The following is a 57,671-nucleotide window of genomic DNA, read 5'->3' as shown; positions in this document are numbered from 1 at the left end:
AGAAAAAAGTAGTTATTGGAATGAGTGGTGGAGTGGATAGTTCTGTAGCTGCATATCTTTTGAAAGAGCAAGGATATGAAGTTATAGGAATAATGATGAAACTTTCTCCAGATAATCCTGATTATGAAGAAAATGAAGGCGGATGTTGTTCTATTTCTGCGGCATCTGACGCAAGACGAGTTGCAGATGTACTGGATATACCATTTTATGTGATGAATTTTAAAGATGCTTTCAAGAAAAATGTTATTGATAACTTTATTGATGAATATATGGAAGGCAGAACTCCTAATCCATGTATTGTTTGTAATAAGATTATCAAATTTGAGGAATTCTTAAGAAAAGCAAAGGCACTTGGAGCTGATTATATAGCCACAGGCCACTATGCAAAAATTGAAAAACAAGAAGATAGATATGTGCTTAAAAAAGCAGATGATGATAAGAAAGACCAAACTTATGCTCTATATAGTTTAACGCAGGAACAATTAAGTCACACATTAATGCCTTGTGGAGATTATTCCAAACCTGAAATACGAAATATTGCAGAAAAAATAGGATTGGAAGTTTATAGAAAGAAAGATAGTCAGGAAATTTGTTTTATACCTGATAATGACCATGGAGCTTATATTAAGAAGTATAGTGGTAGAGAAATAAAACCTGGTAACTTTGTTGACAAGAAAGGCACAGTTTTAGGTTCGCATAAAGGAATTGTATATTATACTATAGGTCAGCGAAAAGGATTAGGAATAGCTGTAGGTAAACCTATTTTTGTTACGGATATCAATCCCTTAACCAATCAAGTAGTTTTAGGAGATGAAGAGGATATTTTTAAAACAGAACTTGTAGCTAAGGAATTAAACTTTATTTTGTTCAATGAGCTAACTTCAAATTTAAGAGTTTCAGCTAAGATAAGATATTCTGCAAAGCCTCAAGCTGCTACTTTAGTTCCTTTAGAGAATAATAGGGTGAAAGTTGTATTTGATGAAAAACAAAGAGCTATAACCAAGGGTCAATCCGTAGTTTTCTATTTAGAAAACTTAGTAGTTGGCGGAGGAATAATTGAGGAAGTTTTATAAAGATGAGGAGTTAAATTATGATGTATAGCGATAAAGTTATGGAACATTTTTATAGTCCAAGAAATGTGGGAATATTAGGTGGAGCTAACGGCATTGGAGAGGCAGGAGACCCCAACTGTGGTGACATAATGAAGATTTATATAAAGGTTGAAGATAACATAATAAAGGCTGTTAAGTTTAAGGCTTTTGGTTGTGGTTCCGCTATAGCTTCATCAAGTATTGCTACAGAGTTAATAAAGGGTAAAACATTAGAGGAAGCATGGAAGCTAACAAACAAGTCAGTTATTGAAGCCTTAGAAGGATTGCCACCTTCAAAAGAGCATTGTTCTGTACTTGCAGAACAAACAATACATAATGCAATAAACAATTATAGGGAGTCTCAAAACCTTGAGCTTTGGGATGATGATTTAAAATAGTTATAGTTAATGTAGAAAACTTTTTTCTTAGAGGATGCCATAACGAAAAGTATATATCGCTAGAAATGCTTTCACTACGCTGAGTAATTCTAAAATTTATTTTATTTAAAGATGCTAAAAACATAAACTCGCTTCGCTCAGACATATGTTTTCTTTACGCATCTTCAAATAAAATTAATTAAGAATTACTAGTGCTTGTTCAAATGCATTCTTTGCGATATATACTTTTGTTAGCGTCCTCTAAGAAAAAAAGAGTTTATTCCAAAAACTAACTTTGTTTTCAACTTAAGATAAGTGAGAATTATAGAAAAACAAAGGTTGTTTTTAAGAATGTTGTATATTAGTATATTTATCTTGAATTCTTATTTATATATAATATTGAGTGCTTGAATTCCATTAAATTACACATCAACAATTGCCATATAGGTCAACATTATAAGGATGTACTCTATAATACCAATGGAACTAATTGCATCAAGTATACCTGTAACATTCGCCACCTTTTAAAATTCATTGAATCTAATCATTGTTACAAAAGATAAGAATGCTAATTATTAAATAATATTTTAAATGTTTCTTTATTACCATTGTTGATTAATGCTACTTCATCAAAACTCTCTGCATTGTTAGGTTGTATTAGTGAAAGATGCTTAACTCTTAAACCTTTTTCATACTTTGTATCATACTTAATAGTCAATAATTTATCCTTTACGTTAAATGAAATATTGGAATACCAGTAGTCTACTCCATTAATAAATACATAGTAATTACCTCCATCCTTACTAATACATCCATATACCCCATTTTTTAGTGCTCTACCTTTATCCTCTATTATCTCTTTTATCTGCTCGTTTTTCAATTCACTAATTTCCACTGTTTTAGTAATGCTTTTGTTTTTGTAATTGTCCTCCAATGTAGAATTGTTAGTAATTTCTATTGTTTGTACTTGCTTTTCATTAATTTTGTCCGAATCAATATCTTTTTTATCACATCCTCCAATAAAAAAGAGAGATGATGCTAAAAAAGCACAGAAAAACAGATTTTTATTAATATTTTTCTTCATTATTTGCCTCCAAACATTTTATTGTTAAGTCACATTATTTTATAATTATTTATCAATCATAGTTTTGCGATAGTTGTACCAAATTAGAAAAATCAGTACTTCCCAAATGCAAAATTACCCTTACTTCGCGTAATTTTACGATTGCCCACTAACTCAGAAATTGATTTAGTAGATCTTTAAAGAAAGATGCGAAGTATGCATACTTTGAATTATGCAATAAGTATGTATTTAAGAATATCTGTTAAATCGTCTGTATCAACAGCATACATTGCACTCTGTTGAACTTTCGGAGAACTGTTTATAGCGATAGATTTTCCACTGTATTGAAAAATTGGAATGTCTGTTGAACCATCGCCTACAGCAAGACATTCGTTAGATTTTATATTGTTATTTTTACAAAAATCTTGTAAACAATCGATTTTTTGTTCAGCCCCAATATAATTAAGAATCTTTCCAGTAAATGCATCTTCTACCACTTCGTAATCACTGCCATAATAACCATCCAATCCCCAAATATCACATACAACTTTGGCTACTTGCTTTGGACCGACAGTAATAACAATGCATTTTATATTATGTTCATGCAATGCTTCAACTACATTCTTGATATTTTTTAAAGGTTTTGCAATCTCCAAAAAAGATTGAGCAATTTTACGTTCTTCAAGACCTAAAAGTAATTCTGCTCTAAGGTAATCTGCTGATTTGTAGTTAATCAGCCCTTTTTCTTCCTGTTCTTGAATGAAAGAGTGTTCTTTTTCTTTACCATTTAAAATACATGGCAACATAACGGAATGAATTTCTCTAATTAGAGTATCATCCAAGTCAAAACAAACAAGTTTTAATTCCCCCATTTATATACACCTTCCCCTAATTTAAATTATCTTAATTTTGCAATAATCTACGATTGTTCATCTATCGTAGTTTTAAGATAGATAAACAATATAAGAAAAGTATGTATTAAATATATGGCACTTCACCACAAAACAAGAAAAAACAGAAACTTAGATTAAGAGATAGCGATTGGACTATTCGGTATATTACCCTCAATAATTTCTAAAAGAAGTTTCCCGATTTGTGGTGTGAAGAACTCTTCCATTGAAGATAATAACTCATTTATATCCCACCATTTAAACCCCTTTAACGTTCTTACTTCGTTAAGTGTCATATTTCCAAAAGAAATATCTGTACTATCCATTTTAATGAGATAATACCTCTCGTAACTAACGAAATCTTTTTCTTTTCCTTTAAATATCATTTCCTTTGTCCATATCCAAGGTCCTATTGAATTAAGTACCAATCCAGTTTCTTCAAATAATTCTCTTTTTAGTGCTTTTTCAAAATTTTCACCTTCTTCAACACCACCGCCAGGAGTTACCCACAGAACATTCTCACCTTGAATATCTTCAAATTTAAATTTAAATAGCAAAATTTCATTTTTATTATTAATTAATATTGCCCTAGATGAATTTCTTACAAGCATACTTATCCCCCTAAATTTATATTATAAATTATTAATTCAGAATCATCTTAAAATACAATTTTCGCTTAATAATACCATAATATAGAATAAATATAAAGATAAAGATAAGATACATCTCAATGTATTTCTTCTATCTTATTATTAAGCTCATCAATATTTGGCGGGTTTACGGCATCATTATTAATAATATATTTTTCTTTAAGCTTTAATATTCTGTACACACTTTCATTTAACCTATCTTCTGTTATTATCTTATTTTGCACTGCAGCTTTTAATGAATTAATTACCTTTAGTTCATTGTCAAAGCCATGGCATACTAAGATAAGGTCGCTTCCTGCATTTACTGACTTAACAGAGGCATCGCCAATGTCATAGTTTTTTATAATGGCTCCCATGGTCATATCATCTGTAATTATAACACCTTGGAACTTTAAATCTTGTCTTAATACATCATTTATAAGGACTTTTGACATACTTGCAGGGAAATCTACATCAAGTTTACTAAGCAAAATATGTGAAACCATAATAGCATCTACATTATTCTTTATAGCTTCCTTAAAAGGCAATAGTTCAAAGTTGTTAAGCTGTGTTAAAGTCTTATTTACCACGGGAAGTCCTATATGGGAATCAACAGAAGTGTCCCCATGTCCAGGAAAATGTTTTACCACAGAAATTATTTTACTATCCATTATGCCTTTCATGGTTTTAATTCCTAGGTTATTAACTACATCAACATTGTTTCCAAAGGATCTGTCTCCTATTACAGGGTTATCTGGGTTGCTGTTTATATCAAGCACTGGTGCAAAATCCATATTAAACCCAAAGGTTTTAAGCTCTTCACCAATAATTTTACCTATATTGTAACTAAAGTCACCATCATTCCTTTTTCCTATAACTTTATTAGAAGGAAGCTTTTTAATTTCAGGCGGCATTCTTGATACGCGCCCACCTTCTTCATCTACAGATATAAATAGAGGGGTTTTGTTTTGTGCGTTGCTAGTTTTTATGGAGTTAGCTAAGGCAGCTAACTGATTAGAGTTTTCCACGTTTTTACTAAACAAAATGACCCCACCAACCTTATTATCTTTAATTAAACTATTTATATTATCATTCATTGTATAACCATCAAAGCCAACAACTACCATTTGTCCTATTTTTTCATCTAAACTCATAGCATCAACCTTATTTTTTATAACATCAATTTCTACAAGTTCTGTTTCATTACTTTCATTGTTAGATTCGGGATTAGGGGTAGGGCTGATGATAGGATTTAATATATTACATCCAACTAGAAATAAACCAGAAATCAATAACAAACTTAGGATTAATTTTTTCATTTTAAAACTCCACCACTTTCATTTAAGATTAAGTTTCTATCAGTAATAGTATATCTTAATGATTTGTTTAAAAGTATATTTTTAATAACTATATTTATAATAATTATCTTTATTTTGTGTAATAATTCTCATCTAAATTGGAAAGGATAACTATGAGAAAATATTAATTTTATGTGAAATCTTAATAATTATATAAAATTATAATTATTCTACTAAATAATTAGCTTTCTAGGTAGGAGAATGTATGTTTAAAAGTAAAGATTTTAAGTTTATGGATGTTGTAAGTGTTGAAGGTAAAAAGATAGGCTTCATTACAGACCTTTTAATTGACTTTAATAAAGGGAAAGTGATTGGATTTGAAGTATCACCTACTAAGCTTTTTAATAAAAAGGTAAGTATATTAAAAGAAGATATAATATATTTTAATAATCATATGGTAATTAAAAAAGTAGAAAAGAATAAATATTTATGTTTACGTAGCTTTGTTAATATGGATGTAATAGATAAATGCAAAAATATTTTTGGTATAGTTGAGGACATTACGTTTACTGGTGACACCTTTGAAATAAAAGGAGTTATATTGTCTTCAGGTTTTATTGCAAATTTGATTAGAGGTAAAAGAATAATGCTAATAAATGAACTGATACTTGGAGAAGAAAATATATTGTATTCTTCAAGTAATTACCAATACTGCTTTAAGAGTATGCCTCATAATTTTTTTGCAGAGGGAAAAGCAAATGAGAAAAGTTAGTAAAAGGAAGTTAATGGTGATAATTGGTATCTCAATTATTTTATTAGTTTTAATTCTTATTGCAATTAGAATACCTATCATTAAACAAATAGTAAGCTTAGTATTTATTTCATTTGCTATGTCTTATATATTAAAACCACTGTATGTGTTTTTAGTTAAAAAGGGTATGGGCAAAAGGATAGCTTCTGCCTTGATAGTAGGTGGGTTATTAGGTTTAATATTAGTAGTATTTATAGTTGTAATTCCATCAATATTTAGTGAAGGTTTAAATATAAATAAGGCTATAGAGGATGTAGAAAAATACTTGGTAAATGCTAATATGAAAATAAATGTATTGAAAACTAACAAGGTAATGAGTAGTATCATGAATAATGTATATCAAAAATCAAATACTCAGTTATTTTTAATATTTGATAAAATATTTGATTCCATAATGGGCATAGGTGAAAATATGATAACTTATATGGTTTCACCTTTAATAATCTATTATTTTTTAAGTGATAGTGAAAACATGATAAATAAGGCATTGATAATTTTGCCACCTGAAGGCAGGAATATAACAAAGAAGATTATAGAAGATATTGACAAGGTGTTAGGTAGATATATTATTAGTCAACTTGTTTTATGTGGAATTATAACTGTAGCTACCTTTTTAATTTTAGTGTTTATGAAAGTTGATTTTCCCTTAATACTATCATTAATGAATGGGGTCTTTAATATAATTCCATATTTCGGGCCTTTGTTTGGAGTGATACCTGCTATTTTGATAGCGCTATTAATCTCCCCCAAAACAGCATTATATACAGCCGTTTGGCTATTTGCCCTTCAGCAAATTGAGGGGAGTGTGTTATCTCCAAAAATAATTGGAGATAGCATAAGTATGCATCCATTAACGGTTATATTATTATTAATCATAGGCGGTGGTATTAGCGGTATTTTGGGCATGATAGTGGCAGTTCCATTGGGGGTAGTAATCAAGGTTATATATGAAGACTTAAACTATTACTTATTTTGATATATTTAAAAGCTTAGTTGTAGGCTGTGCATATGAAATTGTTTTTAAAAGCCTACAAAAAAATATTTATAATTTGTATATTGAAGTATCAAGGTAAAATATGCTATAATGTATAAAAATAATTTAATAATTGGTAATGATGAGAATTAGTAAATATATTGAGGCATTTAGAGAGGAAGTGGTAGGTGAAAACTTCTTGATAGATATATTGAAGCTACCTTTGAACCATATATTCTTGAGAGATATTGCAACATAATTAATTTTGTTAATTATACAGTGATATAATTAGGGTGGTAACGCGGAAAACTTTCGTCCCTTGTTTTATGGGAGTGAGGGTTTTTTTTATATTATAGAAAAATAAGATGAAAAGCGAGGAGATATTATGGAAAAGTTAGGGTTAAATGAAATTAGAGAATCATTTCTAAAATTTTTTGAAAGTAAAGGGCATCTTAGATTAGAAAGCTTTCCACTAGTACCTAAAAATGATGCTAGTCTATTACTTGTAAATGCAGGCATGCAACCACTTAAACCTTACTTTACAGGAATTCAAACTCCGCCGAATACTAGAATAACTGATTGTCAAAAGTGTATTAGGACAGGAGATATTGAGAATGTAGGTAAAACTTCAAGACACGGTACTTTTTTTGAAATGCTTGGAAACTTTTCTTTTGGAGACTATTTTAAAGGAGAGATTATTCCATGGGCATGGGAGTACATAACTGAAGTTTTAAATATACCAAAAGAAAATCTATATGTAACTATATATTTAGAGGATGATGAAGCTTTTGATATATGGAGTAAAAGTACAGATATTGATCCTGCAAGAATTTTTAGGTTAGGGAAAGAAGACAACTTCTGGGAAATAGGTCAAGGACCCTGTGGACCAAGTTCCGAAATACACTTTGATAGAAATATAGAACTAGGGCAAATAAAAACTGCAGAAGAATTTGTTAAAGCAGGCAATGAAGATAGAGTAGTTGAATTTTGGAATTTGGTATTCACTCAATTTGACAAAGATGAGCATGGTAACTACAACAAACTAAAGAATCCCAATATAGATACAGGTATGGGTCTTGAGAGAATTGCTACAATAATGCAGGGTAAAAATAGTATCTTTGAAGTAGATACTATAAAAAATATTTTAGAAGAAGTTTCAAGAGTTTCAGGTGTAAAGTATGGAGAAAATCATAAAGAAGATATATCCCTAAGAATTATAACAGACCACGTTAGAAGTACAACTTTTATGATAAGTGATGGCGTCCTTCCGTCTAATGAGGGAAGAGGATATGTTCTTAGGCGATTACTTAGGCGTGCAGCAAGACACGGTAGATTACTTGGAATTAAAAATACTTTCTTATATGAACTTTGTGACACTGTTATTGAGAACTCCTTTATAGCATATCCAGAGTTAAAAGAAAAAGCAGATTATATTAAGAAGGTTATCAAACTTGAAGAGGAAAGATTTTCAGAAACCATAGATTCTGGTATGGAAATCTTAAAAGTTTATATAGGAGAGCTTGAAAAAAGTAATAGTAAATTTTTAAGTGGTGATAAAGCTTTTAAATTATACGATACTTATGGCTTTCCATATGAGCTTACGGAAGAAATATTAGAAGAAAAAGGTATAGGAGTAGATTTAGATAGCTTTAACGCTGAGATGCAGAGCCAAAGACAAAGAGCAAGGGCTGCTAGAGGACAATCAAATTACATGGGTAGTGGAGATGATGTTCTTAATTTAATTCCTAAAGATATGGAAACAAAATTTGAGGGATATGAGAAAACGGAGTTACAAGCGAAAGTTAAAGTTTTAATTTGTGGCCATGAGGTTGTTGAACAGCTAGAAGAGGGTTCAAAAGGTATTATTGTTACAGAAGTTACTCCTTTTTATGCTGAAATGGGAGGTCAAACCTTCGATAGAGGTATAATTTTTAATGATAATTTCAAAGCGGAGGTTTACGATTGTCAAAAGAATGCATCTGGTAAGATTGTACACTTTGTGAATATAATTAAAGGGTCACTTAAGATGGAAGAGATAGTAACTCTTAAAGTTGATGCAGATAGAAGATTTGAGGTTTGCAAAAATCATACTGCAACTCATATGTTACAAGAAGCATTAAAAAGAGTTTTAGGTGATCATGTTCATCAATCAGGATCATATGTAAATGAGGATAGATTGAGATTTGACTTTACTCACTTTTCTGCACTGACTGAAGATGAGATTATCAAGGTTCAGAAAATTGTAAATGATAATATTATGCAAGTAAACAAGGTTGAAACTGATGTTATGACTATAGAAAAAGCTAAGGAAAGTGGAGCAATAGCATTGTTTGACGAAAAGTATCAAGAAGATGTTAGAGTGGTTTCTGTAGGAGGATATAGTAAGGAGTTGTGTGGTGGTACACATGTACATAACTCAGGAGAAATTGGATTATTCAAAATTTTATCTGAATCTGGAGTTGCTGCTGGAGTTAGAAGAATCGAAGCAATAACAGGTAATAATTCTATAAAATATGTTGAAGATAGAAATAATTTATTAAAAGATATATCAAATACATTAAAATGTTCAGAAAAAGATATAATAAATAAATTACAAACTCAATTAGCAGAATTAAAAGACAAAGAAAAGGAAATAATATTACTGAAAGGTAAGTTAGCAAGTTCTTCAATTGATGATATTTTAAATAATGTTAAAGAGGTTAAAAATGTTAAGGTAATTAGTGGCACTGTAAAAGATATAGGCGGAGAGGCACTAAGAGATTTAGCAGATAAACTTCGCAATAAGCTTATTGATGGTGTTGTGGTACTAGGAAGCTTTGTAGATGGTAGAGTACAATTTGTTGCAATGGCATCAAAATCTGCAATTGATAAAGGTGTGCACTGCGGGAAGATAATTAAAGAAGTTGCAAAAATCGCTGGCGGCGGTGGCGGTGGCAGGCCTGATATGGCAGAAGCAGGTGGAAAGCTTCCAGAAAAATTAGATGAAGCAATTAATAATGTTTGCGCAATAATTGAAACCTTGGTAAAATAGTATACTTTTTGTAAGAGTTGTTTTATAATATAGCTAATAAGAAGTATAATTAATAAGAATTTATGTAATTAACGTTAATATGGAACTTATTATAATCAAGTTACCGTATATTAATAAGCACTCTTCTGGAGTACTTATTAATATACGGTGGTTAGTATGTGATAAGGGAAGGGGTGTATAGAATGGATAGTAATCAAAATACAGTCCAATTTGATTTTATAAAAGATAAAAAAGATTTAACCAAAACTATTTTGACTGACGTATATAATTCGCTTATAAAGAAGGGCTATAACCCAGTAAATCAAATGGTGGGATATTTAATATCTGGAGATCCAACATATATAACGAATTACAATGGAGCAAGAGCGTTAGTAAGAAAGCTAGAGAGAGATGAAATACTAGAAGAAGTTTTGAAATCTTATCTAGACATTAAAAAGTAAGATGCCCTTAGGGGCATTTTGTTTTTTAATATTGATGCTACAGATTAATTAAGCTGTTATTAAAGGAGTATGTGAATGAGAATATTAGGTTTGGATGTAGGAGATAGAACAATAGGTGTGGCTGTATGTGATCCATTAGGATTAACTGCACAGGGCATTACAACAATTAAAAGAAAAAGCGAAGTTTTGGATATTGAAGAGATTTCGAAAATATGTAAGGAATACAGTGTAGATAGCATAGTGTCAGGCCTTCCTAAAAATATGAATGGCACAATAGGACCACAAGGAGAAAAAGTTCAGCATTTTTGCGAAAAACTTAAAGAGACTTTGAATTTAGAAGTAAAAATGTGGGATGAGAGGTTAACAACTGTAGCAGCTAATAGAGCAATGTTAGAGGGCGACCTATCAAGGTCGAAAAGAAAAAAAATCGTAGATAAGATTGCAGCTACATTCATTTTGCAGGGTTATCTAGATAGCTTAGGTACACGTTTATAAAATACTAAGTTAATGCAATAGTGGACTGTAATCTAGGAAAAAAGCCAATGGTCATTAAAATAATATTAAATATACAATTTGAAAGGGGAAAATAAAATGGATAACAATGTTGAAACAATAGTATTAAATGATGAAGAGGGTAAAGAAATAGAATTTGATGTACTAACTAAATTAGATATTGAAGATAAGGAATATCTTATAGTTACAAGAACAGGAGAAGATGATGTTGATGCAATTGCACTAAGAGTAGATAAGGATGAAGATGGTAATGAGATTTTAGTTACAATAGAAGATGATGAAGAGTTTGAAATGATTTCAGAGGCTTACGAGGCAGTTTTTTCAGAAGAATTTTAGAATGGTAGCCTGTTTTCTTAAAATCAAATGATTATCAATTGACAATGTCATAATAAAGTATTAAACTAAAGCTATAGCAAATATAATTTAATAGTGAATATAATTTATGTTGATAGGGTTAATGATGTTTATGGGAAAGGGGTGTATATATGTCAAGATTATCAGAAGAAAGCTTAGAAGCTTTAAAGGAAACTTTAAAACAAAAGGGATATAAGCTTACTCCACAAAGAAGAGCTATTTTAAATGGAATAATTAAGAGTGAAGGAAGTCATCTTACTGCGGAAGAACTGTATGACTTAGTTAAAATAGATTGTCCAGAAATAGGGCTTGCTACAATTTATAGAACAGTTCAACTTTTAGAAGAAATGAATGTAATTCGAAAGCTAGATTTAGATGATGGTTGTAGCAGGTACGAACTTAACCATGAAGATGAGAACCATCAGCATCATCATTTAATATGCAACTGCTGTGGTAAAGTGCTAGAGGTTCAAGGAGATTTGCTAGAGGAACTAGAAACCATAGTTGAAAAAAAATACAATTTTAAGATTGAAGATCATAGTCTAAAGTTTTATGGTGTTTGTGATAAATGCGTAGATAAATAACAGGAATTTTATGTTTGAAACTATGTTGATATAATGAAAATTGCTATAAATATATTTATTAGGAGGTGCGTTCATGAATATTTATGATAATGCACATGAATTTGCTAAAAGTTTAAAAGATTGCCACGAGATTGTTGAGCTTCGAGAAGTGGCAAAAAAAATTGCATCAGATGAAAAGAGTAAAAAAATGTTGGCAGATTTTAGAAAGGTTCAAATCGAAGCTTATACTGAGCAAATGCAAACAGGAGAAATGAAAAAAGAAACGCTAGAAAAACTGCAAAACTTAGGTGCTGTAGTTTCTTTAAACCCAGATGTAGCAAAGTATTTTCAAGCGGAAGCTACATTTGGAACTATGTGGGATGATGTTATGAAAATACTAAATGATGCAATTGGAGTAGATTTATCATTTGGAAATAATCAATAATACACGTAGTTGACTTTTTTGCAACATAATATTAGAATAAGTATAGTAAATACGGAAATTGGATACTTCAAGACGTATCCAATTTTTGTTTGTGTAAAGTTTTTAAACTTACGAAAAAAAATTGGAGGATTAATATGAATTTATTTACAAGAAATGATGTTAGAAATATAGCAATAATTGCTCACGTAGACCACGGTAAAACAACCCTTGTGGATTGTCTACTTAGACAAAGCCATATTTTTAGAGAAAATGAAAAGTTACAAGAAAGAGTAATGGATTCCAATGACATAGAAAAAGAAAGAGGAATAACAATTCTTTCAAAAAATACTGCGGTAATGCATAGTGGGATTAAAATAAATATAGTAGATACACCTGGCCACGCTGACTTTGGTGGAGAAGTTGAACGAGTACTTAAAATGGTTGATAGTGTACTTCTTGTAGTTGATGCATATGAAGGTCCAATGCCACAAACTAAATTCGTTTTAAAAAAGGCATTAGAATTACAACTTAAACCAATCGTTGTTATAAACAAGATAGATAGAAAAGATGCTCGTCCTGTTGATGTACTTAATGAAGTTTTTGACCTGTTTGTTGAACTTGGAGCAGATGATGAACAATTAGATTTTGCAATAGTATATGCATCTGCTAGAGAAGGTTTTGCTAAATTCAACGTTGAAGATGAAAGTGACAACATGGAACCATTATTTGAATCTATAATAAAAAATGTAAAGTCTCCTGAAGGATACATAGATATGCCACTTCAAATGCTTGTTTCAACAATTGATTACAATGAGTATGTTGGAAAGATTGGAATAGGTAAAATTGAAAGAGGATCAATAAAGAGAAATCAACAAGTTGCGCTTATGAGAAAAGATGGAAGCATAAGCAATGTTAAAGTTTCAAGTCTTTTCGTTTATAATGGTCTAAAAAGAGAAGAAACTGAGGAAGCAATGCTTGGTGATATAATTGCAATTTCTGGTATTCCAGACATTAACATTGGAGAGACAATAGCTGATGCTAGTAATCCAGAAGCACTTCCATTTGTAGAAATTGATGAGCCTACTTTAACAATGAATTTCATGGTTAATAATTCTCCTTTTGCAGGACTTGAGGGAACTTATGTTACTTCAAGACACTTAAGAGACAGACTTATAAAAGAACTTGAAACTAATGTAAGTTTAAGAGTAGAAGAAACTGAATCTGCTGATGCGTTTGAAGTAAGTGGAAGAGGAGAGCTTCATCTATCAGTTTTAATTGAAACTATGAGACGTGAAGGTTATGAATTCCAAGTATCAAAAGCAAATGTTATATACAAAGAAGAAAATGGACATAAGATGGAGCCAATTGAGCACCTTACAATTGATGTACCAGAAGAATTTATGGGTGTTGTAATGGAAAAATTAGGACCTAGAAAAGCAGAGATGATTAATATGACTTCTGCTATAAACGGATACACTAGATTAGAATTTAAAATACCATCAAGAGGACTTATCGGATATAGAAGTGACCTTATGACTGATACTAGAGGTAACGGTATAATGAATCACGTTCTAGATGGTTATGCTAAATATAAAGGTGAAATTCCAGATAGAAGTAGAGGTTCACTAATAGTATTTGAATCAGGGGATTCAGTAACTTACGGATTGTACAATGCTCAAGAAAGAGGAACTCTTTTCATACCAGCAGGAATTCCTGTTTATGCGGGAATGATTGCAGGAGAATGTGCAAGAAGTGGAGATATAGAAGTAAATGTATGTAAAAAGAAACAGTTAACCAATACTAGATCTTCTGGAGCAGATGATGCACTAAAACTAATTCCAGTAAAACCTATGTCACTTGAGCAGTGCTTAGAATTTGTTGCTGTAGATGAGTTAGTTGAAATTACTCCTTTAAATGTTAGAATGAGAAAAAGAATATTAGACTCAGGAGAAAGAAAAAGAGCAACTAGCAAATCAAATAAATAGTTTTAACTAGGGAGTTGGTTAATGAAAACCGAAGATTTAATTTGGAAGGTTTTCTTTTTCCAACTACCTATGGTTTTAAAGTAAAAATTAGATTTTAGTTAGTAGCATTGATGAATTTTTGGAGGAAATTAAATGAGTGGGATAACTTATGATTATATGGAAAAATATTTGAGAGAGCTGATTCCAACACATACTGGAATTTTAAAAGATTTAGAGGAGTTTGCTCTGGAAAATGGAACACCTATAGTTCAGAAGGAGACTGCTAAATTTTTAGAATTAATGATAACTATGAATAGACCTAAAAAGATTTTAGAGTTAGGTACTGCCATAGGGTATTCTGCTATTTTAATGAATAAGGCATCGTTTGGATTAAGTGAAATTACCACTATTGAAAGAGATGAAGCTATGATAGAACTTGCAAAAGCTAACATAGAAAAATATAAACTACAGGACAAAATCACCATTCTAAAAGGGGATTGTCTAGAGGTATTAGGAAATCTTCAAGGAGAATATGATATGATTTTTATGGATGCAGGTAAAGGACACTATAATCATTTTCTGCCCCACTGCCTTAGACTCTTAAAAAAAGAAGGAGTTCTTATTGCAGATAATGTTCTTTTTAGAGGGATGGTTGCATCAAAAGAGCTTGTAAAGCGTAGAAAAATTACTATTGTAAAACGTATGAGAAGCTATTTAGAGCTAGTATCTAATAATGATGAACTTATAACTTCTGTAATACCTATGGGGGATGGCATCTCAATAACGGTAAAAAAGAATACAGTAATGTAGCAAGGAGGGTGAAGCTAATGAAGCCAGAAATATTAGCACCTGCAGGAAACTTAGAGAAATTAAAAGCAGCTTTAAATTTTGGTGCAGACGCAGTTTATTTAGGTGGAAGTAAAATGAATTTAAGAGCTTTTGCAGATAATTTTAGCAATGAGCAGTTAAAAGAAGGCATAGATTATGCACATTCTAGAGATAAAAAGGTGTATGTAACCTTAAATGTATTTCCTCATAACGATGATTTAGATGGCCTTGAAGATTATCTAAAAGATATATATGAACTAGGTGCAGATGCTATTATTGTATCTGATCCAGGAATTATTATGACAGCTAGAGAAGTTGTACCGAATTTAGAAATTCATTTGAGTACTCAAGCTAATAATGTAAACTACAAGTCAGCTATTTTTTGGCATAAACAAGGTGTAAAAAGAATTGTTCTTGCGAGAGAGTTATCTTTAGGAGAAATTAAAGAAATTAGAGAAAAGTTACCTGATACTTGTGAACTAGAAGCTTTTGTTCATGGTTCTATGTGCATGGCATATTCGGGGAGATGTCTTTTATCCAATTATATGACAGGTAGAGATGCCAATAGAGGGCAATGTGCTCAGCCATGTAGATATAAATACTCTTTAATGGAAGAAAAAAGGGATGGAGAATACTATCCTATAATTGAAGATGATAAAGGCACTTACATAATGAATTCAAAAGACTTATGCATGATAGAACATATTCCAGAACTTATGGAATCAGGCATAGTGTCCTTTAAGATAGAAGGAAGAATGAAAAGTTCATATTATGTTGCTTCTGTATGTAAATCTTATAGAGAAGCTGTGGATACTTATGTGGAGGACCCATCAAACTATAAGTTTCAGCAAAAATGGATGGATAACCTTTTAAAACCTAGCCATAGACAGTATTACACTGGATTTTATTTTGGAGATCCAAATAAGCAAATATATGATTCATCTTCATATATTAGAGATTACGATATAGTAGGCGTTGTACGTGAGTATAATGAAGAAGATAATACTGCATTAATAGAACAAAGAAATAAGGTGCTGCTAGGGGATACTGTTGAAGTGTTAAAACCTGTAGGAGATAATGTATCAATAGTACTTAAGGATATGAAAAATTCTAAGGGAGAAAATATAGCTTCAGCACCAAATGCTCAGATGTTATTTACCATAAATACTGATGAAAAACTAAAGGAAAATGACATCCTTATAAAAGCTAAGGAGGGGAAATAATGCAGCGTCCCATTATAATAGGGATAACCGGAGGAACTGGTTCAGGAAAAAGCACTATAGCAAGAGAGATATACAAACAGTTCGATGAAACATGCATTGCAATGCTTGAGCAGGATTCTTATTATAAAGACCAAAGTAATCTTTCTTTTGAAGAAAGAATTAAAACAAACTATGACCATCCAGATGCTTTTGACACTTCTCTTTTAGTTAAGCATTTAGAACTTCTTTTAGAAGGACATATTATTGACAAGCCTATTTATAATTTTGAAGTACATAATAGAATGAAAGAAAAAATTTCTGTGGAGCCGAAAAAAATCATTATAGTGGAAGGTATTCTTGTTCTATCTGAAAAAATTCTTCGAGATATGCTAGATATTAAAATATATGTAGACACTGATGCAGATGTTAGGTTTATAAGAAGAATGGTTAGAGACATTAATGAGAGAGGCAGAACAGCAGAATCTGTTATAAATCAATATTTAAATGTTGTAAAACCAATGCATGAACAATTTACTGAACCTACTAAAAGGCACGCAGACCTCATTATACCTGAAGGTGGACATAATAAGGTAGCGGTAGATATAATTACTGCAAATATAAGTCAAATCCTTCAAACCTATCAAAATTAATAGTAAAGATAAAAGAATAAAACACCTCATTTTAGGCGAGAATTAGTCTAGGTGAGGTGTTTTTATGTACAGTAGAAATAATATATTTGGCAATTCAAATAGAAAGAAAGATATGGAGCGAAGAGCCTTTACAGTAATGATTATATTTATATTGTTGCTTAGTTTTTTAATATGGAAAGTTAGCAATTACATGTATTTTAAATCAGAACCCTTAAAAGAAATGTTTAATGCCCAATATACAATTAATGAGCCCTATGGTATGCGTTATAATCTATTTGATTGTGATGGTAGTGAGCTTTTAGACTATGTTGTGAATTATTATGCAGTTATTGATCCAGTAGATTATTTGCGATTTAATGAATATACTAGCAGATACGACATGCAAGCATTAACAATTATTTTAAGAAATTATAATAGTAATTATGATTTAGAAAAGATAAAAAGCAATGGTAACTTTGAAAAAATAAAATATAAAATTGACGAAGAAACATTTGATAAACTTAAAGAGATTAAAGAAATAAAAGGGTTTTATGTCTATGCAGCTAATGATGTGATCAATGATAAGTACTGGAAAGTTGAAAATTTATTAATAAATACAACATATATTAATGGGGATGGAAACCCTATAATGAAAAGCGATGACTCCATAGAAATGCAAATATACAACAAAACTAAAAATAATGAATTTACAAAAATTAGCTTTGCTAAAGGAATAAATGGCGAGATAGCTAACGGGAGGATTATATATCCCCAAAAGAATATAAATGTAAGACTTACTTTAAATAAAGAAATCCAGGATAGTGTTGAAAATATTCTTCATGAGAAAAAATACGAAAAATACAAACAAATTGGTGTTGTGCTAATGGAGAGTAGTACTGGCAAAATACGAACAATGGCACAAAAGAATGATAATATCTATAATGCAAACTTAGGAATTCCAACCACGAATGGTTCGTTTCCAGGATCGATTTTTAAAGTGATTGTTGAAGAAGCTGGGCTGGATATGAACTTAATAGGTAAAGATGAAGTGTTTCCATTAAATAGAACTTACTTTCCAAAGGCTCATGAGGCATTATTAAAGCAATATACACTTGGAGAGGCACTGGCATATTCCTCCAATAATACATTCGCCCAAATAGGTCGTCAGGTAGGTCTTAAAAACATGTATGATTATTCAGAAAAACAAGGGCTATTACGTAAAGTGTTAAATTTTCAGCAAGAGGATATTGGTGACTTTGGTGTTGATATATCAACTTCTGAGCCAGGTGAAAAAAGCCATACAGCTATTGGGCAAAAAACTAGGATAACACCCTTAGAAGCCATTAGCATTCCTAATACTATCATAAACAATGGAATATACGTTCAGCCAAGCATAATAGATGCATATGTGGATGACAATAATGTAACCTTAGAGGGATTTACTCCTAATGTTTCTCGGGTATTAAAAGAGCAAACCGCTAAAATCGTGAAATCCCATATGATTGATGTAGTAAATAAAGGTACAGGAACTATGGCTTACATTGAAGACATGATGATAGGCGGGAAAACAGGCACTACTGAATATTTTGTAAAAGGTAAAGAGTGTTCTGATGGATGGTTTGTAGGTTTCTTTAATTTAAAGGGAAAAAATTACTCTATGGTTGTATTTGTAGAAAACATAGAACTAAGCAAAGTGGAAGGATTAAATAGTCAGGGAGGTGGAGATACTGCCGCTCCTATATTTAAAGAAATAGTTAACTTACTTAAATCTATAGATTAAATTAATCTAAAAATAAATATTTAATTGTACATGCAATATTAATAAAATTTATCATATTATATTTATAAGCACTATTAGGAGGAGCATCCGTGTTTTTCATGAATTGTTTATTAGATATAATTGGAAATGTTACATTTTTAACAGCTTATATAACTGGTAGTAGTTCATTCCCTCAACCATTAAGTGAAGAAGAAGAAAGGTTATATTTAACAAAGCTAAAGGAAGGAGATTTACTAGCTAAAAGTATACTAGTTGAACGAAATTTAAGGCTTGTTGCACATATCGTAAAAAAATATTCTTACCCAGGCAAGGATGTAGATGACCTAATATCAATAGGAACTGTTGGGCTCATTAAAGCTATAGATTCCTTTGATATAAGCAAAGGAACAAGGCTTGCCACCTATGCAGCAAGGTGTATAGAAAATGAGATACTAATGCTTATTCGAAATAATAAGAAAACAAAAGGAGAAATATACCTACAGGACCCTATAGGAATCGATAAAGAGGGAAATGAAATCTCACTGATGGATGTGTTAAGTAGTGATGAAGATTCTATAATTGAGATAGTGGAAAGCAAAATACAAATTAAAAAGCTTTATAATAAGATTAATGTAGCTTTAATGGATAGAGAAAAAACAATAATTCAAATGCGTTATGGACTGATTGATGGTAAACCTAGAACGCAAAGAGAGATTGCATTAATTTTAGGAATTTCAAGGTCTTATGTTTCTAGAATTGAAAAGAGAGCCTTGAAGAAGTTATATAAAGAATTAAATAGTAATAACAAGACTAAGTTGAATCTATCTAATAAATTGCTCTAAAAGGTAATAAAAACTTAAAGAAGGAGAAACTTACAATACGTCGAATATTATAATTTGGAGATGATTTCTAAGAAAAATAAATCAATAGAATTTAATTCTGTTAAAAATTATGACAACTATGATATAATTATAACCTATGCACCTCTAGGTAAATTAAAACAATTTGAGGAAAATGGAGCAAAAATTTTAAGTGGCAAGAGCATGTTAATATTTCAAGTCATTTTGCCATAGATATTTGCGAGTCTTCATTAAACGAACAGGGGGATAAATAATGATATCACTTAACGAATTATTAGGAAAAACTGTAGAAATGAATGCATCAGATCTTCACTTAACAGTTGGATCAGTACCAGTTATTAGGGTTAACGGACATTTAATACAAGCAGGGCAAGAGAAATTAACACCAGCAGATACGGAAAAGTACTCAAGAGAAATTTTAGGTGACTCTTATGAAGAATATATTAAAAATGGTGAAATAGATAATTCTTATTCTATCGGAGGACTTGGGAGATTTAGGGTAAATGTTTACAAACAAAGGGGTAGCGATACTATTGCTATTAGAGTGGTAACACTAAAAATCCCTACCCTTAAGCAACTAGAGTTTCCAGAGGTTATTCGAACGCTTACTACAAAACAAAGAGGGTTAGTTTTGGTAACTGGGCCAACAGGTAGTGGTAAAAGTACAACACTTGCTGCCATGGTTAATGAAATTAATTCCACTAGGGCATGCAATATTATAACCTTAGAAGATCCAATTGAATACCTGCATAAACATAATCAATCTATTATTAATCAAAGAGAAATTGGCAAAGACAGTAAGAATTATAAAAATGCTTTAAGAGCTATCCTTAGAGAAGATCCAGATGTTATACTAGTAGGGGAAATGAGAGATCTTGAAACCATTTCTATTGCTATAACAGCTGCTGAAACTGGGCATTTGGTATTCTCTACTCTACATACTATAGGAGCAGCAAAAACTGTAGATAGAATAGTTGATGTATTCCCTCCTCACCAACAACAACAAATTAAAGTTCAACTAGCTGCTGTAATGCAGGGAATAGTTTCTCAACAATTAATACCTAAGAGTGATGTAGGTGGAAGAGTTGCAGCCCTGGAGGTAATGATATCAACTCCAGCAATTCAAAATCTTATTCGTGAAGGTAAAACACATCAGTTAGAGTCTTGTGTTCAAACTGGTGGTAAATATGGCATGAAAACCATGGACATGTCAATTGCAGATTTATATAAAAAGGGAATTATATCTAAAGATGATGCGATGACCTACTCAGTGGATAGTGAAATGATGATAAGAATGCTATCTATGTAGTTAAGTGTATCAAATTATAATATTGCATTTTTTGCATATTGCAATTATACTTAGCTAGTGAAGAAATTTAACTTTTAATATAATTAATTTAATATAACTTACTAATTTGAAATTAAGTTTACAAGTATTATCAAGCGTGCAATTAAATGCAAACTATATTTTAATTGTATTTAAGTTTGTAATGAATTTTAAAAAATATTATAAAAAATTAATTTAAATAAAAGGGAAAATTATTTTTTTGTTGAATATATATACTTGTGGTTTCTATTATAAGGGGGATAAACTTAATGAAACATATAGTAGGAATTGATTTGGGATCATCAAAGATATGTGGAGCAGTTGGTAAAATAAGCAGCAATGCAAAACTTCAGATTATAGGCATTACATCAGTTGTATGTAGTGGTTTAAATAAATCAGTTGTAATAGATATTGATAGTACAGCTGAAAGTATAAAACAATGTATCTCTCAATTAGAATGTATGACAGATTCGCAAATAAGTGAGGGCTATATATCATTGCCTGGAGGGATTTGTGAGCTGGTAAAAAATACAGGTATGGTTGCGATTTCTTCTGAAGATAGAGAGATTAAGCAAAGTGATGTGGACAGGGTAATTGAAGCAGCTAAACTTATTTCAGTTTCTTTCGATAAAGAAATAGTGGGTGTTGAGCCAGAACAATATATTGTTGATGGATATGACAATATTAAAGACCCTAGGGGAATGAGTGGAGAAAGGCTTGAAGTTGAAGCTCAAGTAGTTATGGCGCAATCAACAGTAGTTAGTAATTTATTGAAAAGTGTAAATAAGGCTGGCCTTAAAGTTAGTGGCATAGTTCTTGGGCCATCAGCTATATCTGAGGCCGTTTTAAAAAAGGAAGAGAAGGATATGGGCACAGCGCTTGTAGATATTGGAGCCGAGACCATAGATATCTCAATTTATAAAGGCACGAAACTAAAATATACTTCTATTATTCAACTAGGTGGAGCTAACATTACCAATGATATATCAGTTTGTCTTAAGGTTCCTTATAGCGAAGGTGAAAGATTAAAGCTTAAATATGGAAGCTTGGTTAAAGGTAAAGAGACGGATGATGATAAGATTACAATTAAAGATTCTTATGATAACTTAATGGAGATTGATAGGGATTTATTAATTGATATAATTCATGCTAGAGTTGAAGAACTATTGCACTTGATAAAGGAAAACTTATTAAGTAGTGAAATTTATAAGGAAGTTTCGGGTGTAGTAATAGTCGGAGGTGGTATATCTTTATTTAGAGGTATAATTGATCTAAGTAAAGAGATTTTTAATAAACCAGTGAGGATTGGTTCACCAGAATATGTTGGAGCAGCTAGTCCCATGTACGTTAATGCAGTAGGAATTGTTGCACATGCTGCTAATAATGCTAAACTAAACGATATTCTGTCTGAGCAATCAGATGAGCATTCATATGAAAACAAAAAAACAAAAAAACAAAATAAAAAGGGAAAAAATGAATTTGCATCAAAAGTCAAAGAATTTTTTGCAGATTTTTTCTAATAAGGAGGTAGTGTTGTGCTAGATTTTGATGTTGATATTCAGGAATTTGCTCAGATTAAGGTAATTGGGTGTGGAGGCGGAGGAAACAATGCTATAAACAGAATGATTACTGAGGGACTAAAGAATGTGGAATTTATAGCTATAAATACAGATAAACAAGCTTTAATTCTTTCTCATGCTGTTCAAAAGATTCAAATTGGGGACAAGCTAACAAAGGGTCTTGGAGCAGGTGCAAATCCAGAGATTGGTATGAAAGCTGCAGAGGAAAGCAGGGATGAAATTTCCCAAGCTATAAAAGGTGCCGATATGGTGTTTATTACTGCAGGTATGGGTGGTGGTACAGGTACTGGAGCTGCACCCGTGGTAGCAGAAATTGCCAAATCCATGGGAATATTAACTGTTGGAGTTGTAACAAAACCATTTCCTTTTGAAGGCAGAAAAAGAATGATTAATGCTGAGTCTGGAATAAAAACCCTTAAGGAAACAGTGGATACTCTAGTAACAATTCCAAATGAAAGATTATTAACCATGGTAGATAAGAAAACAACATTGATGGATTCTTTTAAAATGGCAGATGATGTTTTAAGACAAGGTATACAAGGTATATCTGACTTGATTACCATTCCTGGTCTTGTTAATCTCGATTTTGCAGACGTGAGAACAATTATGCTCGCTAAAGGTCTTGCACATATGGGTGTTGGTAGAGCTTCTGGGGATAATAGATCTCAAGAAGCAGCTAAACAAGCCATTTCAAGCCCATTACTGGAAACTTCAATAGTTGGTGCTACAGGTGTACTTTTAAATATTACTGGTGGAATGGATTTGGGATTACTTGAGATAAATGAAGCAGCGGAGATTGTACAAGGTGCTGCAGATCCAGATGCTAACATTATATTTGGTGCAGTTATAGACGAAAATCTAAAAGATGAAATAAGAATTACAGTTATTGCTACTGGTTTTGAAAATGAAAGAATAGTGCAAAGTAAAACTGTGCAAAAGCCAAAAGAAAGAGAATCAATTAATACTATTGAAGAAGTAGCCTATACTAAAAAAGACACTGAAGCCTCTGATTTAGAAATTCCTGCTTTTTTAAGAAGACAAAGCAAATAAGAATAAATAATTAAAAAGAAAAAATAGTAAATAGAAAAGTGCCTATATGGCACTTTTTTTGTATTTTAATTAACTTTAAATATTTTTAAATAATATGGGAATTAATAGCGTTTTATAAAAGAATAAAAATTTACTTATGTGGTATGAAGTGACAAAATATTGAAAATATAAGTTATATAATAACTTTAAAGGAGGAAGGCAATTGATAGTATATATAGACATCCTTTTATTGGTGAATTTTATAGTTAATCTTTTTATATTACATGTCACTGCTCAGACGTTAAGAAAAAGGGAAAGGCTTACATGGATGTGCATTTCAAGTGTACTAGGAAGCTTATATGTTTTAACAGTAATATATCCAAGCTTAGTGTTCATGTCAAGGATACCTTTTAAACTGCTAATAGTCATTATAATGATTTTAATTGGTTTTAGAGAAAAAAGTATATTATTCAATATTAAAGCCTCCCTAATATTTATATTATATTCAATTCTTTTAGCTGGAATGTGTTTACTTATCCAAATAAATAATAGTGTGGATATGTCCTTTGATATAATTATAATAAACTTCCCTTATGAAAAGTTGTTACTTTCAGTTATGGTAATTTATATATTTATTTATAGGTTAATGATTTTTGTAGAGGACAGAAGAGGCGTGTCAACCCTTATATATACAATTGACGTGATATATAAAAACCATAAACATACTATAAAAGCATTCTTAGATACAGGAAATGAGCTCCGGGAACCTGCTACAAATTTGCCAGTGTTAATTGTTGAGAAAGATACTTTAAAAGATATTTTATTAGAGAAAAATAATACTTATTCTGTTCCTTATACCGTAGTAAATGGATCAAGTGGTATGCTTATGGGGTTTAAACCAGAATATATTAACATTCATATTAACAAGAAAAATATTGAAACAAGAGATGTAATTATAGTTTTTTGTGGATACAAACTAAGTAAGGATAATGACTATAATGGCCTTATGTCAAGGGGAATACTTAGTTGATAGCGGGATAATTAGTAATTGTTAATAATAGAAATAAGGAGGGAATTATGTTAAATTTTAAAGTAGTGTTAAACAAGTTGTTTGTTAAATTCAAAGTGTTTTCAAGAAATTTGTTTTATATAGGGGGTAATGATGCACTACCACCTCCTTTAACTAAGGACGAAGAGGATGAATTAGTAGTTAGATTGGATACAGGAGATAAAAAAGTTAGGGCAACCTTAATTGAAAGAAATTTAAGGCTGGTAGTATATATAGCAAGGAAGTTTGAAAATACAGGTGTAAATGTTGAAGATTTAATTTCGGTGGGTACAATAGGTCTTATAAAAGCAGTAAATACTTTTGATCCTGAAAAGAAAATTAAATTGGCTACATATGCTTCAAGATGTATTGAAAATGAAATTTTAATGTATCTTAGAAGAAATAGTAAGATTAAAACGGAAATTTCTTTTTATGAACCATTAAATGTTGACTGGGATGGCAATGAATTGTTGCTCTCTGACATTCTAGGCACTGATAATGATGTGGTTTACAATATTATTGAAGATGATGTAGACAAACAATTACTTTGGCTTGCGATGCAACGTTTAAATTTAAGGGAAAGAGAAATTGTACAATTAAGATTTGGATTAAATGAAACTACGGAAAAAACACAAAAGGAAGTGGCAGATATACTCGGGATATCACAATCTTATATATCTAGACTTGAAAAAAGAATTATAAAAAGATTGAAAAAAGAAATTAATAAAATGGTGTAGGGTTGTCTTTAGTATAAAAGTTAAATCATAAGGACATAATTTAAATGCAATTACTCTGAAGGGAATGATGACCTTATGATGATCAACAAAGTAGAGATATGTGGTGTAAATACTTCGAAGTTACCAGTATTAAAAGAAAAAGAAATGAAAGAGTTACTATTTAGAATGCAAAATGGTGACAATTCGTGCAGGGAAGACTTTATTAAAGGGAATTTAAGGCTAGTTTTAAGTGTAATAAAACGTTTTAACAATCGTGGGGAAAATGTAGATGATTTATTTCAAGTAGGTTGTATTGGCTTAATTAAATCAATTGATAATTTTGATTTAAGTCAAAATGTCAGGTTTTCAACATATGCAGTTCCTATGATAATTGGAGAAATAAGAAGGTACTTAAGAGATAATAACTCTATAAGAGTTAGTAGATCACTCCGTGATATCGCATATAGAGCATTGCAAGTTAGAGATAGATTGGTTAATCAAGACAATAAAGAACCTACAGTAACTCAGATAGCAAAAGAACTAGAACTTCCTAGAGAGGACGTGGTATTTGCTTTAGATGCTATACAAGACCCTGTATCTTTATTCGAACCAATCTATCATGATGGCGGAGATGCAATTTATGTAATGGATCAAATTAGTGACACTAAAAACATAGACGATAGTTGGATCGAGAATATATCCATTAAAGAGGCAATGAAAAAGATAAATGATAGAGAAAAGCTCATATTAAATTTGAGATTTTTTGATGGAAGAACACAAATGGAGGTAGCTGATGAAATAGGAATATCTCAAGCTCAGGTATCTAGATTAGAAAAGACTGCATTAAAGCACATGAGAAAATATGTATAGGGTTCCTAAAGGGAACCCTTTTTTTAGTAATTAAATAAGAATAATAAAAAGTATTAATCAATATTCTTATTATTCGTGAAATTAAAATAGTGTAATTTTAAATGATATTTTCAACAACTTATGAATATAACTAATATATGGCATTGTTATATAAAAAGGAAATTGTACAGTTGCTAGATAAAATTAAGAATTTCATTAGATAAAAACTGATAGGGGGTAATAAATTGGAGAGTTTAATGCATTCAATAAATAATTTAAGGCAGATGGAGATTATAGATATAAATTCAGGCACAAAAATGGGATATATGAAAGATTTAAAAGTTGATTGTGAAGACTATAGAGTTATTTCAATTCTGATGCCAACTCAGAGATCATCTTGGTTCAATAAAAATAATAGTATTGAGATACCTTGGGAGAAGATAAAAAAAGTTGGCGTGGATGTTATTTTAGTAGATGGTAGTGATGTAATTATGGAAGAAGAATAGTAGGTGTATAAATGTAAATAACAAGTTAAAGCCATAGCTTTAGGTTGTTATTTATTTTTTTATCGTTTAACTATTCAATTTTATTAGAAAAAGTGTATAATGTTAGTAGGTTCACAAATACATCAGAAAAAGGATGTGGAAATATTGAAGTGTCCATATTGCAGTGGTGAAGAAAGTAAAGTAGTTGACTCTAGGTCAACAGAGGATAACATTGCAACTAGAAGAAGAAGAGAGTGTCTAGGTTGCTTTAAAAGATATACTACTTACGAAAAGGTAGAAGACATACCTATTTTAGTAATAAAAAAGGATTTTAATAGAGAATATTTTGATAGAACAAAGATAATAAATGGACTCATGAAAGCCTGCCAAAAGAGACCGGTATCAAGAATGCAAATCGAAGCTATTTGTGATGAAGTGGAAAAACAATTAAACAATGAAATGCTTACAGAGGTAGCCTCTGAATATATAGGAGAAATTATAATGAGCATATTAAAAAGTGTAGATGAAGTTTCCTATGTTAGATTTGCTTCTGTTTATAGACAATTTAAAGATATTAATACGTTTATGGAGGAAATAAGAAAATTGATGTCTAAGGAATAAATATTCCCTTAGGCGTTTTTTATATGTGGTTAGGTTATGGTATTATAAAAGTTACACAAAGGGGGTGGGTAAGTGGAAATTGAAATCTTTAACAATTTTGAATTTATAAAGTTTCAGCATGATAATGCAAGGATTTTGTTTTCAACAGCAAAATATGGGCTAAACTTTAATAAAAACACTGAACAAGGATTACGAAGTCTAGAAAGTGTAAAAGAATATTATGGATTAGAAGGGATTGGATATTTAAATCAGATACACAGTGACTTAATATTTAATTTTGATGGAGCTATTAAGGATGGAGATTCAATAATAACAGATAAATCCAAAATAGCTATAGGTGTATTCACCGCTGATTGTGTTCCTGTAATTTTAGTGGATACTACAAAAGGAGTAATAGCAGCTGTACATAGTGGATGGAAAGGTACAAAGGAATTAGTAGTAAGTAAAACTATTGAAAACTTACAATTGGATTATGGTGTAAGAGCTGCAGATGTTAGAGTTTACATTGGCCCACATATCGGAGTGTGTTGCTATGGAATTAGTCAAGAACTAATGGACGAGTTTACTGGCCAGGAAATTTATAGAAATATTAGAATTAATAATGATAATAAGCTTGATTTAGAAAAATGTATTTTGACACAGCTAACACAGAAAGGTATTAAAGAAGAGAATATTAATGTTACAAATACTTGTACTTCATGTAATAAACAATATGAATTATATTCCTACAGGTTTAGTAAAAATAAGCAAGGAAGGATGTTTTCTTTTGTTTATTTGACATAATAAGTATACGGAGAAATATGGAGGTTTAACAATGGCTGAAGAGAAGATATTAGTGGTGGATGATGAAGAACATATTCAAGAGTTAATTAGATTTAACTTGGAGAAGAATGGGTATAAAGTTATATGTGCGGCCAATGGTGTAGATGCTATAAAAATGGCTAAAGAACAATTGCCACAACTTATGTTATTAGATTTAATGTTGCCTGGAATGGATGGATTAGATGTATGCAAAGAAATAAGGAAAGATTCCTCAATGTCAAATATGCCAATTATAATGATAACAGCAAAAGGAGAAGAAATTGATAAAATAATAGGGCTAGAACTAGGTGCAGATGACTATATCACAAAGCCTTTCTCAGTACGAGAGCTAGTCGCAAGGATTAAAGCTATACTTAGAAGAAGTACGCAACAGGTGATTGAAAAGACTTTTAAAGTGGGTAATTTAGCTGTTGATTTTGGTAAGCATGAAGTTGTTAAAAATGAAAATAAAGTTGATTTAACCTTAAAGGAATTTGAATTACTAGAAATCTTAATAAAAAACAAAGGTAGGGTTATGACTAGGGATTTCTTGCTGGATAAAATATGGGGTTATGAATATGTAGGGGAGACCAGAACAGTAGATGTACACATAAGGCATTTAAGACAGAAAATTGAAGATGATGATAAAAATCCACTTTATATCCAGACTATTCGTGGTATAGGATATAGATTTAATTTTGGAGAATAATTATGAAGAACAAGTTGACAATATATTTACTAGGCACTGTAATTTTTATATTTATAGTGGTAACTGCGTTATTCGCATCTATTTTTAATTATGAATATGAGCAAAATTTAAAGGACAAACTTGAAATAAATAATAATATGATAATTAGTTTGCTTCAAAGTAATAATTTAAAAGATCATGAGAAATTTTTTATGGAGAACTTGGTAAGTTCGCATATGAGAGTTACATATATTGATAAGGTTGGTAAGATTATTTATGATTCTATTATAAATGGAGAAACCATGGAAAATCACAATGATAGACAAGAGATAATGGAAGCAAGAAAAAGTGGAAGCGGGTTTGTAACGAGATATAGTAAATCTAATAAAGAGAGTATGATGTATTATGCAACTGCTTTTGGAGATGGGTTTATTATTAGAAGTTCAATGCCGCTTAAAATGGTAAATGGATTAGGAAGTAAATATTTTAAGTTTTACCTTGTGGCCATAATTTTTTCAGCATTAATGTCAATTTGGTTTTCTTTAAAGTTATCTCATATTATATTAAAACCTATTATAGACTTAACTTTTATTACTTCAAGAATTAGCAAGGGAGAATTTCATAGAAGAGCTAAAACACTAGCAGATGGAGAAATAGGTGAACTAGCTAAAAACTTTAATGAAATGGCAGATAAACTAGAGTTTACATTAAATGAAGTCACAGACAAACAAAATAGACTTGAGGCAATACTTCAAAGTATGGATAGTGGAGTTATTGCAGTTGATAGAAATAATATGGTTATAATGATTAATCCATATGCTAACAAGATATTTGGGGTCACTAAAGATATTATAGGGCAAAATCTTATAGATAATATAAGAGATTTTGAGCTAGAGAATATCTTTCATCAAAGTGACAATGATTACAAAGAAATAAAGATAATTTGGCCACAAGAAAGAGAACTTAGAATAAAAACCGCGGATATAATCAATAGAAGTGAACATATTGGTACTGTGGCTGTTGTTCAGGATATTACAGAAGTAAAAAAATTAGAAAAAATGAGAACTCAATTTGTTGCCAATGTTTCACATGAACTAAAAACGCCTTTAACATCAATTAAAGGATTCGCAGAAACTTTAAAATACGTTGAAGATGCCACTACAAAAGAAAAGTTTTTAAATATAATTAATGAAGAAACTGAAAGATTAACTAGATTAATTACAGATATTTTAATACTTTCACACATAGAACAACAAACTGAACTTAAAAGTGAAAAGGTTGATGTTAATAAAATTGTACAGGATGTCTATAATTTAATGAAAAACACAGCAGATGTAAAACAAATTCAGTTATCAATGGACCAACAGAACTTAAAACCACTCATAGGTGATGCCGACAAGTTTAAACAAATGTTAATCAATTTAGTAGATAATGCTATTAACTATTCGGAAGTGGGGGATAGCGTTTGCATTGGAACGGAGTATAAAGCCAATAGATGCATTCTATGGGTTAAGGATACTGGGGTTGGAATAGCTAAAAGTCAAATTTCACGTATTTTTGAGAGGTTCTATAGAGTAGACAAGGCTCGCTCTAGATCGAAAGGTGGCACAGGACTAGGGCTCGCTATAGTAAAGCATATAGTGCTTAAGTTTAATGGAAAGATATATGTAGAAAGTGAGCTAGGGTGTGGCAGTAAATTCATAATTGAAATTCCCTATGATAAATAAAAATAATATATTAAGGTTTAATAACAGATACCCTGCAATGTAGACAAATAAAAAATGTCTACATTGCAGGGTACTTTTATTTATTGTGACACTTAATTAGATTCTGAAGTCGTTAATATTGCAGCACCGCAGGTGATGATTTAATTCATTGTAAAGTTTAATTAACAGTAGTAAAGCCATAGTTAACTTTTCCATAATACGTAGTTAACTTTCAGGGCATATTATATAAGTATAGCAAATAGTTAATAAAATAATTTTAATATATGAATGGAGGAATTATCAATGAAAAGAAAAAGCTTAAAATTAATGGTGGCGGTATTAACAGTTGTAATGACAGTAGGAATTTTAGGAGGGTGCGGAAGTAAAAGTGCTACTGATAGTACGGGAGCTACACCTGAATCTAAAAAAACTCAATTATCAGGTGATATAACTGCAGCAGGGTCCACTGCACTTCAGCCTTTAGCTGAAATAGCTGCTAAAAAATTCTTAGATAAGAATCCAGGCGCAACAGTAAATGTACAAGGCGGAGGAAGTGGTACTGGACTTAAATTAGTGTTAGAAGGTAGCGTAGAAATAGGAAATTCAGATATATATGCAAATGAGAAAGAGGGAATTGATGCAGCTGCACTCAAAGATCATAAGGTAGCCGTTGTAGGAATTGCAGCAGTAACAAATAATAAAGTTAAAGTTGACTCTTTAACAAAACAGCAATTAATAGACATATTTACAGGGAAGATAAAGAACTGGAAAGAGGTTGGGGGAGCTGATATAGCTATTACAGTTATAAACAGACCAAAATCATCAGGAACAAGGCAGGTATTTAAAAAATATGCTTTAGATGGAAAAGAAGAAGTAGCTGGTTTAACACAAGATTCAAGTGGGGCGGTTAAGGGAGCAATCGTGAAAACAGACGGAGCAATAAGTTATTTAGCTTTATCATATTTTGCCGATGCAGCTAATAAAGAAGGCTTAAACATATTAAAGATTGATGGTGTAGAAGCAAATGCAGAGAATATAAGCACAGATAAATACAAGACTTGGGCATATGAGCATATGTACACTAAAGGGGAACCTACAGAATTAACAAAAGCATACCTAGATTATATGGTAAGTGATGATATGAAAGCATCAATAATAAAACTTGGATACATTCCAATGTCAGATATGAAGGCTACAAGAGATTAAAATAATTTTTAGAGGTAAAATAATATGAAAAAAAATGATATGAGGACAATGATTTTAAAACTTAAAAATGAGTATCTAGGACGCGGATTTGCTATGTTTTGTGGTGCAATAATAGTTATCCTCACTTTTGCAATCATATTTTTCATAGCTACTAAGGGCTTAAATACTTTTGTAAGGCATGGATACTCAATGGTTAACTTTATATTCTCTAAGAATTGGAATCCTGAGGGTGCTGGCGAAGGGCTACCACCCCAATTTGGAACTTTGATATTTATTCTAGGATCTTCCGTTGTGTCTTTTCTTGCTGTAATTGTAAGTGCACCAATAGGAATAGCTTTAGCAGTATTTATGAATATAATTTCACCAAAGCTTGGAAAAGCAGTGCTTCAACCTGCCATAGAATTATTTGTGGGAATACCTTCAGTGGTATATGGTTGGATAGGTGTAAGTGTTTTAGTGCCTATTATTAAACTTTGGTTTGGGGGAATTGGATTTAGTCTATTAGCTGGAGTGGCAGTTATTAGCATAATGATTTTGCCAACAATCACAAGTATAGCATCTGATGCTATAAAAACTATACCAAGAGATTATGTAGAAGCCTCTTATGGACTTGGGGCAACAAGGTGGCAAACTATAATTAAGGTTATCATTCCAGCAGCTAAAAGTGGAATATTAACAGGAATAGTACTAGGAGTTGCAAGAGCCTTTGGAGAAGCACTAGCAGTACAAATGGTTATAGGAAACTCAGTTACTTTTCCTAAGGGGATACTTGGAACTACATCTACATTAACAAGCATACTCACTATGGATATGGCAAATACAATCTATGGTACAGCTTGGAATGATGCATTATGGTCCATGGCACTGTTACTACTAATAATTTCTTTTGTATTTATACTTATAATTAGGAAAATAGGAAAGAGAGGTGAGGCATAATGAGCTCTAAGGTTAAAGATAAAATAGCTACCATAGTTTTATATATAGTTTCTGCTTTAGTAATTCTTTTACTTGTAAGCCTCATTGGATATATTCTATACAATGGAAGGGAATCATTAAATTTAGAGTTTTTATTTGGTGAGTCGAAGATTGGAGAATCTGGAGGAGGTATTGGACGTCAGTTATATAATTCTATGCATTTACTTATAGTAACACTTATAATTACAGTACCTCTTGGAGTAGGAGCTGGAATATATCTAGCTGAATATGCAAAAGAAGGAAAGATATTAAATATCATTAGATTGTGTATTGAAACTATGGCATCACTGCCTTCTATAGTAGTTGGATTATTTGGGCTTCTAGTTTTTGTTAACATGACAAAATGGGGTTATTCTCTTATTGCAGGAGCATTAGCTATAACTATAATAAATCTACCAGGTATGACTAGAGTTAGTGAGAATGCTATTAAAGCTGCATCAGCAGGTGTTAAAGAAGCTAGTTTAGGACTGGGTGCTACTAGGTGGCAGACAATTAGAAATGTCATATTGCCCTCTGCAATGCCGCAAATTTTAACAGGTATTATATTAGCAGCAGGAAGAATATTTGGAGAAGCAGCAGCTCTACTATATACTGCAGGAATGAGTGCACCAGCTTTAAATTTTACTAATTTGAGTTTGACCAGCAAAGCGTCAGCCTACAGTTTATTAAGGCCAGCTGAAACGTTGTCTGTATACATATGGAAACTAAATTCTGAAGGAATGGTTCCAGATGCTACAAAAATTGCTAACGGAGCTTCAGCAGTTCTAATAATTGCAGTACTTATATTTAATATATCTGCAAGAATAATCGGAAAAAAAATGTATGAAAACTATACAGGCACTAAGTAAGGAGGAAACAACATGGGAATAGTTATAGCAAAGAATTTAAATCTATATTACGGAGTTGTGCAAGCACTGAAAAATGTAAACATTGATATAGAAAAAAATTCTGTTACTGCACTTATAGGACCATCAGGCTGTGGTAAATCAACATTTTTACGTACTATTAACAGAATGAATGATTTAATAGATTCTGTTAAAATAGATGGAGAGGTAATATACGAAGGTAAAAACATATATGGTTCAGATTATGATGTTATAGATTTAAGAAAAAAGATAGGAATGGTATTTCAAAAACCTAATCCTTTCCCTATGTCAATATACGATAATATAGCATATGGTCCAAGAGTTCATGGCCTAACCAATAAGAGTAGACTAGATGAAATTGTAGAGCAGAGCTTAAAGGGAGCTGTGCTTTGGAATGAAGTAAAAGATAGACTTAAAAAGAGTGCACTAGGATTATCTGGTGGACAACAGCAACGTCTATGCATAGCTAGGACTTTGGCTGTAGAACCTGAGGTTTTATTGATGGATGAACCAACCTCAGCATTAGATCCAATTTCAACTTTAAAGGTCGAAGAACTAATGGATGTGCTCAAAAAGAAGTATACAGTTATAATTGTTACACATAATATGCAACAAGCAGGTAGAATTTCTGATAACACGGCATTTTTCTTAAATGGAGAAATAGTTGAATATGGGAAAACAGAAGATATATTTTATAAGCCACAGGATAGAAGAACAGAGGATTATATTACTGGTAGATTTGGCTAAGATATAGTAAGGAAGGTGATTTTATGTCAAGAAAAATATTTGAAGCAAATCTTCAAGGGCTTCACAATGATTTAATTAAAATGGGAAGCATAGTGGAAAAGCAAATTCATGACTGTATAGAGGCTTTAGTTTCTCAAGATACGGAAAAGGCTGAAAAGATAATGAAGGATGATGATATAGTTGATGATTTGGAACGAGAGATAGAAGACAAGGCAATACGGTTAATAGCCATGCAACAGCCCTTAGCAATTGATTTAAGAAATATTTTCACAACAACAAAGATTGTAACGGACCTTGAGAGAATGGCTGACCATGCTGTAGACATCGCTAAAATTACATTGAAATTAAAAGATGAAAAGTATATTAAACAATTAGTAGATATACCAAGAATGGCTGAAATAGTAGTGATTATGATAAGAGATTCTTTGGACGCTTATGTGGCAGGAGATGTTACAAAGGCATATGAAGTTTGCAAACGAGATGATAAAGTAGATATTATATATAAGGAAGTATTCAGAGAACTTCTAAAACTAATGATTGAAAAACCAAGCACAGTAAATCAAGCAACTCAATTTCTATTTATTTGTAAGTTTTTAGAAAGAATTGCTGATCATACAACTAACATATGTGAATGGACAATTTATTTAGTAACTGGAGAAAAAGTTGATTTAAATGAATAGTTTTAAGTGGAAATACAGAAACTACAATATACTTGTATAAGTAAACTTATAAAATATAACGTAACAGGTATTTGTTCAAAATATTGTAGTGGAGCAGTGATTATGAAGAAAAAAATTTTAAAAACTTTTTCAATAATCTTTTGTATTTGTTTGGTAACGATGAATTCAGGATGTAAAAAGGATGCTAATCCAAAAGAAAAACAATCCAAAGCTATTAAAATAATGTGCGAAGATACAGTGATTCCAATGGTAAATGACTTAGTAAAGGATTATAATCTAAATAATGACCCTATAGTCACAGTGGAATCCGCTACAAGAGAAAATGCTTTTGATAAATTACATAATTCTGAAGTGGATGTGCTAATTGGATATGGAAAGCCAAATGATAAAGGAATTGATTCTCAAGCATTAGCTTTTGATGGAGTGGCAATTATTGTTAATCCTAGTAATAAGTTAGATAGTATAAGTACTCAAGAATTAAAGCAAATATATATTGGTAACATAGCAAATTGGGAAAAATTAAATGGAGAATCAAAAGCTATAGTACCTGTAGCTTTAAAAAACAACTTAAATTTAATTAAGCAACAATTTGATATGGCAATAATGGATGTTCCTGTAAAAGAAGAAATGAGTAACAGTATAAAATACGTAGCTAGTATTGAAGAAATGAAAAATTTTGTTGCTAAAGACAAAAATGCTATAGGTTTTATACCAGGACAGTGGTATAATAAAGAGAATAAATTTTTAAAAATAAGTGGTATTGAAATTACGATATCAAATATTAAAAATGAACTTTATACTTTAAGGTTCCCAATAAATATTTATTATTCTAAAGAGAAAAAAGATAGTTTAAAGGATATTTTTCAGTATTTTAAAAGTGATGATGGTAAGAAGATTATAAGAAAATATTGCATCGAAGCATTTTAATACCTCCTTTTTAGGGGGTATTTTTATGCAATAGTAATGAGTAGACAGAAATTAAGGCATATAGTACATGAGATGTAAAAAAACGCAAGATTGTCTATATATACTTATTTTTCTGCTTATAAAGGCTAATATCGTTGACTTAGGTATTTAATTCATGTAATATAACTTAATGGAATACTATAATTTATTAATAAAAATTAGAGTTTTTTAATTGAGCTACTATAAATTGAATATTATAAAGTTTACATTGTAAATTATGGTGATATTTAATTTTAATATAATGTCTATAATTCCTCATAAAACCTTTTAGATGAAAGTTATTGTAAAACAGGAGGTTAAGATGAAAAATCAAATAGCTAAAATACTTCCAGGAAGTATTGCGAAAGAAAATGAGTTAGAAGTGGGAGATAGATTAATTAGTATAAACGGCAATGCTGTAGTAGATATTATAGATTATAAGTTTTTAATTACAGATGAACTTATTCAGATCAAGATTGAAAAAGCAGATGGCAGGATACGGGACATACAGATTGAGAAGGATTATGACGAGGATTTAGGAATCGAATTTGTTGATGTTATGCTAGATAAGCCAAAGAGTTGTCATAATAAATGTATATTCTGCTTTATTGACCAATTGCCAGAAGGAATGAGGGAAACTTTATATTTTAAAGATGATGATTCCAGGTTATCCTTTTTTCAAGGTAATTTTGTAACATTAACGAATATGAAGGAAGAGGACATAGATAGGATAATTAAATATAAGATAAGCCCTATTAATGTTTCAGTTCACACCACAGATCCAGAACTTCGAAAGATAATGCTAAATAATAAATTTGCTGGCAACGTATATGATAGATTAAAGAGGCTAGCGGATGCGTCCATTAAAATTAATTGCCAGGTAGTTTCGTGTCCTGGTATTAATAATGGAAAAGAGCTAATAAAAACAATCGAGGATTTGTATAAACTTTATCCAAGTATTGAAAATTTGGCAGTTGTACCAGTTGGAATAACAAAGTTTAGAGAAGGCTTATTTAATTTAAAATTATACGATAGGGATACTGCCGTGCAAGAAATTGAAGGCGTAAAAGAATTACAACAAAAATACATGAGTGAAATAGGCTCGCCTTTTATAAGGTTGTCAGATGAATTCTACGTTACAGCACAAATGGATGTGCCAGATGAAGAGTTTTATGATGGTTATGATCAGTTAGAAGACGGCATAGGTATGATAAGATTGCTTAGGAATGTTATAGATAATGACATAGAAGATCTTAATCTTAATAATAGCGGAAGTTTTACCTTTATAACAGGACAATCCGCTTATGAAGAAATACTAAAGATTGCTAGAAAAATTACTAAACATAATAATAAAATTATTATTGATGTTAAAAAGATAGTAAACAATTTTTTTGGAAAAACTATTACAGTAGCTGGTCTTTTAACAGCGAAGGACATAATAGAGCAACTTAAGCATGAAAAGCTAGGAGAATATTTAATAATTCCTATAAATATGCTGAAAAGAGGATATGAACTAGGTAGTAATGAAGAACAAGTATTCTTAGATAACATTACGATAGGCGATTTAGAAAAAAGCTTAAATAAAAAAGTTTTAATATGTGATTACACAGGAGAAGATTTAATCCATATAATAAACCAAAATAGTCGGGAGGAAGAATAATGGCAAAACCAATAGTAGCAATAGTAGGAAGACCTAATGTAGGTAAATCAACCTTATTTAATAAATTAGCAGGTAGAAGAATATCAATAGTCGAAGATACACCAGGCGTAACAAGAGACAGAGTTTATGCGGACGCAGAGTGGCTTAGACATAACTTTACAATAATTGATACAGGTGGTATTGAAGTCGAAAGTCAAGATATTATTTTATCTCAAATGAGAAGACAGGCGCAAATAGCTATAGAAACAGCTGATGTTATTGTGTTTATTGTAGACGGAAAGCAAGGACTTACAGGTTCAGATTATGAAGTTGCTCAAATGCTTAGACAAAGCAAAAAACCAATAGTGCTAGTGGTAAATAAAATAGATCATCTTGAGTTAGAGGCTAATGCATTTGAATTTTATAATTTGGGTATAGGAAATCCTTGGGCTATTTCTGCAACACAAGGTCTAGGGCTTGGAGATATGCTGGATGAAATAGTATCACATTTTGAAAATGTATATTCAAATACAGAAAATGAAGAATATATTCAAGTTGCAGTGGTAGGTAAGCCTAACGTTGGTAAATCATCATTGATAAATAGAATGCTTGGAGAAGAAAGAAATATAGTAACGGATATTGCAGGTACTACAAGAGATGCAATTGATAGTAAATTAGAAACAGCGGAAGGTAAATTTATTCTTATTGATACAGCTGGAATAAGAAGGAAAAGTAAAGTAGAAGAAGGAATTGAAAGATATAGTGTTATTAGATCTTTAGCTTCTGTTGAGAGAGCCGATGTAGTTATTCTACTACTGGATGCTACGGAGAACTTAAGTGATCAAGATGAGAAAATTATAGGTTATGCTCATGAGATGAAAAAAGCTATTATAGTTATAGTAAACAAATGGGATCTTATTGAAAAAGATGAGAAAACTATGCTTGAATATAAAAAGAAATTACAAGCAGGATTAAACTTCATGGCATATGCACCTTATTTATTTATATCTGCTAAAACTGGCCAAAGAGTACATAAAATATTATCGCTAGTTAAAGAATGTTATGATAATTCTTCAAAGAGAATTTCTACTGGTATACTTAATGAGGTTATAAATAAGGCTGTATTAATGAATGAACCTCCAACGGTAGCCCTTAAGAGATTAAAGATATTCTATGTTACTCAAGTAGATACACAGCCACCAACATTTGTATTTTTCGTAAATAATCCAAACTTATTACATTTCTCTTATGAAAGATATTTAGAAAACCAATTGAGAAATGCTTTTGAATTTAGTGGAACAGGAATAAGACTTTTATTTAGGGAAAGGAAGGAATAGAATGTCAAAGGTTGCTTTTTTAGGTGGTGGAAGCTTTGGTAGCGCACTCGGTGTTATGCTTGCCAAAGCAGGAATGGAAGTTAATATATGGGATAGAAAACTTAGTGTTATTAACGATATTAACATTAAGAGGGAAAACATTAAATACTTACCTAACGTTATCATACCAGTAGGAGTGACAGCATTTATTGACATAGAAAAGGTTATATGTGATAGCACTATAATTGTATTGGCAGTTCCATCCCATGTAATAAGAGATATAAGTAAGATGATAGCACCTTACTTAAAGAAAGATCAAATTGTGGTTAGTATTGCAAAAGGAATTGAAGAAGGCTCATTTAAAAGAATATCAGAAGTTATAGAAGAGGAGCTCCCAAGTAACCCTATAGTAATACTTTCAGGTCCTAGCCATGCAGAAGAAGTTGCATTAGATATACCTACTACAGTAGTAGTTACATCTAAAAATATGGAATATGCAAAAATTGTTCAGGATGTATTTATGACTAGTAAATTTAGAGTCTACACTAATGAAGATATTATTGGTGTAGAGATAGGTGGAGCAGTTAAAAATATTATTGCCTTGGCAGCGGGTGTGTCTGACGGTATTGGCTTCGGAGATAACTCTAAAGCCGCACTGATGACAAGAGGAATGAGCGAAATCATAAAAATTGGAATTGCACTTGGAGGTAAAACTGAAACCTTCTATGGGTTAACGGGTATGGGTGACCTTATAGTAACTTGTACTAGTATGCATAGTAGGAATAGAAGGGCTGGTATTCTCATTGGAAAGGGCGCTTCTATGGAAAAAGCCAGTGAAGACGTAGGAATGGTAGTTGAGGGTATAAAAGCTACAAGAGCCTTTTATAAACTTAAAGAAAAACTGAAAATTTCTATGCCTATTACAGATGTATTATACAAAGTGTTATTTGAAGGTAAAGATGCTAAATATGGGGTATATGAATTGATGTCAAGAAATAAAAAGGACGAAATTTAAAGCTATATCCATAAATTGTTACTAGCTGACCTAATATTTCATTAGAATGTTAATGAAATATTAGGCTTTTTTTATATATTTTTAATCTATTGTAATAATTTATTACTTCCTAAAATATATTTATAATGTTAGTAATAAGTATTGGGAGGGTATATCTTGGATAATTTTGATATATACAAAGATATAGCGGAGAGGACACAAGGGGATATTTATGTAGGTGTTGTGGGTCCCGTAAGGACTGGGAAATCAACCTTTATAAAAAGATTTATGGAACTCATGGTAATTCCTAAAATAGACAATCCTCATAAAAAAGAAAGAGCAAAAGATGAACTTCCTCAAAGTGGTTCGGGGAAAGCAATTCATACTACTGAACCTAAATTCGTACCCAACGAAGCAGTTGAAATTGACTTTGAAGGCGGAACCAAATTTAAAGTTAGAATGGTGGATTGCGTTGGTTACATTGTTAAAGGAGCGCTTGGATACGCTGAAGGGGAGACACCTAAGATGGTTACAACTCCTTGGTATGATTATGAGATTCCATTCGAGGAAGCAGCAGAACTTGGAACAAAAAAAGTAATAAATGAACATTCAACTATTGGCCTTTTAATAACTACAGATGGATCAATTACAGGAATCGAAAGAAATGAATACTTAGAGGCAGAAGGAAGGGTAGTTGATGAACTTAAATCCATTAATAAGCCTTTTATAATGGTGTTAAACTCTAAAAATGTAAATGCTCCTGAAACAGAAATTTTAGCAAGAGAGTTAGAGGAGAAATATGATGTTCCAGTTCAGGCTATGGATGTTCTAAATATGAAAGAAGAGGATATAGCAAGCATATTCCAAAGGGTTCTTAAAGAATTCCCAGTTAAAGAAATTAACATAGATATGCCAGAATGGATTGAAAACTTAAGCTCTAAACATTGGGTAAAAATTAATTTTATGAAGTTCTTAAAGGATATGTGTAAGGATATTTTTAAAGTTAGAGATATAAATAAATCTCTTCTTAGCTTTAAAGAAGTAGAATTTTTAGATTCTGCAATACTTAATGAAATGAATATGGGCGAGGGGACTGCTAGAGTTAATATAGTTCCTAAGCATGAATTATTTTACAGGATATTAGGTGAAACTTGTGATTGTGAAATAAAAGGAGAAAGTGACTTGTTAACACTAATGGGTGAGTTTTCTAAAGCTAAAGTTGAATATGATAAAATTGCAGAGGCATTAAGGGATGTTAAGGAAAAAGGCTATGGACTTGTAGCACCACAGCTTTCAGAAATAACCTTAGAAGAGCCTGAGAGAATACAGCATGCTGGTAGATATGGAGTTAAATTAAAGGCCTCAGCACCTTCTCTTCACTTTATAAAAGCAGATATACAAACAGAAATATCGCCTATTATGGGTACTGAAAAACAAAGCGAAGATTTCTATGAATCCATACTAGAGCATTTTGAGAAAGATAAATCTCAAATTTGGAAGAGTAATATGTTTGGCAAATCACTAGAAGAGCTGGTTAAAGAAGGACTTCAAAATAAGTTGTTTAAGATGCCTGATGATGTCCAAGTAAAAATACAAAAGACACTACAAAGAATTATAAATGAAGGTAATGGAAGCTTAATATGTATCATATTATAATAATATTTTATTCTAAGTAGTAGCTTTGAGTTATAAGAGGATTTCTTGTAACTCAAAGCTAATTTTTATGATATAATAAAGCTAAGTTAATACATATTATGCAAGGGGGATATTATTATGGGAATGAGTATGCTAGGAGGTCTATTTAGTATAGTTAATTTAATTTTTATGCTTTCGATGCTGGGTGTTAGCATCTATACATTTATACTATTTGTAAAACTTGCCCACAGGGGAATAGAGGCACTTGATATTTACATAAATGAAAAAAATAAGAATACTGAGAATTTTAAATAGAAATAATATTTAAAAAGAAGCTTAGAAGTAGGCTTTTTTTTATTAATAATGAAATGAGGGATAATATTGAAAAATTTAAAGACAAATGCTATGAGAATTGTTGAAAAAGCAGGAATTTCCTATGATACGCATTCCTATGATCATAGCGACGGAATAATTGATGGTATTTCTGTTGCTAAAAAAATAGGGAAACCAGAAGCAATGGTATATAAAACACTTGTGACACAAGGAAGCAGCAAAGAATACTATGTTTTTGTCATTCCTGTTACTGCTGAGCTGGATTTGAAAACAGCGGCAAGAGTGGTTAGTCAAAAATCTATTGAGATGATTAAAACTATAGATATTAATAGGATTACAGGTTATGTTCGTGGAGGGTGTTCGCCAATAGGAATGAAAAAAGAGTATAAGACTGTTTTAGATATCTCATGCATGGATCATAATACATTAATTATAAGTGCTGGGAAAATAGGTAATCAAATTGAATTATCACCTAAGGATTTAATCAGTCTAAGCAATTGTTTAGTGGAAAATATTATAATTAAGGGTATAAAAAACTGAAATATGAGAATCTTTTCAAGATTAATAATAAAGGGCAAAGTGGATAGTTTGAATTTTTTAAAAAGTCTAGTACATTATAAAAAAGACAAAGGATTTTCGTTGGAAATAAAGAACTTGAAGCTAATTATTTTAGGTAACTTTTACCGAGAATAATTTTCTAAACCCCCTTGTTTTATAGGAAAATGACGTTTTGAATAATAAAAAAATCATTATAAGATATATTTTTTGATAAAATTCTTCAATTTTTTCTTCCCATGAGTTTAAATTTGTGGTAAACTTACAATTGTCACAGAGTTATTATTTATAAGTACTCTGATAGGGGCGCAGCTAAAATGAATAATCAATGTTGTGTTTTTATCAAATCTAAGGAGGAAAAAAATATGAAAAATCTAATGAGTAAGTGGAATCAAATGAGCCTTGTAAAACGAATAATTATAGGTTTAATTATTGGTATTATATTAGCTGTAGCGGTTCCGAAACAAGCACAACCTGTCATTATTTTTGGTTCTTTATTTGTAGGTGCTCTGAAAGCGATTGCACCAATATTAGTATTCTTCCTGGTAATGTCTGCTATCTCTCAACATAGAAGTGGTCATCAAACCAATATGAAATCGATTATAGTCCTTTATCTTTTAGGGACATTCTTAGCTGGGCTTGTGGCTGTTATTGCAAGTTTTATTTTCCCAGTAGTATTAACACTTTCAGTAGCGGGAGCTGATAACATAGCACCACCTGGTGGTATCGTAGAAGTTCTCAAAGCATTATTACTTAATGTTGTTGATAACCCAGTAAAGGCGCTTTTCAATGCCAATTATATTGGGATATTATCGTGGGCAGTAGTTCTTGGTTTTGCCTTGAAAAATGCACCTGATACTACAAAAGTTATGATTACAAATTTTTCAGATGCATTAACTCAAATGGTTAAATGGGTAATTAATTTTGCACCACTTGGAATCATGGGCCTTGTATTTGATGCTATTGCTACAAGTGGAGTTGGAGCAATACTAAGTTATGGACGTTTACTTGCAGTTCTTCTTGGTTGTATGGTGTTTGTGGCACTTGTTGTCAATCCAATTATTGTGTACATCAATATTCGTCAAAACCCATACCCACTTGTGTTTAAATGTTTAAGGGAAAGTGGTATTACAGCATTCTTTACACGTAGCTCAGCTGCAAACATTCCTGTAAATATGACATTGTGTGAAAAACTAGGATTAGATAAAGATACGTATTCAGTATCAATTCCATTAGGTGCTACCATCAATATGGCTGGTGCAGCTGTTACTATTTCTGTTTTGACACTTGCAGGAGTTGCAACACTTGGTATTAAAGTGGATATACCTACTGCAATAATCCTTAGTGTACTTTCTGCTGTATCTGCTTGCGGTGCTTCAGGAGTAGCTGGTGGATCACTATTATTAATCCCTCTAGCTTGTAGCTTGTTTGGAATTCCAAATGATATCGCTATGAAGTTAGTTGGTGTAGGCTTTATAGTAGGGGTTATACAAGACTCTGCTGAAACTGCACTTAACTCTTCTACAGATGCACTTTTCACAGCAACAGCTGAATTTGCTAAGTGGCGTAAAGAAGGAAAGAAAATAGTTATTCCTAAATAGAAATTAAATTAGGTGGTGTATTTACACCAAGTAGGCTCTCTATTCGCAGTTTATAATTTGCGATGGAGGGCCTTCTTTTTTTAATAAGTAATTATTTCTAAAAATTTAGTATATAATCATATTAGGGAGTTAAATAAAATTGACTTGTTATTTATTTTAATGTCCTTTATTATATAGAAAAGCGGTTCAAAAATAAACTATAAGGTGTGTTGTGAAATGGAAGAACTAATGAAAGCAATTGATGAAATGTTGGAACAAGATATTATAAAAATAATTCTTAGTAATAAAACTAATAAGGACGTAGAGTATAATAAAATAACTTTTACATTAAAGGAAGATAAGGTAAAGCAATATTATCAGATAGAAAAATGTACTGATAAGCAAGTGTTCCATGAAAATATAGATAAAGATATTTTAAAAGAAAAACTTTTAGAATGTGCCTCATCTAATTATAAACAAATTGATGCGTGGGCAAGCGCAACTACATTTGATCTAAGAATATCTAAAAAAGGCAAAGTTCATTTAGGTAAGAAAAAAGGTGACAATGTATCAATTGTTAATAAAGGACATAATAAAGAAAAAAATTATATTCTTAAAGAGGGTATGATAATAGAACCTCTTATAGATTTAGGCATTTTTACAAAGGAAGGTAAAGTTGTTAATTCAAAATATGACAAGTATAAGCAAATAAATAGGTTTGTTGAAATTATTGATGATGAAATTAAGAAAAATGATTTTAAAGAACTTACTATATTAGATTTTGGATGTGGTAAATCCTATTTAACATTTGTATTATATTATTACTTTGTGGAAATTAAAAAAATCAATGTAAAAATGATAGGTCTGGATCTTAAAGATGATGTAATTAAGAAATGTAATGACATAGCTAGAAGATATAATTATGAAAATTTGAATTTTGAACTTGGGGATATAAATGGATTTAAATATAACAATAACGTTGATATGGTAATCACATTGCATGCCTGTGATACAGCTACTGACTATGCTTTATATAATGCAATAAAGTGGAATAGTAAAATGATATTTTCTGTTCCTTGTTGCCAACACGAGTTTAATGGACAAATTAAAACAGAATCATTATCTATATTAACAAAGTATGGAATAGTGCAAGAAAGAGTCTCAGCACTTATGACTGATGCAGTGAGAGCTAATCTTTTGGAAAGTGTAGGCTACAAAACGCAACTTCTAGAATTTATAGATATATCACATTCCCCTAAAAACTTATTGATAAGAGCATCAAAATCCAATACATCAAATGATCAAAAGAATAAAGCTTTAACTGAAGTTAATTCTTTAATGAAGGAATTTAATTTAAATCCAACATTATATAATTTATTGAAAAAGGATAATTTAATTTAATATGGGTAAAATAAAGTGGCCGTCGCAATCCGATTTTTATCGTTTTGCAACGGCCACTTTATTTTTTTTACATGATGAGCTTATCTTAGTACCAGCCTCTCAACTTCATTACATCTGCCACTTTTTTAACTGAAATCATATAAGCAGCTTCTCTGATTGTTACATTGTATTCTTCTTTCATTTCCCAAATATCGTTGAATGCATCCATCATTATAACTTCTTGTTTCTCTTCTACTTCTTTTTCTGACCAATAGTATCCGTATCTATTTTGTACCCACTCAAAGTAAGAAACTGTAACTCCACCAGCATTTGTAAGTATATCTGGAGTAACTACTATTCCTCTTTCTTTTAGTATTGCATCTGCCGCTGGAGTGATAGGTCCGTTTGCAGCTTCACATACTAACTTAGCATTAATAACTTTAGCTTCTTTCTCTTGAATTGCATTTTCAAGAGCTGATGGTACAACTATATCAACTTTTAATGCCCAGAATTCTTCTAAAGAAATTTTCTTTGCATTTGGATAATCAACAAGATTCTTGTGCTCATCTATATAATTTGCCATATCTTGATAGTTTAATCCACCTTCATTGTATATAGCATAAGTACCAACTGATGGAGCCCACTCTGCAAGTGCAACAATTTTAGCTCCTTGACGCTCTATATTTTTAACTGTATATCTACCAACATTTCCAAATCCTTGGATTGCAACTGTTGCTTTAGTAATATCAATTCCTACTTTTTTAGCAGCTTCTCTAGCTATTACACTAACACCAAATCCTGTTGCTTCGTTTCTACCTTGGGATCCACCCCATGGAACTGGCTTTCCAGTGATTACGCCCATGTTATTTTGTCCTGTTAATTTTATATACTCGTCCACCATCCAAGCCATTACTTGACCATTACTTCCAACATCTGGTGCAGGTATGTCAATTTTTTCTCCAATATATTTGTAGATACCTTGCACATATCCTCTAGATAATCTCTCTAATTCCCCTTTTGATAATGCAAGTGCATCAGCTGTGATTCCACCCTTTGCTCCGCCATAAGGAACTCCCATTACGCCACACTTGAACGTCATCCATACAGATAATGCTTTTACCTCATCTGGATTTACACCTGGATGAATTCTAATACCACCTTTTCCAGGTCCTATAGCATCATTATGTAATGCTCTATACCCTTTGAAAGTTTTTAGTGTTCCGTTATCCATTCTAACTGGAATTGAAACCTCAATCATTCTTTTTGGTTCCTTAAGTAATTCAAAAACCTCTGCATCAAGATTCAGTGCATCACAAGCTTTTTGTACTTGGGATTGTGCTGCCTCTAACGGATTTAGATTTTCTTTTGACATAATATAAAACCTCCTAGCTTTATAATATAATATACTTGTTCCACTACATACTTTAACATATTGTAAGCGTAAATCCAAGTGCGCATACTCAATAATATAAGTCAATCATAAAATTATAAAATTATAAAATTATAAAATTATCTCAAAATATAAAAATGATATGATCTTTTTATGGCACGGAAAGAAATCAACAGCTATATTTTGAGCCTATTCACACACTTAGGTATCTACCCTGGACAGCAATACAACGCACTCCACATGAAATGTCTGTGGGAACATGTCAACTGGTTGTATTTCGGTTACTTTATAACCATGCTTTGTTAAGTAGCTAAGATCACGCTCTTGTGTTGTAGGATTGCAGGATATATATATTACCTTTTTTGGTCCTAGCTTAACAAGTGAAGATAAAAACTTTTCATCACTGCCACTACGAGGAGGGTCCATAAATACTGTATCAATATTTTGTTTTTTTGCTGCAAGGTCAATCATGAAATTACCAGCATCATCATTATAAAATATGGTATTAGTAACTTTATTTCTTTTTGCGTTGCGAGTTGCATCGCTCACTGCATCTTTGTTTAATTCTACTCCAATGACATGTTTAACTTTACTGCTGACAATTAGTGATATTGTACCGATGCCACAATAGGCATCAAGAACAACTTCATTTCCATTTAATCTTGCCATTTCAATTGCGGTGCCATATAGAATTTCAGTTTGTATTGGGTTTATTTGATAAAAGGACTTTGGTGAAATTTGAAATACACATCCACATAAAGTATCTTCAATATATCCTTTTCCAAATAGTACTTTTTCTGTGATGCCAAGAACAACACTGGTTTTGCGATTATTAATATTCATAACAATTGTAGTAATTTGTGGGTGCTCTTTAAGCAATGCTTTAACAAAGTTGTTTTTGCCAGGAAATACTTGAGATGCTACAACTAGTACAACCATTACTTCCTTGCTTACAAATCCTGTTTTAACTAGGATATGACGCAAAAATCCTTCTTCAGTGTTCTCATTGTAGGGCTTCATTTTAAAACTCTTCATAAGTTCTCTTATAGATGATATGATGTCATCTGCAGGCTTACCTTGAATGATGCACTGATCAATTGGGATAACTCTATGGGTATGTTCCTCGTAAATTCCTGATATGATTTTTTTCTTTTGATCATACGCAACTGTAGAATGAACTTTATTACGATAAAAATATGGATCTTCCATACTCAATATTTCGCTTACTTTTCCATAGGTACTCATAAGTTTTTCTACACTATTTTGCTTAAATTTTGCTTGACCTTTATTTGATAAATGTTGCAATTGACAAGCGCCACATTCATGGAAGTATGAACACTTGGGAACAACCCTATCTTTTGACTTTTCTACAATTCGAAGCACTTTTGCAGTTATAAAATTTTTCTTTCGAAGGACTTCTACCATTGCAGTTTCTCCAGGAATTAGATTTGGAACGTGGATTTCTTGACCTTTAATCCTAATAATTCCTTTTCCATCCTCATCTATTGAAATGCAGTTTACTTTTATTTGCTCGTTACTCATATTTTCACCTTTCCTTATGTACTTAAATGTCTTATGGCCCCTAGGGCTAGTATTTTAAACTCTATTCTTATAAATTATAGCACAGATTAATTTAATTAGAATCAAGTTTATGGTATACTTCTAATATAATCAAATTATTCTATAAATTATATTGCAGCGAAAAACGAATAAGCAGTAAGCTTGCCAAAATGAAGTCTTTATAAAAAAACTATTTAATCCGAAGGAGCGAACAAAATGATTTATATAAAAAATGATTCAAATAACCCACATTTTAATTTGGCTTTAGAAGAATACTTTTTAAAAACATTTAATGGAGAGGAATATTTCATTCTTTGGCAAAATGAACCTGCCATAATAATTGGAAGAAATCAGAATACTATAGAAGAAATTAATAAAGATTATGTAGAAAAAAACAATATAAAAGTAGTTAGACGTCTCTCAGGTGGGGGGGCTGTATATCATGATTTGGGGAACTTAAACTTTACTTTTATTGTACAAGCAAATAAGACTAATGTAAATAACTTCAAGAAGTTCACAGACTCAATAGTAGATAGTCTAGATAAAATAGGTATAAAGGCAGAATTTACTGGGAGAAATGACATTACTATAGAAGGTAAAAAGTTTTCTGGAAATTCGCAATATTATTGTAAAGATAGGCTTTTACACCATGGCACAATCTTATTTAACTCTGATCTTTCTGTGGTACAAAATGCATTGCAAGTAAAAGCTTCCAAAATAGAATCAAAAGGTATTAAATCAGTGAAGAGCAGAGTAACAAATGTTTACCCTTATTTGACGGAGAAAGTTTCTGTAAAGGAATTTAAAGAGATTCTTCTTCATTCTATTTTTGAATATAAGGATGTTCCTTACAAAGAATACGTATTACAGCAAAGTGACATAGATAAAATTCAGACTATGGCAGATGAAAAATATGCAACTTGGGACTGGACCTATGGAAAATCACCAAAGTTTAATATGGAGAAGAGTAAAAGGTATCCTTTTGGTGAATTGAATATTAAGCTGGATGTAAAAGATGGAAAAGTAGAGTCTATGGGTATATATGGAGACTTTTTTGCGAATAAAGATTTATCAAATCTGGAGAAGAGTTTCATAGGAGTTAATTTTGAAGAAGAAAGCGTACTAGCTGTAATTAAAGGATTACAACTTCAAGAGTATATTCAAGGTATAACAAATGAGGACTTTATAGACTGTATGTTTTACTAATAAAACATAGAAGTTTAAAAAAAGAGACATCTATAGATTTGCGTAATGCAAATGTATAGATGTTCTTTTACATGATATTAAACTTTGAAAATGTGAATTATACATAGGCAGTATGTTAGGAGGGAGATATGTATAAAATATTGTTAGTAGATGATGAAGAAGAGGTAAGGAAAGGTATAATACAAAAAATAAAATGGGAAGATTATGGTTTTGAATTAGTAGGAGAAGCTGAAAATGGCAGAGAAGCTTTAGAAATGTCAGAAAAGTATACTCCAGATGTAGTTATAACAGATATTAAGATGCCTTTTATGGATGGACTTAAGCTTTCTGAGGAATTAAGGAAAAAGTTTCCCACAATTAAAATAATAATTCTAACTGGTTTTGATAAATTTGAATATGCACAAAAGGCAGTAAATTTAAATGTTGTGGAATATGCTCTAAAGCCCGTTTCATCAAAAGAGTTAATTGAAGTACTTTTAAGGGTTAAGGATCAGATTGATGAGGAAACCTTAAAGAAAAGAGATATGGAAGTTCTAGAGGAGTATTATCTAAAGAGTTTGCCTATTTTAAAAGAAAAATTTCTTGCTTATTTGATTACAAGCAAGCTAAGCAAAGAAGAAATAGAAAAAAAATGCAATGATTACAATATTAATTTAAATGGAAATCACTTTGTTGTATCGGCTATTAGTATTGATCATAGGGTTACGTATAAAGATTTGAAAATCGATAATAGGAAGGAACTAGATTTAAGTAGATTTGCTGCTCTTAACATAATAGAAGAAATTCTTTGCAAAAATGATAGGGGCACCGTTTTTATACATAACGATTTGATTGTATTAATTAGCGTATGTTTGGAAAATGACAGAGATTCTATATTTTACAAGGTACAAGTTACACTTGAAGAAATAAGACAAAGTATTGAAAAGTATTTAAAACTTACCGTTACAATTGGTCTTGGAACAATTATAAATGATGTTTCTTATGTATCTGATTCTTATCAGAATGCTATTCTTGCATTGGATTACAGATTTATCATGGGTAATAATAGAATTATTTGGATAGAAGATATTGAGCCAAGCAGTAAAGAAAAAATAGTTTTCGATGAAGTTATGGAGCATGACCTTAGAAGTGCCATAAAAACTGGAACAGAAAAAGAAATTATTGAAACAATAGACGGGTTGTTCTACGAACTTTTAAATATAAAGGTTCCATTTAAAAATTTTCAAGTATATTTATTAGAAATTCTTACCACTATAATCAAAACAGCAGAAAGCTTAAATGTGGATTTAGTATATGTTTTTGGAGAAAGTTATAATTTATTTGTGGAACTATATGAATTAAAAGATATAAATCAGGTTAAGAATTGGTTTGAATATATTTCCCTCAAAATAATGAATTACATTACAAAAGATAGGCAAGATAGCTGCACTCTTTTAGTTGAAAAAACAAAAGCATATATTAATAAATATTATAGTGATAGCAGTTTAACCATTAATACTCTTTGTAAGTATTTATATATAAGTCCTACATATTTTAGTTTTATTTTTAAAAGAGAAACGAAGATGACATTTATAAGTTACTTAACTAAAATTAGAATGGATGCTTCAAAGGAGTTAATCAAGACCACAAAAATGAAATCATTTGAAATTGCATATAAAGTCGGATATTCAGAACCAAATTATTTTAGTTACTGCTTCAAGAAACATTTTGGAATTTCACCATCTGAGTATAGAAATAGCTAAAGAATGATTATTAATACATGAGGGGGTGAAATTTTGAAAAACAGAATAAAAAGATTTTTGAAGAAACCATATAATACTATGATCACATCATTTAAAGTTAGGGGAATACAATTTATTATTACAATATCATTTACACTAATTTCCGTTCTGGCTATGCTGTTTGTTGGAATTGTAATTTATAATAAATTTTCTATTTCTTTAGAAAATAATGCTACCTTGAGTACAAAACAATTAGTTGATCAGGTAAATTCAAATATTGAGTACTATTTAAAGAGTACTAAGGAAGTATCAAATTTATTGGATAAGAATATTTATTTAAATCAAGATATTCCAAATAGTAAATTACAAGATCAAATGAATGTAATACAAAATATTAGGGGAGATATTGCAAGTCTTGCAGTATTTTCAGATAAAGGTGAACTTATAATTAAATCTTCTAACTTAACATTAAAGGATAAGGTAAATGTCATTGATCAGGATTGGTTCAAATCAGCATTAAATAAATCAGATAACCTAATGTTTTCATTACCCCATGTTCAAAATATTTTTAATGGAAAGCATGATTGGGTTGTTTCATTAAGTAGAGCTATATATTTTCACGAAGGGAATCAAAGAGTACGAGGGGTGCTTTTAGTTGATATGAATTACAGTACAATAGGGCAACTTTGTCAAAACATATCTATAGGTAAAAGAGGTTATATTTATATTGTTGATTCCGATAATAACATAATATATCATCCGGAACAGCAGCTCATTAACATTGGTTTAAAATCTGAAAATCGTGAGGATTACTTGGGGAGTTATTTGGAAGATTCCCAGGAGGGAAAGCAATTGATTACAATTAAAACAGTGAATTATACTAACTGGAAGGTTGTAGCGGTAGCATATATGTCAGAGATATTGGATTTTAAAAAAACTAGTGCTAACTTTATAGGATGGATTTTATTTGTTTCTATAATACTAATTATCTTTATATTTGGTTTTATATCAGCTAAAATTTCACAGCCAATAAAACAATTAGAGGAATCCATGAAGATGGTAGAGGCAGGGGACTTTGACATATATATCGAGGTTAAAGGTGAGGATGAGGTTGAAAGATTAGCAACAGCCTTTAACTTAATGATTTCTAAAGTTAGGTATCTTATGGGACAAATAGTAATTGAGCAAGAAGCAAAAAGAAAAAGTGAATTAGACGCTTTGCAATCTCAGATTAATCCACACTTTTTATACAATACCTTAGACTCAATAGTTTGGATGGCTGAAAACGAGAAAAACGAGGGTGTAATAACAATGGTAACTTCACTTGCTAAACTATTTAGAATAAGTATAAGCAGGGGTAAAAATATTATTACAGTTGGAGAGGAAATAGAACATGCAAAAAATTACTTGATAATTCAAAAGGTTAGGTATAAAAACAAATTTGAGTTTGAAATTATAATACAAGAAGAAGTGCTGAAATATAAAACACTAAAGCTAATATTACAGCCACTTATAGAAAACTCAATTTATCATGGCGTCGAGTACATGGTAGATGAAGGTCTTATAAGGATATCAGCTTCAATTACTGATGGTAAGTTACTGTATGAGATATACGACAATGGCCTTGGAATTGAGACAGAAAAGTTAAAGAATCTACTAGAGTATAAGTCAAAAGACAATGCCTGGTCAGGAGTTGGGGTAAAAAATGTACATGAGAGAATTCAGCTAACCTATGGAGCTGAATTCGGGCTTGAAATACAAAGTGAAATTGAAGAGGGAACTACAATTAAAATTTGGTTACCTCTTAAAGAAGAATAGAGCTGAGGTGCTTAAAGATGAGTAAAAAAAATGTATTAATAGTTTTTTTGATTTTTATACTCCTTATATCGCCATTTTTATTTGGGATTGTAAGTTTAAGTACTAAAGGAGAGGAAGAGCCGAAAAAGATATCATTAATTTTAAAAACTCAAAGTGGAGACTATTGGAGAAATGTTAGAATGGGTGCAGAGGTTGCCTCTAGAGAATTTAATGTAAAGGTGGACTTTACTTCTGCTAGCGATGAAAGTGATGTTGATGGGCAAATATCTCTTGTGAATGCAGCTATTGAAAGAAAAATAGACACTTTGATATTGTCACCAAGTGATTACAATGACCTTGCTAGCGTAACTCAAAAGGCTATAAGTAATAAAATACCAGTATTAATTATAGATAGTAAATTAAATAATGATAAAACTAGTAGTTATATAACTACAGATAATGTTAAGGCAGGAAAAATTGCAGGTGAAAAACTTGTTTCACTATGTGATGCAAACTCACGAATTGCTATTATTAATTATATTGAGGGATCTAGTAATAATAAGGAAAGGGAAGAGGGATTGTGGTCCATAATTTCAAAACATCAACAATTAAAAGTTGTATATAGTGATTATGTATCACCAGATTCAATGAGCGCATCAGTACTTACAAAAAAACTTGTTTTAGGAGATGCTAAAGTTAATACTATTATAGCATTAAATTATATAAGCTCTATTGGGGTAGCAGAGGCTATTGATGAAATAGGATTTGCCGGCAAAGTAAATGTAATTACCTTTAACAATACTCTTGAAGCAATAGAATTTTTAGAAAGAGGTACAATACAAGCAACTGTTACTCAGAGTCCTTTTGGTATGGGTTATTTAGCAGTTAAGTATGCGGCTTTAAATTTGCAAAATAAGAAAATACCAAAGTATGTTGACACTGGGGTAGTTGTAATTGATAGGGATAATATGTATAACAAAGAAAATCAAAAAATATTATTTCCTTTTACACAATAAATATATATAAAAATATATAGGAGAATTCTAATGAATAATGTTAAAAAGATTATAGTAGTTTTGGTAATTACAGTTAGTATAGCAGTTATTTTTAAATCATGTATAAACAGTGAAACTTATTCAAAGGCTGGATATAAGGGAGGATTACCGAAAGTAGGTGCAACTATATACAAATATGATGATGAGTTTATGTCCTACATACGAAATTCAATGGAGAATGATGCATATGGACGGATAGCACTTAATATGAACGATTCTCAAAATGATCAAATCCTACAACTCCATCAAGTAGATGAAATGATTTCAAAGGGAGTTAAGGCATTAGCAATAAATTTGGTGGATCCAAAAGCCGCTCAAGTGATAATTGATAAAGCAAAGGAAGCTAGCTTACCAATAATATTTTTTAATAAAGAGCCAGAAGCATCAGTATTAAACAGTTATGATAAAGTGTGGTTTGTAGGGACTGATTCAAAAGAATCTGGTATTTTGCAAGGTAAAATGATAGTAGATCTTTGGAATCAAAACAAGAGTAGCTGGGATAAAAATCAAGATGGTAAACTTTCATATGTAATATTAAAAGGAGAACCAGGCCATCCTGATGCAGAGGCTCGGACAAAGTATGCACTAGAAGAAATTAAAAAATCAGGTATCTCCGTTGAAGAATTAGCTGGTGGGACGGCTATGTGGGATGCTGCAAAGGCAAAGGAAAAAATGGATGGATGGATATTAAAATTTAATGATAGAATAGAATTCGTAATTTCTAACAATGATGTTATGGCCCTGGGTGCATTAGATTCTTTAGAAAAAGCAGGATACTTATCCGAAAATAAATTTATACCTGTAGTTGGATTAGATGCCATTCCAGATGCTGTTAAAAGGATAAAAGAAGGTACAATGGTTGGTACAATATTAAATGATGCAAATAATCAAGGCAAAGCAATAATTGATTTAGTTACAAATGCTGCAAATGGCAAGAATATTCTTAGTGGAACCTCTTGGAAGATAAATAACAATAAATATATACGTATTCACTACGTAACTATAGTAAAGGATAATACAGACATAGCAGAGCAAGCGTACAAGTAATTGCTAATAAAATTTAATAAGTACCATAGGATTTCAATATATTATAGTAGAATTTTGTATTAATAATAAATGTATTGGATGTTATTATTAATATAAGTTAACGTTTACATTGAAATTTAAAGGGGGAAAAATAATGAAAAAGTCAATTACAATGATTTTAGCAGCAGCAATGGTTACATCAATGCTAGTAGGTTGTTCAACTAAAACGGAAACAGGCGGTGACGCTAAAAAATTATCTGTTGGATGTACAATTTACAAATTTGATGATACATTTATGACAGGAGTTCGTAATGCAATTACTACTGCGGCAAAAGATACCGATGTAACTGTAGAGGTTGTTGACAGTGCAAATGCCACTACTACTCAAAATGATAAAATAGATATGTTCATAACAAAAAAAGTACAAGCGCTACAAATCAATCCTGTAGATCCTACAGCAGCTGGTGCTATTATCACTAAAGCAAAGAATGCCAACATTCCTGTTGTTTTCTTTAATCGTGTACCAACATCTGATGACATGAATAGTTGGGATAAACTTTATTATGTAGGAGCAGACCCTAAGCAATCAGGAACAATGCAAGGTAAGGTTTTAGCTGATTATTGGAAAGCACATCCAGAACTTGATACCAATAAAGATGGAATTATGGATTTTGTAATGATGACTGGTGAACCAGGGAATTCTGATGCTATTGCAAGAACAAAGTTCTCTATTGAGGAAATAAATGCTCAAGGAATAAAAACTAATCAAGTAGCTACTGATACAGGTATGTGGGATCTTTCTAAGGCACATGATAAAATGCAATCAATAATAGCAGCTCAAGGTAATAAAATAGAAGCAGTATTAGCTAATAATGATGACATGGCTCTTGGATGTATATCTGCATTAAAATCTGCTGGATACTTTACAGGTGGTAAGTATATGCCAGTTGTTGGTGTTGATGCTACAGCACCTGGAATTGCAGCTTTAACTGATGGAACTTTACTTGGAACAGTACTTAACGATGCTAAAAATCAAGGAATTGCAACTTTCAAAGTTTCACAATTACTTGCGCAAGGCAAGGTTCCAACTACTGAAACTATAGGTTATACTCTTACAGACAATAAATATGTATGGGTAGACTATAAAATAATAACTAAAGACAATATTGCAGATGCTAAATAAGCTTTTACATTTATAATTTAAGATGATTTTTTAAACGAGTAAGGTACAATAGGCTTCCTATTGTACCTTACTCATAAGTAAGCTATGCAGGAGGCGTTACAATGATAGAAAATGAATGTTTGCTGGAATTAAATAATATATCTAAAGAGTTTCCTGGGGTAAAAGCATTAGATAATGTAAGCCTTAAAGTGCGAGCTGGTAAGGTACATGCATTAATGGGCGAAAATGGTGCAGGGAAATCAACACTTATGAAATGCATTTTTGGGATATATGTGCAAGACGCTGGAGAAATATTATTAAATGGTAAAAAGATAGAAACTAAAAGCTCAAAGGATGCTTTAAACCTTGGAATCGCAATGATTCATCAGGAACTTCATCCAGTTAAATATCGTAATGTAATGGAAAATATGTGGCTAGGCCGCTTGCCAATGCATGGGATTGGACCTTTCAAATTAGTTGATGAGAAAAAAATGTACAAGGACACTCAAGAACTTTTCAAAAGACTTGGACTTAATGTTAATCCTAATACAATAGTAGATACTCTATCTGTTTCTATTGTACAACAAATGGAAATAGCAAAGGCTGTTTCGTATAATGCAAAAGTAATAATTATGGATGAACCTACATCATCTCTTACAGAAAATGAGGTAGAGCATTTATTTAGAATAATACGCGACTTGCAAAAACAGGGAGTTGCTATAGTTTATATATCACACAAGATGGAAGAAATCTTGAAGATTTCTGACGAAGTATCAATTATGAGAGATGGTAAAATGGTTGGAACTTGGGATGCTAAAGAACTAACTACCGATGTTATAATTAAAAAGATGGTAGGGCGTGATATGACTAATAGATTTCCTGAAAGATTCAACGTGCCTGGCGAGGAAGTATTAAGGATTGAAGACTTCACTTCACCATTCCCACTATCATTTCAAAACGTTTCCTTTAATTTAAGGAAAGGAGAAATACTTGGAGTAGGTGGACTTGTGGGAGCTCAAAGAACAGAGCTTATGGAGGCAGTTTTTGGACTTAGAAGTTTGGAATCAGGTAAGACTTTTATAAAAGGTAAAGAAGTTAAAATTAAATCGCCAATTGATGCTAAAAAATATAATATGGCATTACTTACTGAGGAACGTCGGGCAACAGGTATTTTTCCCGTATTGTCTATTGTGGAAAATACAGTAATAGCAAATCAACCTAAGTATTTAAACAAGATTGGAATTTTAAACGACAAAATGCGTAAAAGTGATTCAATTAAAAGTATAAAGCAGCTAAATATCAAAACACCTTCATACAAAGAACTTATACGAAATTTATCAGGAGGTAACCAACA

The 57,671-nt window shown here is 31.3% G+C and carries 54 protein-coding genes (2 of these 54 cut by a window edge); 48 read left to right on the top strand and 6 right to left on the bottom strand.

The features are described from left to right. Both mnmA and nifU read left to right on the top strand, forming a co-directional pair. A protein-coding gene (mnmA, locus tag LGK97_RS00540) for a tRNA 2-thiouridine(34) synthase MnmA (RefSeq protein ID WP_226257782.1) crosses the window boundary here: on the top strand, nt 1–1,073 show its 3' portion. It extends 4 nt beyond the left edge of the window; only the last 1,073 of its 1,077 coding nucleotides appear in the window; the start codon falls outside the window, past its left edge; its stop codon occupies nt 1,071–1,073. Nucleotides 1,074–1,090: 17 nt separating this feature from the next. Beyond that, the gene (gene nifU, locus LGK97_RS00535; RefSeq protein ID WP_226257781.1) at nt 1,091–1,489 is read left to right on the top strand and encodes a Fe-S cluster assembly scaffold protein NifU; all 399 of its coding nucleotides are present in this window, start codon (nt 1,091–1,093) and stop codon (nt 1,487–1,489) included. Nucleotides 1,490–2,036: 547 nt separating this feature from the next. Here nifU and LGK97_RS00530 read toward each other — a convergent pair. The 4 genes from LGK97_RS00530 to nagZ all read right to left on the bottom strand — a co-directional run bounded on the left by LGK97_RS00530 (nt 2,037) and on the right by nagZ (nt 5,369). After that, on the bottom strand, nt 2,037–2,552 hold the full coding sequence (locus tag LGK97_RS00530; RefSeq protein ID WP_226257780.1) for a hypothetical protein: 516 nt from the start codon (nt 2,550–2,552) through the stop codon (nt 2,037–2,039). A 209-nt stretch (nt 2,553–2,761) separates the two neighbouring features. Next, complete coding sequence (locus tag LGK97_RS00525) at nt 2,762–3,403, bottom strand: HAD family hydrolase (protein ID WP_226257779.1); 642 nt, start codon at nt 3,401–3,403, stop codon at nt 2,762–2,764. Between the two features lie 155 nt (nt 3,404–3,558). Beyond that, a complete protein-coding gene (locus tag LGK97_RS00520) occupies nt 3,559–4,032 on the bottom strand; it encodes an NUDIX hydrolase (protein WP_226257778.1) in 474 nt (157 codons plus the stop codon). 116 nt (nt 4,033–4,148) lie between these two features. Further along, nucleotides 4,149–5,369, bottom strand: a complete 1,221-nt coding sequence (nagZ, locus tag LGK97_RS00515; protein ID WP_226257777.1) for a beta-N-acetylhexosaminidase — start codon at nt 5,367–5,369, stop codon at nt 4,149–4,151. 244 nt (nt 5,370–5,613) lie between these two features. Here nagZ and LGK97_RS00510 point away from each other — a divergent pair, with 244 nt between their 5' ends. From LGK97_RS00510 to LGK97_RS00320, 39 genes are all read left to right on the top strand, one after another. Beyond that, a complete protein-coding gene (locus tag LGK97_RS00510; protein ID WP_226257776.1) occupies nt 5,614–6,120 on the top strand; it encodes a PRC-barrel domain-containing protein in 507 nt (168 codons plus the stop codon). Next, on the top strand, nt 6,107–7,135 hold the full coding sequence (locus tag LGK97_RS00505) for an AI-2E family transporter (RefSeq protein ID WP_226257775.1): 1,029 nt from the start codon (nt 6,107–6,109) through the stop codon (nt 7,133–7,135). Before LGK97_RS00510 ends, LGK97_RS00505 begins: the two co-directional genes overlap by 14 nt. A 382-nt stretch (nt 7,136–7,517) precedes the next feature. Then, nucleotides 7,518–10,163, top strand: coding sequence for an alanine--tRNA ligase (gene alaS, locus LGK97_RS00500; RefSeq protein ID WP_226257774.1), 2,646 nt, complete (start codon nt 7,518–7,520; stop codon nt 10,161–10,163). 182 nt (nt 10,164–10,345) lie between these two features. Continuing rightward, nucleotides 10,346–10,603 carry an IreB family regulatory phosphoprotein gene (locus LGK97_RS00495; protein ID WP_226257773.1) on the top strand — a complete coding sequence of 86 codons (258 nt, stop codon included), beginning with the start codon at nt 10,346–10,348 and terminating at the stop codon, nt 10,601–10,603. A 75-nt stretch (nt 10,604–10,678) separates the two neighbouring features. After that, nucleotides 10,679–11,098, top strand: a complete 420-nt coding sequence (gene ruvX / locus LGK97_RS00490) for a Holliday junction resolvase RuvX (RefSeq protein WP_226257772.1) — start codon at nt 10,679–10,681, stop codon at nt 11,096–11,098. Nucleotides 11,099–11,194: 96 nt separating this feature from the next. After that, nucleotides 11,195–11,452, top strand: coding sequence for a DUF1292 domain-containing protein (locus LGK97_RS00485; RefSeq protein WP_226257771.1), 258 nt, complete (start codon nt 11,195–11,197; stop codon nt 11,450–11,452). Between the two features lie 149 nt (nt 11,453–11,601). Further along, nucleotides 11,602–12,054: a Fur family transcriptional regulator gene (locus tag LGK97_RS00480; RefSeq protein WP_226257770.1), complete on the top strand. Its 453-nt coding sequence runs from the start codon at nt 11,602–11,604 to the stop codon at nt 12,052–12,054. Nucleotides 12,055–12,127: 73 nt separating this feature from the next. Next, nucleotides 12,128–12,478, top strand: a complete 351-nt coding sequence (locus tag LGK97_RS00475; RefSeq protein ID WP_226257769.1) for a YlbF family regulator — start codon at nt 12,128–12,130, stop codon at nt 12,476–12,478. Nucleotides 12,479–12,612: 134 nt separating this feature from the next. Continuing rightward, on the top strand, nt 12,613–14,442 hold the full coding sequence (typA, locus tag LGK97_RS00470) for a translational GTPase TypA (protein ID WP_226257768.1): 1,830 nt from the start codon (nt 12,613–12,615) through the stop codon (nt 14,440–14,442). Between the two features lie 132 nt (nt 14,443–14,574). After that, nucleotides 14,575–15,231, top strand: coding sequence for an O-methyltransferase (locus LGK97_RS00465; RefSeq protein WP_226257767.1), 657 nt, complete (start codon nt 14,575–14,577; stop codon nt 15,229–15,231). 17 nt (nt 15,232–15,248) lie between these two features. Then, nucleotides 15,249–16,472: a peptidase U32 family protein gene (locus LGK97_RS00460; RefSeq protein WP_226257766.1), complete on the top strand. Its 1,224-nt coding sequence runs from the start codon at nt 15,249–15,251 to the stop codon at nt 16,470–16,472. After that, nucleotides 16,472–17,101 carry a uridine kinase gene (gene udk, locus LGK97_RS00455; protein WP_226257765.1) on the top strand — a complete coding sequence of 210 codons (630 nt, stop codon included), beginning with the start codon at nt 16,472–16,474 and terminating at the stop codon, nt 17,099–17,101. The genes LGK97_RS00460 and udk overlap by 1 nt, the downstream gene beginning before the upstream one ends. A 64-nt stretch (nt 17,102–17,165) precedes the next feature. After that, nucleotides 17,166–18,860, top strand: coding sequence for a penicillin-binding transpeptidase domain-containing protein (locus LGK97_RS00450; protein WP_226257764.1), 1,695 nt, complete (start codon nt 17,166–17,168; stop codon nt 18,858–18,860). Between the two features lie 98 nt (nt 18,861–18,958). Further along, nucleotides 18,959–19,681 carry an RNA polymerase sporulation sigma factor SigK gene (gene sigK, locus LGK97_RS00445; protein ID WP_264174944.1) on the top strand — a complete coding sequence of 241 codons (723 nt, stop codon included), beginning with the start codon at nt 18,959–18,961 and terminating at the stop codon, nt 19,679–19,681. 271 nt (nt 19,682–19,952) lie between these two features. Further along, nucleotides 19,953–21,008 (top strand): type IV pilus twitching motility protein PilT, encoded by a 1,056-nt coding sequence (locus tag LGK97_RS00440; RefSeq protein ID WP_226257762.1) that lies wholly within the window; start codon nt 19,953–19,955, stop codon nt 21,006–21,008. Between the two features lie 287 nt (nt 21,009–21,295). Beyond that, nucleotides 21,296–22,546, top strand: a complete 1,251-nt coding sequence (gene ftsA, locus LGK97_RS00435) for a cell division protein FtsA (RefSeq protein WP_226257761.1) — start codon at nt 21,296–21,298, stop codon at nt 22,544–22,546. Nucleotides 22,547–22,561: 15 nt separating this feature from the next. Beyond that, nucleotides 22,562–23,656, top strand: a complete 1,095-nt coding sequence (gene ftsZ, locus LGK97_RS00430; RefSeq protein WP_226257760.1) for a cell division protein FtsZ — start codon at nt 22,562–22,564, stop codon at nt 23,654–23,656. A gap of 202 nt (nt 23,657–23,858) precedes the next feature. Then, the gene (gene spoIIGA, locus LGK97_RS00425; RefSeq protein WP_226257759.1) at nt 23,859–24,665 is read left to right on the top strand and encodes a sigma-E processing peptidase SpoIIGA; all 807 of its coding nucleotides are present in this window, start codon (nt 23,859–23,861) and stop codon (nt 24,663–24,665) included. 47 nt (nt 24,666–24,712) lie between these two features. Further along, nucleotides 24,713–25,420 carry an RNA polymerase sporulation sigma factor SigE gene (gene sigE / locus LGK97_RS00420; protein WP_226257758.1) on the top strand — a complete coding sequence of 236 codons (708 nt, stop codon included), beginning with the start codon at nt 24,713–24,715 and terminating at the stop codon, nt 25,418–25,420. 75 nt (nt 25,421–25,495) lie between these two features. Further along, entirely contained in the window at nt 25,496–26,269 is a 774-nt protein-coding gene (gene sigG, locus LGK97_RS00415) for an RNA polymerase sporulation sigma factor SigG (RefSeq protein ID WP_226257757.1), read from the top strand. Nucleotides 26,270–26,493: 224 nt separating this feature from the next. Beyond that, complete coding sequence (locus tag LGK97_RS00410; protein WP_226257756.1) at nt 26,494–26,754, top strand: YlmC/YmxH family sporulation protein; 261 nt, start codon at nt 26,494–26,496, stop codon at nt 26,752–26,754. A gap of 144 nt (nt 26,755–26,898) precedes the next feature. Then, on the top strand, nt 26,899–27,354 hold the full coding sequence (gene nrdR, locus LGK97_RS00405; RefSeq protein ID WP_226257994.1) for a transcriptional regulator NrdR: 456 nt from the start codon (nt 26,899–26,901) through the stop codon (nt 27,352–27,354). A gap of 72 nt (nt 27,355–27,426) precedes the next feature. After that, nucleotides 27,427–28,137, top strand: coding sequence for a peptidoglycan editing factor PgeF (gene pgeF / locus LGK97_RS00400; protein ID WP_226257755.1), 711 nt, complete (start codon nt 27,427–27,429; stop codon nt 28,135–28,137). A gap of 31 nt (nt 28,138–28,168) precedes the next feature. Continuing rightward, nucleotides 28,169–28,864 carry a response regulator transcription factor gene (locus tag LGK97_RS00395; protein WP_226257754.1) on the top strand — a complete coding sequence of 232 codons (696 nt, stop codon included), beginning with the start codon at nt 28,169–28,171 and terminating at the stop codon, nt 28,862–28,864. Nucleotides 28,865–28,866: 2 nt separating this feature from the next. Next, nucleotides 28,867–30,570, top strand: a complete 1,704-nt coding sequence (gene pnpS, locus LGK97_RS00390; protein WP_226257753.1) for a two-component system histidine kinase PnpS — start codon at nt 28,867–28,869, stop codon at nt 30,568–30,570. Nucleotides 30,571–30,852: 282 nt separating this feature from the next. Then, nucleotides 30,853–31,755, top strand: coding sequence for a phosphate ABC transporter substrate-binding protein (locus tag LGK97_RS00385; protein ID WP_226257752.1), 903 nt, complete (start codon nt 30,853–30,855; stop codon nt 31,753–31,755). A 24-nt stretch (nt 31,756–31,779) separates the two neighbouring features. Next, a complete protein-coding gene (gene pstC, locus LGK97_RS00380) occupies nt 31,780–32,691 on the top strand; it encodes a phosphate ABC transporter permease subunit PstC (protein ID WP_226257751.1) in 912 nt (303 codons plus the stop codon). Then, complete coding sequence (gene pstA / locus LGK97_RS00375) at nt 32,691–33,578, top strand: phosphate ABC transporter permease PstA (protein WP_226257750.1); 888 nt, start codon at nt 32,691–32,693, stop codon at nt 33,576–33,578. The genes pstC and pstA overlap by 1 nt, the downstream gene beginning before the upstream one ends. Before the next feature lie 12 nt (nt 33,579–33,590). After that, nucleotides 33,591–34,343 carry a phosphate ABC transporter ATP-binding protein PstB gene (pstB, locus tag LGK97_RS00370; protein WP_226257749.1) on the top strand — a complete coding sequence of 251 codons (753 nt, stop codon included), beginning with the start codon at nt 33,591–33,593 and terminating at the stop codon, nt 34,341–34,343. A gap of 23 nt (nt 34,344–34,366) precedes the next feature. Then, nucleotides 34,367–35,023, top strand: a complete 657-nt coding sequence (gene phoU / locus LGK97_RS00365; protein ID WP_226257748.1) for a phosphate signaling complex protein PhoU — start codon at nt 34,367–34,369, stop codon at nt 35,021–35,023. Nucleotides 35,024–35,125: 102 nt separating this feature from the next. After that, nucleotides 35,126–35,950, top strand: coding sequence for a substrate-binding domain-containing protein (locus tag LGK97_RS00360; RefSeq protein WP_226257747.1), 825 nt, complete (start codon nt 35,126–35,128; stop codon nt 35,948–35,950). 340 nt (nt 35,951–36,290) lie between these two features. Further along, nucleotides 36,291–37,628, top strand: a complete 1,338-nt coding sequence (locus tag LGK97_RS00355) for a DUF512 domain-containing protein (protein WP_226257746.1) — start codon at nt 36,291–36,293, stop codon at nt 37,626–37,628. Next, nucleotides 37,628–38,944, top strand: coding sequence for a ribosome biogenesis GTPase Der (der, locus tag LGK97_RS00350; RefSeq protein WP_226257745.1), 1,317 nt, complete (start codon nt 37,628–37,630; stop codon nt 38,942–38,944). Before LGK97_RS00355 ends, der begins: the two co-directional genes overlap by 1 nt. Before the next feature lies 1 nt (nt 38,945). Continuing rightward, nucleotides 38,946–39,938 carry an NAD(P)H-dependent glycerol-3-phosphate dehydrogenase gene (locus LGK97_RS00345; RefSeq protein ID WP_226257744.1) on the top strand — a complete coding sequence of 331 codons (993 nt, stop codon included), beginning with the start codon at nt 38,946–38,948 and terminating at the stop codon, nt 39,936–39,938. Between the two features lie 156 nt (nt 39,939–40,094). Further along, nucleotides 40,095–41,573, top strand: a complete 1,479-nt coding sequence (gene spoIVA, locus LGK97_RS00340; RefSeq protein ID WP_226257743.1) for a stage IV sporulation protein A — start codon at nt 40,095–40,097, stop codon at nt 41,571–41,573. Between the two features lie 117 nt (nt 41,574–41,690). Then, nucleotides 41,691–41,867, top strand: coding sequence for a hypothetical protein (locus tag LGK97_RS00335; protein WP_226257742.1), 177 nt, complete (start codon nt 41,691–41,693; stop codon nt 41,865–41,867). A gap of 63 nt (nt 41,868–41,930) precedes the next feature. Then, the gene (gene ybaK / locus LGK97_RS00330; protein ID WP_413228406.1) at nt 41,931–42,425 is read left to right on the top strand and encodes a Cys-tRNA(Pro) deacylase; all 495 of its coding nucleotides are present in this window, start codon (nt 41,931–41,933) and stop codon (nt 42,423–42,425) included. 380 nt (nt 42,426–42,805) lie between these two features. Beyond that, complete coding sequence (gene sstT / locus LGK97_RS00325; protein ID WP_226257740.1) at nt 42,806–44,041, top strand: serine/threonine transporter SstT; 1,236 nt, start codon at nt 42,806–42,808, stop codon at nt 44,039–44,041. 216 nt (nt 44,042–44,257) lie between these two features. Next, nucleotides 44,258–45,421 carry a class I SAM-dependent methyltransferase gene (locus LGK97_RS00320; RefSeq protein WP_226257739.1) on the top strand — a complete coding sequence of 388 codons (1,164 nt, stop codon included), beginning with the start codon at nt 44,258–44,260 and terminating at the stop codon, nt 45,419–45,421. An 85-nt stretch (nt 45,422–45,506) separates the two neighbouring features. Here LGK97_RS00320 and LGK97_RS00315 read toward each other — a convergent pair whose 3' ends face one another. Continuing rightward, the gene (locus LGK97_RS00315) at nt 45,507–46,772 is read right to left on the bottom strand and encodes a Glu/Leu/Phe/Val family dehydrogenase (RefSeq protein ID WP_226257738.1); all 1,266 of its coding nucleotides are present in this window, start codon (nt 46,770–46,772) and stop codon (nt 45,507–45,509) included. Between the two features lie 219 nt (nt 46,773–46,991). Continuing rightward, nucleotides 46,992–48,332 carry a 23S rRNA (uracil(1939)-C(5))-methyltransferase RlmD gene (gene rlmD / locus LGK97_RS00310; protein WP_226257737.1) on the bottom strand — a complete coding sequence of 447 codons (1,341 nt, stop codon included), beginning with the start codon at nt 48,330–48,332 and terminating at the stop codon, nt 46,992–46,994. 234 nt (nt 48,333–48,566) lie between these two features. On the opposite strand from rlmD, the gene LGK97_RS00305 reads away from it, so the two are divergent. From LGK97_RS00305 to LGK97_RS00275, 7 genes are all read left to right on the top strand, one after another. Continuing rightward, a complete protein-coding gene (locus LGK97_RS00305; RefSeq protein ID WP_226257736.1) occupies nt 48,567–49,556 on the top strand; it encodes a lipoate--protein ligase in 990 nt (329 codons plus the stop codon). Nucleotides 49,557–49,684: 128 nt separating this feature from the next. Beyond that, nucleotides 49,685–51,298 (top strand): response regulator, encoded by a 1,614-nt coding sequence (locus LGK97_RS00300; RefSeq protein WP_226257735.1) that lies wholly within the window; start codon nt 49,685–49,687, stop codon nt 51,296–51,298. A gap of 33 nt (nt 51,299–51,331) precedes the next feature. After that, nucleotides 51,332–53,095, top strand: coding sequence for a sensor histidine kinase (locus tag LGK97_RS00295; RefSeq protein WP_226257734.1), 1,764 nt, complete (start codon nt 51,332–51,334; stop codon nt 53,093–53,095). A gap of 17 nt (nt 53,096–53,112) precedes the next feature. After that, nucleotides 53,113–54,090 (top strand): substrate-binding domain-containing protein, encoded by a 978-nt coding sequence (locus LGK97_RS00290; protein ID WP_226257733.1) that lies wholly within the window; start codon nt 53,113–53,115, stop codon nt 54,088–54,090. Between the two features lie 30 nt (nt 54,091–54,120). After that, a complete protein-coding gene (locus LGK97_RS00285) occupies nt 54,121–55,176 on the top strand; it encodes a galactose ABC transporter substrate-binding protein (RefSeq protein WP_226257732.1) in 1,056 nt (351 codons plus the stop codon). 133 nt (nt 55,177–55,309) lie between these two features. Beyond that, nucleotides 55,310–56,338: a galactose ABC transporter substrate-binding protein gene (locus LGK97_RS00280; RefSeq protein ID WP_226257731.1), complete on the top strand. Its 1,029-nt coding sequence runs from the start codon at nt 55,310–55,312 to the stop codon at nt 56,336–56,338. Nucleotides 56,339–56,439: 101 nt separating this feature from the next. Beyond that, nucleotides 56,440–57,671 carry the 5' portion of a sugar ABC transporter ATP-binding protein gene (locus tag LGK97_RS00275; RefSeq protein WP_226257730.1) on the top strand. It continues 286 nt past the right edge of the window, so 1,232 of the gene's 1,518 nt are visible here — the first part of the coding sequence; its start codon is at nt 56,440–56,442; its stop codon lies off the right edge, out of view.

This window comes from Clostridium sp. CS001 (assembly GCF_020443565.1).
Lineage (GTDB): Bacteria > Bacillota > Clostridia > Clostridiales > Clostridiaceae > Clostridium_AD.
Note: the sequence above shows the minus strand (reverse complement) of the source record. Positions and strands in the feature narration are given on the sequence as shown.

Bases quoted from the DNA above. Each gene is read 5' to 3' on its own strand.
- nifU (WP_226257781.1), top strand. From the start codon at position 1,091: ATGATGTATAGCGATAAAGTTATGGAACATTTTTATAGTCCAAGAAAT.
- LGK97_RS00530 (WP_226257780.1), bottom strand. From the start codon at position 2,552: ATGAAGAAAAATATTAATAAAAATCTGTTTTTCTGTGCTTTTTTAGCA.
- LGK97_RS00525 (WP_226257779.1), bottom strand. From the start codon at position 3,403: ATGGGGGAATTAAAACTTGTTTGTTTTGACTTGGATGATACTCTAATT.
- LGK97_RS00520 (WP_226257778.1), bottom strand. From the start codon at position 4,032: ATGCTTGTAAGAAATTCATCTAGGGCAATATTAATTAATAATAAAAAT.
- nagZ (WP_226257777.1), bottom strand. From the start codon at position 5,369: ATGAAAAAATTAATCCTAAGTTTGTTATTGATTTCTGGTTTATTTCTA.
- LGK97_RS00510 (WP_226257776.1), top strand. From the start codon at position 5,614: ATGTTTAAAAGTAAAGATTTTAAGTTTATGGATGTTGTAAGTGTTGAA.
- LGK97_RS00505 (WP_226257775.1), top strand. From the start codon at position 6,107: ATGAGAAAAGTTAGTAAAAGGAAGTTAATGGTGATAATTGGTATCTCA.
- alaS (WP_226257774.1), top strand. From the start codon at position 7,518: ATGGAAAAGTTAGGGTTAAATGAAATTAGAGAATCATTTCTAAAATTT.
- LGK97_RS00495 (WP_226257773.1), top strand. From the start codon at position 10,346: ATGGATAGTAATCAAAATACAGTCCAATTTGATTTTATAAAAGATAAA.
- ruvX (WP_226257772.1), top strand. From the start codon at position 10,679: ATGAGAATATTAGGTTTGGATGTAGGAGATAGAACAATAGGTGTGGCT.
- LGK97_RS00485 (WP_226257771.1), top strand. From the start codon at position 11,195: ATGGATAACAATGTTGAAACAATAGTATTAAATGATGAAGAGGGTAAA.
- LGK97_RS00480 (WP_226257770.1), top strand. From the start codon at position 11,602: ATGTCAAGATTATCAGAAGAAAGCTTAGAAGCTTTAAAGGAAACTTTA.
- LGK97_RS00475 (WP_226257769.1), top strand. From the start codon at position 12,128: ATGAATATTTATGATAATGCACATGAATTTGCTAAAAGTTTAAAAGAT.
- typA (WP_226257768.1), top strand. From the start codon at position 12,613: ATGAATTTATTTACAAGAAATGATGTTAGAAATATAGCAATAATTGCT.
- LGK97_RS00465 (WP_226257767.1), top strand. From the start codon at position 14,575: ATGAGTGGGATAACTTATGATTATATGGAAAAATATTTGAGAGAGCTG.
- LGK97_RS00460 (WP_226257766.1), top strand. From the start codon at position 15,249: ATGAAGCCAGAAATATTAGCACCTGCAGGAAACTTAGAGAAATTAAAA.
- udk (WP_226257765.1), top strand. From the start codon at position 16,472: ATGCAGCGTCCCATTATAATAGGGATAACCGGAGGAACTGGTTCAGGA.
- LGK97_RS00450 (WP_226257764.1), top strand. From the start codon at position 17,166: ATGTACAGTAGAAATAATATATTTGGCAATTCAAATAGAAAGAAAGAT.
- sigK (WP_264174944.1), top strand. From the start codon at position 18,959: ATGAATTGTTTATTAGATATAATTGGAAATGTTACATTTTTAACAGCT.
- LGK97_RS00440 (WP_226257762.1), top strand. From the start codon at position 19,953: ATGATATCACTTAACGAATTATTAGGAAAAACTGTAGAAATGAATGCA.
- ftsA (WP_226257761.1), top strand. From the start codon at position 21,296: ATGAAACATATAGTAGGAATTGATTTGGGATCATCAAAGATATGTGGA.
- sigE (WP_226257758.1), top strand. From the start codon at position 24,713: ATGTTAAATTTTAAAGTAGTGTTAAACAAGTTGTTTGTTAAATTCAAA.
- sigG (WP_226257757.1), top strand. From the start codon at position 25,496: ATGATGATCAACAAAGTAGAGATATGTGGTGTAAATACTTCGAAGTTA.
- LGK97_RS00395 (WP_226257754.1), top strand. From the start codon at position 28,169: ATGGCTGAAGAGAAGATATTAGTGGTGGATGATGAAGAACATATTCAA.
- pnpS (WP_226257753.1), top strand. From the start codon at position 28,867: ATGAAGAACAAGTTGACAATATATTTACTAGGCACTGTAATTTTTATA.
- LGK97_RS00385 (WP_226257752.1), top strand. From the start codon at position 30,853: ATGAAAAGAAAAAGCTTAAAATTAATGGTGGCGGTATTAACAGTTGTA.
- pstC (WP_226257751.1), top strand. From the start codon at position 31,780: ATGAAAAAAAATGATATGAGGACAATGATTTTAAAACTTAAAAATGAG.
- pstA (WP_226257750.1), top strand. From the start codon at position 32,691: ATGAGCTCTAAGGTTAAAGATAAAATAGCTACCATAGTTTTATATATA.
- pstB (WP_226257749.1), top strand. From the start codon at position 33,591: ATGGGAATAGTTATAGCAAAGAATTTAAATCTATATTACGGAGTTGTG.
- phoU (WP_226257748.1), top strand. From the start codon at position 34,367: ATGTCAAGAAAAATATTTGAAGCAAATCTTCAAGGGCTTCACAATGAT.
- LGK97_RS00360 (WP_226257747.1), top strand. From the start codon at position 35,126: ATGAAGAAAAAAATTTTAAAAACTTTTTCAATAATCTTTTGTATTTGT.
- LGK97_RS00355 (WP_226257746.1), top strand. From the start codon at position 36,291: ATGAAAAATCAAATAGCTAAAATACTTCCAGGAAGTATTGCGAAAGAA.
- der (WP_226257745.1), top strand. From the start codon at position 37,628: ATGGCAAAACCAATAGTAGCAATAGTAGGAAGACCTAATGTAGGTAAA.
- LGK97_RS00345 (WP_226257744.1), top strand. From the start codon at position 38,946: ATGTCAAAGGTTGCTTTTTTAGGTGGTGGAAGCTTTGGTAGCGCACTC.
- LGK97_RS00335 (WP_226257742.1), top strand. From the start codon at position 41,691: ATGGGAATGAGTATGCTAGGAGGTCTATTTAGTATAGTTAATTTAATT.
- sstT (WP_226257740.1), top strand. From the start codon at position 42,806: ATGAAAAATCTAATGAGTAAGTGGAATCAAATGAGCCTTGTAAAACGA.
- LGK97_RS00320 (WP_226257739.1), top strand. From the start codon at position 44,258: ATGGAAGAACTAATGAAAGCAATTGATGAAATGTTGGAACAAGATATT.
- LGK97_RS00315 (WP_226257738.1), bottom strand. From the start codon at position 46,772: ATGTCAAAAGAAAATCTAAATCCGTTAGAGGCAGCACAATCCCAAGTA.
- rlmD (WP_226257737.1), bottom strand. From the start codon at position 48,332: ATGAGTAACGAGCAAATAAAAGTAAACTGCATTTCAATAGATGAGGAT.
- LGK97_RS00305 (WP_226257736.1), top strand. From the start codon at position 48,567: ATGATTTATATAAAAAATGATTCAAATAACCCACATTTTAATTTGGCT.
- LGK97_RS00300 (WP_226257735.1), top strand. From the start codon at position 49,685: ATGTATAAAATATTGTTAGTAGATGATGAAGAAGAGGTAAGGAAAGGT.
- LGK97_RS00290 (WP_226257733.1), top strand. From the start codon at position 53,113: ATGAGTAAAAAAAATGTATTAATAGTTTTTTTGATTTTTATACTCCTT.
- LGK97_RS00285 (WP_226257732.1), top strand. From the start codon at position 54,121: ATGAATAATGTTAAAAAGATTATAGTAGTTTTGGTAATTACAGTTAGT.
- LGK97_RS00280 (WP_226257731.1), top strand. From the start codon at position 55,310: ATGAAAAAGTCAATTACAATGATTTTAGCAGCAGCAATGGTTACATCA.